The following is a 57,671-nucleotide window of genomic DNA, read 5'->3' on the forward strand; positions in this document are numbered from 1 at the left end:
CCATATTGTATAGTAACTACATAATTATTTTGTATAATGATATTTCTCGAATCTTTAAAGCTTATAACTTATAAAATTTGTACAATCATAAAATGTTTATCAATATTGCATTGTTATTCTAAACACTAAATACATAATTTTTCTATAACCTTAAAGAACTGAAATGAAGCGTATACCTAAGCTTTGTATAAAAAACATATACACTAATGTAATTTCTTTAAACGCACTAAAGTCTTCACTGTAGATAGAAAAATTATAACATCCCACAATTAATTTTATTAACTATTTTTAGTGATAGGAGCCACTCGTATCCCTAAATCACGTAACTGAGTAGAAGAAACATCAGACGGAGCACTCATTAAAAGATCAAGCGCTTGCTGATTCATAGGAAATAAAGCAACCTCACGCAAATTTTTAACACCTTGCAAAAGCATAATAATACGATCAATACCGGCCGCCATACCGCCATGCGGTGGTGCTCCATAGTGAAATGCACGATAAAGAGCACCAAAACGATCTTCTACGACATCTCTAGAAAGACCTGCAAGATCAAAAACCTTAAGCATCATTTCTGGAGAGTGATTACGAATTCCACCCGATGCAATTTCATAACCATTACAAACAAGATCATACTGAAAAGCTTTAAGAGTGAGAGGATCTTGACAGTTAAGAGCATCTTCCCCACCCTGAGGTAAGGAAAAAGGATTATGTGCAAAATCAAGCTTTTTTTCATCTTCATTCCACTCAAAAAATGGGAAATCAACAATCCAAGCTAAAGAAAAACATTCTCGATCGACAAGGTTTAATTCTTCCCCTACCCGTGTACGCGCAGCTCCTACGAAAGATAAAAATTTCTTTGGATCTCCTGCCACAAAAAAACAAGCATCACCACTTTCAAGGTTAAGCTGCGTACGGATAGCTTCAGTTCTCTGCTCACCAATATTTTTAGCAATAGGACCTGCTCCTTCAAACTTTCCTTCTTCTTCACGCCAGAAAATATAACCGAGTCCTGGTTGCCCTTCACTTTGTGCCCATACATTCATACGATCACAAAAAGCACGGCTTCCACCTGTTTTAGCCGGAATAGCCCAGACCTGAGCATTTCCATCATTCGCTAAAATTTGGGAAAAAACTTTAAAACCAGAACCATAAAAATGCTTAGAGACATCTTCCATAATGATTGGGTTACGTAAATCAGGCTTGTCCGAGCCATATTTTCGCATTGCTTCATCATAGGAGATGCGAGGAAAGCTTTGAGTTACAGGTTTTCCATTTGCAAACTCTTCAAAAAGAGAACGCATAATGGACTCCATCGTTACAAGAACATCTTCCTGTTCAACAAAACTCATTTCAACATCTAATTGATAAAATTCTCCCGGAAGACGATCGGCCCGCGGATCTTCATCTCTAAAACATGGAGCAATTTGAAAATAACGATCAAAACCTGCCATCATCAACAACTGTTTGTACTGCTGAGGTGCCTGTGGCAACGCATAGAACTTACCCTGATGAATACGACTCGGAACCAAAAAGTCCCGCGCCCCTTCCGGTGACGATGCTGTCAAAAGCGGCGTAGTAAATTCTGTAAAACCATTATTTTGCATAGATTGTCTGATAGAATCAATAATTTTGGTACGACGCATTATATTTTTGTGCATAGTCTCGCGCCGTAAATCAAGAAAACGATATTTCAATCGAATGTCTTCTGGGTAATCAGGCTCTCCAAAAATGGGTAAAGGAAGCTCATCAGATTTCGAAAGAATTTCCACCTCTTTTGCAAAAATTTCAATTTCTCCAGTTGGAAGAGATGTATTAATAGCTTCATCAAAACGTGCACACACTTCTCCATCTACACGAATGACCCATTCAGAACGCACTTTTTCTATAATTTTAAAAGCTGCTGAAGCAGGATCAGCAACAATCTGCGTGATTCCAAAATGATCACGTAAATCTACAAAAAGGATTCCCCCATGATCACGAACACGATGAACCCACCCTGAAAGACGAACCTGTCTTCCTACATCACATCTACGAAGAGCAGCGCAATTATGACTGCGATAACGGTGCATAGTTTTTGCCTTTGATTATAATATTTCACATGCGTTAAAAACGCTTTTTAACACCCATTTGTCAAGAGATGACTAAAAAGACTCAAAAAAAAGTCAATCAAAGACAAATTTAATTTACTTGGCTATAATAGAATGATGAAACTTATTACACAAACAACAGATCTTGAAATTGCACTTAATGCTCTACGCTCTTCAAATTTTGTAACAGTTGATACTGAATTTATACGCAAGACAACTTTTTGGCCGCAACTGTGTTTAATCCAACTTGCATCACAAAATGTTACAATTTTAATTGATCCGATAGCACCGGATATTAATTTGCAACCATTTTTTGATTTAATGCTAGATAAAAAAATTGTTAAAGTATTTCACGCTGCACGCCAAGATATCGAAATCATTTATCATCTTGGAGGTATTATTCCTTTCCCTCTCTTCGACACTCAAATTGCCGGATCGCTTTGTGGATTTGGTGATTCTATATCCTATGATCAACTTGTACAACACTGCACAGGTCATCAACTTGATAAATCATCTCGTTTTACAGATTGGAGCCATAGGCCTCTTTCTAAAAAACAATTGCTCTACGCAATTTCCGATGTAACTTATCTAAGAGATGTTTATCTCTTATTAAAGAAACAGCTAGAAGAAAACAAACGCACACATTGGATGGATGACGAAATCGCAATCCTTTTAGCGCCTAAAACCTATGATATACCGGAAGATGAAGCATGGAAAAAAGTAAAAGGAAAAGTCAAAAAAACACGTGAACTCGCCGTATTACAAAAAATAGCAGCTTGGCGTGAACGTGAAGCACGAAGACATAATATCCCACGTCGTCATATCATGAAAGATGAATGTCTTATCGAAATAGCAACCCAACAACCAAAAGATGAATCTGCATTAAAATGTTTGCGTGGTTTGAACAGAAACTGGTATCAATCTTCAATCACTCAAACATTAATCCAAGCTATCCACGAAGGTTTAGAAACTGATCTTACTACTTTACCTACTCTCCCTAAACATAATCCACTTAATGATACATCTTCTGCTGCTATCGACCTTCTCAAAGTGCTATTAAAACTTATAGCAAACGAAAACGGTATTGCACCTAAAATTATTGCAACTTCCAGTGACTTAGAAAAAATAGCAAATGGATGTGTAAAGAAAAATATCCCCGTTATGAATGGTTGGCGCTATGAAATATTTGGTCAAAAAGCTGAACAAATGCTCAATGGGAAGATAGGATTTTATTTTAACAACGGAAAAATAACCACAAAAAAACTTTAATTTACAAAAAGGTTTCAACCAGCTACATTCTAAAACTACTACAAAAAATCTTCTAGAAAAATTATCTTCTTTATTTTTAAAGTATTACGAGCTTATCTTGATAAGTTAATTTTACTTTAAAATGCAGAGGATCTTTGGACGAACTTTAAATACTCTTTTTACGGAAGAATCCGTTAGATTAACCATCTCCTGGACTAACCGGAAACTACTTCATAGCCTGCATGAAAAGGAAAAAATCAGAAAATTTCAAAAGAGAGAGATAGTTTTACTATTTTTGATAATTTCTTCAACCGCCCAATGGGACATTCTCCTAATAAATCAGCGTAACGTCTCGGAATGTACAATACAACATGATCTGTTTTTTTTCTCCATGATAAGTAAGGTAAAACTCCTGCGGTAGAAGCACTAAAAAGATTAGCAATACGCATAACTTCACCTAGAATGCGTGCTTTTTTAATTATCCTCTTGGTGGCTAATTGAAAAATGGGCAAAGATTCTTTATCAATCTGCAAACTTGTATGACGAAAGAAAACAGCGAGCGCAACATAAATACGGCCTTCATGAGAAATTCCCGGATAAGACCCTAGTGCTATCTGATTAGCAGCCTCATTGCCTCGATAATCTGAATGTATGCGCCAACCAATATCTGCAAGAAGACAGGCGGCTTTACGGTAACGGCATTCATTTTCGGTTTCTGAAATTCCAAAAGTTTCAAAGGCATTCGTCGTAAAATCAATAAGTTCTTCTGCCTGCTTTGGTGAACGTGCTTGTAAAATAGCCATTTCCGTACATGCAGCTATTAACGGATCTGAAACACGGATCTCTTGCAGCAATCGTGAATAAAGAAAACCTTCACGAACTCCAGCGCCAGAAAATATTATCTTTTCAAATCCCATATACTGAATAAGCTCAATAAGAACTATCGCCCCATAAGACAAAAGTTGACGACGATTTTGTGAAACAGCGGAAATCCCTTTCATTTCATCAACACTGCCACTTGCTACAAGACGCAAAAAACCTTCCATCTCGATTGCATCAACTTCATAGCCGTGCATAACAGGTAATCTATAACATTTGGTTGCCATGTGGAGTTTTGCCAAATTACGCCATGTCCCACCTACTGCATAAAAATGACGCGCCATGCCTTTACAAACGATAGCAGATTTGTGAAACTGCTCATTTGTAATTTTTACAGCCTCCTCAAGATTATTATTTGACATATACTGTAGCTGTAAACTACCTAACGGTAAAGTTATCCCCTTTCCTACATCGGAATTATTAATATTAGTAAGCTCAAGACTTCCACCACCAAGATCTCCAGAAATTCCCTTGGGTTTGTAAAAGGTAGAAATAACTCCATATGCTGAATAAACAGCCTCTTCGCTCCCTGAAAGAAGATATATTTTATTTTGCAAGATATTTTCAGCATCTTGAATAAATTCTAATCCGTTTTTTGCTTCTCGCGCTGCTGCTGTTGCTAGAGTATAGATCTCATCTGCTCCAATCTGGAGACAAAGTGTACGAAACCGTTTTAGTGTTTGCAGCGCCATTTTTATTGATTTTTCTTCTAAAAATCCAGTTTTTGCAACGCTTTGACCAAGACCGCAGAGAACTTTTTCATTAAATAAAACCGTTGGTGAACGAACAAGAGCTTCGTAAATAACAAGCCGAACAGAATTTGAGCCAATATCAATAACAGCGACAGGCTTGCACCCTTTCCGCCAACTCTGAGCATCTATATATGTCATTAGATTTTAATTTGTCTGCACTTCAGCGTGCTGCCGATGCAATGCAACCAAACGCAAAGCTGAAGACTCAAAAAATTGTTCCCACCCCGAAAGATCTGAATTGGCCATAAAGTATTCCTGAGCATTAAATGGACTTTCACCTTTTTGCGATGTTACACGTTTTGACGTTCCGTCATTTAGTACATAAAAGCTTTGTTTATTATCAATAATATTAGCCAGCATAATCTGTAAAAGAATCTGCTTACGAATTGCTTTATTAAAAATTGGCACCAATATTTCAACACGATAATCCAAATTACGGGGCATCATATCGGCAGATCCCAAATACACAAGTGCTTTTTCACTCGGTAAATCTTCACCATTGCCAAAACAAAAAATGCGGCTATGTTCAAGAAAACGTCCTACAATTGATTTTGCCCGAATATTATCCGAAAGCCCAGGAATACCAGGCCGTAAACAGCATATACCTCGCACAACAAGATCAATCTGCACTCCTACTTGACTGGCACGGTATAAGGCATCAATAATTTCGGGATCAACCAATGCGTTAACTTTCATCCAAATAGCAGCAAATCGTCCTTGTTGCGCATTAGCAATTTCTCCTTCGATATGCTTAAGAATACGATTACGCAACGTTAGAGGTGAAAAAGCAATCTTCATTTCTTCATTAGGCCGTTCATATTGAGTAATATAATTGAACAATAACGCAACATCATGACCAATATCATCATCAGTGGTAAAAAAAGAAAGATCGGTATAAATCTTAGCATTAACCGGATGATAATTTCCAGTTCCTAGATGTATATAAGAGCAAAGGCGTTTTCCTTCACGCCTTATGATGAGTGACATCTTAGCGTGTGTTTTTAATGCAATAAAACCAAAAACAACTTGAACGCCTGCACGCTCAAGATCACGTGCCCAGCGAATATTAGCCTCCTCATCAAAACGTGCTTTAAGTTCTACCAAAGCAGTCACAGATTTTCCCTGTTCAGCAGCATCAATCAAAGCGCTAACAATTGGACTATCATTCGACGTGCGATAAAGAGTTTGTTTGATTTCCACAACGCTAGGATCGCTGGCAGCCTGACGTAAAAATTGTACAACAACATCAAATGATTCATAAGGATGGTGAATCACCATATCATTTTCACGAATAGCCGCAAAACAATCACCATTATGTTTACGAATAATTTCAGGAAAACGAGGATTATAAGGAATAAATTTTAAGTCATCACGTGGAACAGAAACAATCTCTGAGATCATACTAAGTGCTAAAAAACCATCGAGAACATTGATACAATTATCAGGAACAGCAAGACCACTCGTTATGCATTTTCGTAAATTTTCTGGCATTTTTGCTTCAAATTCAATTCGAATGACCTGTCCACGACGGCGTCTTTTAAGAGCAGTTTCAAAAAAATGAACAAGATCTTCGGCCTCTTCTCCTACTGCAATATCACTATCACGAATCACCCTAAATGTCCCAATTCCATCAATTTCAAAACTAGGGAATACATGACTCATAAAAAAGCAAATAACATCCTCAGATGTAATAAAACGAAAATTATTATCTTCTCGAGGAAGAAGAATAAAACGACTTAAGTCCTTTGGAACCGGCAATAACACTGTAATAAACTGTTGATCAACATACCGAGATAATTGAAGAGCAATAGAAAGTCCCAGGTTAGGAATAAATGGAAAAGAATGCGAGGAATTAATAGGTAAAGGTTTTAGAACAGGAAAAACTGTATCAAGAAAATATTTTTCTAGCCACGATTTTTCAACTTCTGAAAGCTCGTCAGGAGAAATAATTTCAATATTATTCTGTTTTAATTCGTGACGTAAAATTTTTAATTCTCGTAGTTGATCAGCCTGCAAATGTGAAGCCTCAGATAACACAAAATCAAGCTGCTCCTGCGGTGTACGCCCATCTGCACTACACGCTGTAACCCCAGAACGAATTTGAGCAGCTAGGCCAGCGACACGAACCATAAAAAACTCATCAAGATTTGTTGCTGAAATTGAAAGAAACTGTAGCCGTTCTAGTAAAGGATGCTTCGGATTAGAAGCTTCCATCAACACACGAGTATTAAACTGCAGCCATGAAAACTCTCTATTAATAAAGCGTATCGGACTTTCCATTGTTATATCCGCTATAGAACTTCGATCTGCTACCTTCTTTTTCATATACTTCAGCTAAACTTCCTTTTTATCTTTCTAAGATCTTTATAGATAAATATCTCACAAAACGTTTTACGATATATTACCGCAATAATAACATAATCAATGATCACTTTGTTACCTTACTTACAGTTTAATATTTAAACCGTTCCTACACGCAAAGTGCTAAAAATATGAGACCTATCCTTTAATACACAAAAATAGTTAGTTTGTCTTTAAAAGCACCTTGCATTATTATAAGCTTTATTACAAACTAATGCATAGACATAGAGAACTAAAATCATACCTGGTTGTGTAATTTATCCGGAGTCTATAAACCATGGCTAATCACGATATTCCCCATTTCCAAAACGACCTTGGATGTAAAACAATCGAAATTGGTGTAAAAGAATTTATGTGTGTTGGTGCTACACATCCATTTGATCATCCCCATATTTTTATTGACATGGGATCAGCTGATGAAAAAATTTGCCCTTATTGCTCAACACTTTATCGCTATGTTTCTTCTCTATCTCACAATCAAACAAATCCTGAAGGATGCTCATATCAGCTAAATAATTCCTTATAATGCGTTTTCGGCTTTTTCAATATGAAGTGGCCTATGGATCAATCGCTAATCATTGTTGGAGGAGGTATTGCAGGCTTAAGCACTGCTTTGGCACTTGCTCATAAGGGAATTGCCAGTACCATTATCGAAAAATGTAAACAACTTGATACTGTAGGGGCTGGTATCCAGCTCACCCCGAATGCAACCTGTATCCTTTCTCGTTGGGGAATCCTTGACAAACTTACTGAAGTAGGTACGATACCACGCTTCCTTGAATTAAAAGATGGGATATCTTTAAAAACACGGTTGCGTGCTGACCTCACCAGTTTATCGGAAAAAAATTGGAAAGCTCCTTATATTGCGATTCACCGTTCTGATTTACAAAAAGTTTTATATAACGCTGTTATTGAAAATCCTTTTATAAAATACATTGCAGGTGAAACTGTTGTATTGTCTACCCAAACAACGACTAATAGCATTAATATAAAAACAAAAAAAACCGATTCATCAATTGAAACACAACAAAAGTTTTATTCAACGTCTCTCCTTATTGGATGCGATGGAGTTTGGTCTACATTACGGAAATTAGCTCCTTTTCATGAAAGGGCAGATTTCAGTGGCTTTATTGCTTGGCGTGCGACAATAGAACTTGAAAATCTTCCTCAAGGCTTTCGTTCTCTATTGCAAAACATGAAAACAATTACTGCCTGGATGGGACCTAAAAATCATCTTATTGTATATCCCATTCAATTATCAAAAAAAATGTTTAATTTTGTAGCCATTACTTATGAAAAAAATTCAACAGAAGAGTGGACATATAAAGAAAATTTAAAATCTATTTTTAAGGATTGGAATCTGAAAATTTTGCAACTCTTTGATTATATTGATGAATGGAGCTATTGGCCAATCTTTCAAATGAAAAAGAATCGTTTTTTAGGCTTAGGGAGACAAGTATTTGTTGGTGATTGTGCTCACGCAACCTTACCCTTTGCAGCACAAGGTGCTGCTATGGCAATAGAAGATGCCGCTACATTAGCAGAAACACTCTCTCTTAATATTTCATTAACTCAAGCTCTTGCTCTTTACGAAAAAATACGCACCCCCAGGATTACAGCAGTAAGAAAACGCGGAAATTTTAATAAACTAGCCTATCATGCAACTGGACCTATAGCAATTGCACGTAATGTCATTATGAAAATTCGTACACCGGAAAGTATCATGTCTAACCTTAATTGGCTTTATATGTATGACGCTATGAACATAACGCAAATGTATAGTAAAAACTTATAAAATTTCCTAATAATTCTATATGCATGTGGGTGAAGAAGGCGTTTTTTTATTTTACTACGCTAGAAGTCTTTCATAATTTATCGCAAACAAAACCGAGAAATTTCGGAATTCACAATGCGATTCAAAGCAAGCGAGTATCTTAAAACTCTTTATTTAGATCAATTCCACATCAACAACACCATGAATCGATTTCATAGCACTCGCTACACGTGAATTGACCTGATATCGCCCTCGAAGGGTAATTTCAACTTCCCGTGCCTCATCCTCTTGAATAAGAATAAGACCTATTTCTCCATTCCCTTCAGGGTTTAAATTTTGCTCAATTTGTGGAAGCATATCAACTGTTTTTATAAAAAGGCGCATCATTTTATGACAATGTAACGCCTCTTTTTCCAAAGATTGAAGCGTCTCAAGTCGTAAACTAATACCTTCAGAGCGATTTTCTGCACTCACTGTAATGATAAAAGATTTTCCAGGTTCTAATATCTCTTCATAATCTGAAAGTACCTCGGAAAATAGAACTGTCTCATACTGCCCAGTTGTATCAGAAAAATGAATAATCCCCATTTTCTTTCCAGATCTTGTTTTGCGCACTTTTTTTGCCACAACAGTTCCAGCAAGCCTAGCAGCAGTTGCTCCTCCTTTAACCGAATTAGCAAAATTAGCCCAAGTCTGTACCCGTTTTTTAGAAAGAATAGCTTGATACTCATCCAGGGGATGAGCAGAAAAGTAAAAACCTATTGCCTGAAATTCTCGATAAAGTTTTTCATCCGGATACCAAGGAGATGTTTGTGATAGAATCAAGGGTTCTTTTAATCCATCCGTCATTCCAAATATATCAATCTGTCCGCTAGAATTGTTATCAAAACTACGCAGTGCGCGGGCATGAAGAGTTTCAAGATTTGCCAATAAAATCTCACGTGAAATATTAAAGCAATCAAAGGCACCTGCACAAATCAAACTTTCCATCGCACGTTTATTAACAATATGAGGATCAATGCGTTCACAAAAATCTTCCAGATCCTTAAAAAGTTTATTCCCACGACAAGCCACAATATGATCAACGACCGCTTCACCTACACCTTTGATAGCAGCAAGAGAATAATAAATACAATCATCACCAACCTCAAAAATACGGTGTGATGTCTGTACACAAGGTGCAATAACTTTAATGCCCAACCTTAATGCTTCACGCCGAAAATCATTTAACTTATCCGTATTCGTCATATCATACGTCATTGAAGCAGCTAAAAACTGAACTGGATGATGTGCTTTCATATAAGCTGTCTGATAAGAAACAATAGCGTAAGCAGCAGCGTGCGACTTATTAAAACCGTAATCTGCAAATTTTGCCAAAAGATCAAAAATAATTTCAGCCTGATCCTTGTCAACACCGCCAGCAACAGCTCCATCCACAAAGCGTGCACGTTGTTTTTGCATCTCTTTGTGAATCTTTTTACCCATAGCGCGACGTAATAAATCCGCTTCACCAAGCGAATAACCAGAAAGCACCTGAGCAATTTGCATAACCTGCTCCTGATAGACAATAACACCTTGGGTTTCTTTAACTAAGTGATCTATTTTAGGATGAATAGACGCAATTTCCTCTTTCCCATGTTTACGTGCGTTATATGTTGGAATATTCTCCATCGGACCAGGACGATAAAGCGCGACAAGAGCAATAATATCTTCAATACGATCTGGCTTCATCCCAATCAGTGCTTTACGCATACCAGAACTTTCAACTTGAAACACGCCAACCGTTTCACCGCGTGCCATCATAGCATAGGTCATTTCATCATTCAGAGAGATATTAGATAAATCTATTTTGATACCCTTTCGTGCAACAAAATCTACCGCCATTTTCAAAACAGTAAGCGTCTTTAATCCAAGAAAATCAAATTTTACCAACCCAGCTTGTTCAACATATTTCATGTTAAATTGTGTAACAGGTATGTCCGAGCGAGGATCACGATACATCGGTACAAGCTCTGAAAGTGGCCTATCACCGATAACAATCCCTGCAGCATGAGTTGATGCATGACGATAAAGACCCTCTAGCTGAAGCGCTATATCTAATGTCCGTCCAATTAGAGGATCTCTTTTTTTTTCTTCCTCAAATTTAGGTTCATCCTTAATAGCGTCAGCCAATTCAACTTGGCCCCCAGGCGTGGCAGGAACGAGTTTCGTTAGATAATCAACCTGGCGATAAGGAACTTCTAAGACACGCCCAACATCACGCAATACTGCACGTGCCTGCAACTTACCAAATGTAATAATTTGAGCGACTTGATCGCGACCATATTTTGTTTGAACATAATGAATAACTTCTTCGCGCCGCTCCTGACAAAAATCGATATCAAAATCCGGCATAGAAACACGATCCGGATTAAGAAAACGCTCAAAGAGAAGAGAAAAACGCAATGGATCAACATCGGTAATAGTCAAGGCATAAGCAACCAATGAACCAGCGCCAGAGCCACGCCCTGGACCAACGGGAATACCATGGATCTTTGCCCATTTTATGAAATCTGAAACGATAAGAAAGTAGCCAGAAAATTGCATGCGCGTAATAACTGAAACTTCATAATCAAGTCGCTGCTCATAATCTGCAACTGTATATCCCTCGGCCAATCCGATTGTCTCAAGGCGCATTTTTAAACCAGCCTTAGCTTGATTTAATAATTCAGTATCTTCTGCTTCTAAAGTAATGTTTGAAGCAATAGATTGCTCTATAAAACGAGGCAAAATTGGTTTTCGAATGGGTGTAGCAGTATGACAACGCAATGCAATTTCAACACTATTTTCGAGAGCTTCAGGTATATCAGAAAATAGTGCAACCATTTCATCTTGTGACTTTAAATAATGATCTGGCGTCACGCGTTTACGATCCGGATTAGAAACAATTTGCCCTTCCGCAACCGCCATCAGAACATCATGAGCTTCATAACCTTCCCTATTAAGAAAAAAAGCTTCATTGGTTGCAACAAGAGGAATTTCATGTGCATAAGCCAGTTCAATAAGTGCAAATTCTACTTTCCGATCATAAGAGGCATGCCGCTGTAATTCCACATAAAGACGATCACCAAAAATTTTTTTCAAATGAATCAAACGTTCAACAGCGCGTTCTTTTTTACCTTCTGCCAAAGAAAAATTAATAGGCCCTCCCGTGCCACCAGTTAAAGCAATTATTCCTTCACTGTGCGACAACAGCCAATCTATTTTAATATGAGGAGGATCATTATCACACTTATCGAGATAACCACGGCTAACAAGGCGAACCAAATGAGCATATCCAATTTCGCTAGCAGCTAACAAAACAATAGAAGAAAAATCAGGAGGATGATGCCATTTAGAAAAATGTGAACCATCATTTTTATCGCAAAAATCAACCCTGAGCTGGCATCCAATAATAGGTTGGATCCCATGCGAAAAACAATATTGCGAAAACTCCAAAGCACCGAATAAATTATTGGTATCTGTAATAGCAACTGCCGGTGTATTATCTGAAATCGTATGTTCAATAATTTGTGGAATTTTTAACGCCCCTTCAAGCAAGGAATAGGACGAGTGTACCCTCAAATGAATAAAGCGAAGGGGAGAGTTTTTTTTATACCGTATTTTACTTTTATCTTCTGCCACTCTTACAATTTCCTACTACAAAATAAATGTCAAATTGCAACCTTTATCTGTATTATAATAAAAAATACTCTAACTTAGCACCCTCCCCTCCGCATCTTAAAAATACATTCCAGCCTTATTTATAGGGACCCCCTCATCAAGAAAATAGCTCTAATCACATAAAATAAACACATACAAAGGAATAAATCATATAGAATATAGTTAATATTGAACTCTTTCTTGCACTCTTTTTATTGTATTAGCTCTTTAAGTATTTATTTTTTTTAAATGCAAAGCGTAAATAAAGAAACTCTCTTGTATATGACTTATCCCCAAAAAGCTCTTTCAAAGCACTAGAAAAAACAAAAAGAGCAAGCTAAATTTTCTTATGCCTCAAAGCTTGATTAGACCTCTTTTAAATTCTATCCGTACCCTTTCTTGGGTTACGCCTAAAATATATAGCTTACTGGCCAAAGTCTTAAACATTAATCCCACGCAATGTGAACCTACCTTTATTGATCTTCTTCAATTAATGCCTCACTCCGTTATAGACCGTAGAGCACGCCCCAGCATTGCTTATGCACAAGAAGGAAAAACCGTCACTCTTGAAATTGTTATAGACAAGCATCAACCACCATCAACTTGTCACAGCAGACTACCTTATAGAGTCATTGCACATGATCCAACAGGAAAAATAAATTTAGTATTTTTTCATGCACAAACTGCTTGGCTAAAAAAACAGTTGCCAGAAGGAAAAAAAGTTATCGTATCAGGTAAAGCTGAACGATTTAATGGACAACTTTCAATGGTGCATCCCGACCACATTACACTAAGTGAGCACTCTAATCAGATACCACTAATTGAGCCCATTTATCCCTCTACTGCTGGACTATCAGCAAAAATACTAAGGCGTGCAATAAGAAACGCTATTGAATGTGTCCCTCTCTTACCAGAATGGATAGAGGAAGATCTTAAAAAGAAACATAATTTTTCCTCCTTTTCTGTTGCATTACGCCGCATCCATGCTCCCATAGACCCCAATGATTTAGATTTAGAAAGTGCAGCACGCAAACGTCTAGCCTATGATGAACTACTCGCCAGCCAATTGGCCCTTGGACTAATGCGTTTGAAAACAAAATCTCTTTCTGGAACATCTCGTCCACAAAATGGAACTTACACTCAAAAATTGCTGGAAGTCTTTCCTTTTCAACTTACAAATGGGCAAACAAAAGCAATAGAAGAGATCGCCCATGATCTCGCTTCACCAGAACCCATGTTAAGGCTTCTACAAGGTGATGTAGGAACAGGAAAAACCATAGTTGCATTAATGGCAATAGCACAAATTGCCGAAAATTCAGGACAATCAGCTTTAATGACACCAACGGAATTACTTGCTCGACAACATTTTGCTACGATTGCACCTCTTGCCGAAAAAATTGGATTACAAACAGTTCTTTTAACGGGACGAGAAAAAGGAAAATTACGAACAAATATCTTAAGCAATATCTTATCAGGAAAAGCTTCTATTATCATCGGAACTCATGCTCTCATACAAAATAACGTCACCTATAATAATCTTGCTTTAGCCATTATCGATGAACAACATCGTTTTGGTGTACATCAACGTCTTGCCCTTACAGCAAAAGGACGTAAAGCTGATATGCTGGTAATGACTGCCACCCCCATCCCACGTACTTTAGTTTTGACAGCTTTTGGTGATATGGATATTTCTAAGATTACAGAAAAGCCAATTGGACAACAACCAATTACTACAGCAATGCTCCCCTTAAAACGCATTAGTAAACTTATAGAACGAATTGCAGTTGCATTGGAAAAAGGTGAAAAGCTCTACTGGGTCTGCCCTTTAGTAGAAGAATCTACAGCTCTTGAGCTGACTTCAATCGAAAGCCGTTTTGCATTTCTTCGCGAAAGGTTTGGAACACATGTTGGTATGATACACGGGAAAATGTCTACAAATGAAAAAGAAGTGGTTATGAACTCCTTTAAATCTGGAGACACAAATATTTTAGTAGCAACCACAGTCATTGAAGTGGGAGTAGATATTCCAGATGCTTCGATCATTATTATCGAACATGCAGAACATTTTGGTCTTTCACAATTACACCAACTGCGTGGACGTGTCGGACGAGGAGAAAAAAAATCTTTCTGTGTTCTGCTATATAAAGATCCTCTAACAAAAATGGCTGCAATGCGCCTTAATATTATACGCAATACAGACGATGGTTTTAAAATTGCTGAAGAAGATTGGCGTTTACGAGGAGAAGGTGAGCTTTTGGGCACACGACAATCTGGTATGCCTGAGTTTCGTATCGCAAACCTCGCAGCGCATAGTGATCTTTTGTTAATAGCAAGGAAAGATGCACGCATATTTTTACAAAATGATGCAGATTTTTCTTCAAAAAGAGGAGAAGCTTTACGCTTGCTGCTTCATCTTTTCGGTCACGATGACGTCACTCGGTTATTACGTGCAGGATAGTTATACTAAAATTTCAATAAACATTAATAATATACAGTAATTAAATATTATAAAACTTTAACATATCCAACGAAGTTCTGAATTTTTCAAAAAAAATAGTAATCTACCAGTGTCACTAACCACGTTCAATTAATAAATAAAAAGTGATCAAAATCTGCAGTTTGTCAAAAAGTTTTTATTTCACCAGTAAATTAAAGACAACTATTATTCAATAGTATCATATGAAACAAAACCTAAAAGCGTAAATGGTAAGGAATAAACACACAAACTTAAAATAGCGATTATAAATTACTTATTAAAAAAACAATTACAGTTAAAAACTATTTTTTTATCCGACACACAACCTCAAAGACACAAAATTATCTTTTACTCAACAGTAACTGATTTTGCCAAATTACGAGGTTGATCAACATCCGTTCCCAACAAAACAGCTGTATGATAAGCAATTAACTGAATAGGTAAAGCATAAATAATGGGTGCAATAAATTCTGGAATGTCTGGCAAAATAATAGTTGATAAAGTATCAAGAGAAACTGTTTCAGCTCCTTTTTTATCGGTTATAAAAATGATCCGGCCATTACGCGCTGCAACTTCTTGCATATTAGAAAAAGTCTTTTCAAACCATCTATCATAAGGTGCCACGATAATAACTGGTATTGTTTCATCCACCAGCGCAATTGGCCCATGCTTTAGCTCTCCTGCCGCATAACCTTCAGCATGAATATAAGAAAGTTCCTTTAATTTAAGCGCCCCCTCTAAAGCAATTGGGTAAGAAGTTCCACGCCCAAGATAAAGAACACCTTTTGCGTTTACTAAATTACGACAAATTTGTTCGATTTTGTTATCCAATTTTAAAACTTTACTTAAAATTCTTGGAATTTCTGCCAATTGCTTAACAAGAAGATGTTCTTCTCTCTCAGAAAGATATCCACGTTGCTTGGCGGCATCAAGAGCCATTGCGGCAAGTGTTGCCAACTGGCAGGTAAAAGCTTTTGTTGAGGCAACACCAATTTCTGAACCTGCTAATGTTGGTAAAACAAATTCAGCCTCCCTTGCCATTGTTGATTGCTCGACATTAACAACTGCCACAGTTTGTACGCCACTTTTACGACAGTAACGTAAAGATGCCAATGTATCAGCTGTTTCACCAGATTGAGAAACAAACATCGATAACATATCAGAAGTTATAGATGGTTCACGATAACGAAACTCTGAAGCGACATCGTTATCGACACTTAAAGCAGCAAAACGCTCAAACCAGTAACGTGCAACCAAGGTTGAATAATAAGCAGTTCCACAACTTGCAAAAAGTATTCGGTTAATTTTTTTCCAATCAATGAAACTTTTCAGTGGGCGAACTGTATAACTTCCAAGATCCAGATAATGCGCCAAATTACGAGAAATAACTTCATGTTGTTCAAATATCTCCTTGCGCATAAAATGGCGATGCTTTCCCTTAGAAACCAGTAAATTGCCTTCAAATAACATTACAACAGGACGTTTTACAGGTTGATTTTCTGCATCATAAATTGTTACGCCTTCTCGTGTAAGAACTGCTAAATCCCCGTCTTCCATATAACTGATACGATCTACAAACGGCGCCAAGGCTATCGCGTCTGATCCGACAAAAAACTCACCCTGCCCATAACCAATTGCTAGTGGAGGACCAGAACAAGCAGCAATCATAAGATTATCTTCACCTTCAAAAATAAGTACAATAGAAAAAGCTCCCTGCAATTTTTTCCAACTGCTCCATATTGCCTCTTGTGGAGAAAGACCTGTTCTTAATGCACGTGTAATTAAATGAGCAATAACTTCTGTATCAGTTTCTGTTTCAAAGCTATAACCATCTTCAATGAGTTCTTTTTGTAATTCCACAAAATTTTCAATAATGCCATTATGAACGATTGCAAGTCGTTCTGTTATATGAGGATGAGCATTCCGCTCTATAGCAACTCCATGAGTAGCCCAACGCGTATGACCAATCCCTAAATTTCCCTTTATAGGTGTTTTTTTTAATTTTTCTTCTAAATTAACAAGTTTTCCTTCAGCTCGCATGCGATAAAGACGCCCATTATGTACAGTTGCAATCCCAGATGAATCATATCCCCTATATTCAAGTCGTCTTAAACCATCAACCAAAGAAGATGATACACATCTATCTCCAAGAATTCCAATAATTCCACACATTAAAAAGCTCCAAAAAACATCTCAAATTTATATAATTCCATAAAGAAATCCAACTGCCTTCATTCAAGACTTTGAGTAATCACACAAATCTAATATGTTGTAGTTTGGCAATATTTTTAAATATGCCTCTTACACAATTACTAAATCAGCATAAAGCAAAGAAAATAGACTTAGAAATGATCACTTCTGCTTCTTATCCTTTGATAAACGTGCACGCAATTTTATTGCATAATCCTCTTTTATTACTTGTCGTGCACGCCCTAAAGCTAAACTATTCATTGGAACATCTGCAGTGATAACACTGCCAGAAGCAATATAAGAGCCATTTCCTATAACCACTGGAGAAACCAATGCTGAATGCGATCCTATAAAAGTATCATCACCAATTACGGTATTGTATTTATTAAATCCATCATAATTGCAAGTAATCGTACCAGCTCCAATATTAGTACGTGCACCAATTTTTGTATCACCAATATAGCTCAAATGATTAATCTTGGAAAATGCACCTATTTTAGCTTTTTTGACTTCACAGAAATTTCCAATCTTTACTGATTGGGCTAACTCTGTTCCAGGTCGCAGACGCGCATAAGGACCGATTTGTGCATCTTGACCAATCACAGTGCCTTCCAAATAACTAAATGCATGGATAACTGCACCAGATTGTACTTTTACGCCCAACCCAAAATAAACATTTGGCTCAATTAGCACCCCTGGTTCAATTTCTGTATCATAGGAAAAATAGACACTTTCTGGGTTAAGTATTGTAACACCAGACAACATCAAATCACGTGCTTTACGCTTTTGCCATAAAGAATTAACCTCACAAAGCTCAAAACAATTATTAATGCCTATAATATTACTAAAAGGCACTTCAACAATTCGAACATCTAATCTTTCATCTGAGGCAAGAGAAATAATATTTGTTAAGTAATATTCCTTCTTCGAATTATTATTATCAATCTTGTTTAAAAGAGAAAGCGCATGCTTTCCATTAATGGCAAGTATCCCACCATTGCAAAAAGAAATCTTTTTTTCTTCATCGCTCGCATCACTTTCTTCTACAATTGCAACCAATTTACCATTTTTTTCGACAAGACGCCCATATCCCGTTGGATTTTTTGCATAAAAACCGGCAACAACAATATCTGCCCCAGAAGAAAGTTGAGCACGCATCTTTAGTAATGAATCTCTATCAATCAAAGGGGTGTCACCAAAAACAATGAGAATATCATCTACCCCTTTTTGCAATGCTTTACGAGCAGCTAAAACAGCATGAGCAGTTCCTAGACGTTCTTTTTGTTCAAAAATCATCGCATTTTTTACAAATGATTGAACAACTTCAGTGACATCATTCGCACCAAACCCAACAATTACTGCCAATTGCGAAGAATCCATAAGCTCTATTTGTTTTATGACATGGCACACAAGCGGTAAGCCAGCAATTTTATGAAGGACCTTAGGGAGAGAAGAATTCATACGCGTTCCCTCACCTGCTGCAAGAATAATAGAAAGACAACTTCTAACCATAAAAACACATCGACTTAACGAAAAAAGCCCATAATATCATACCAACCAATGGCTTCAATATTACTCAACGAAGGATAAGTTTCCAAAAGCCAAAATGAAATATTTTGCATAGAGTCTGTTAAAAATAAAAGCCCTGTAATAACTAAAAAAACACCAATGAGCTTCTCGACTTTTCCTAAATATTTTCGAAAACTTCCAAAAAATTTCATAAAGCGGCTTGAAAATAAAGCTGCAAAAACAAAAGGTACCCCAAGACCTAATGCATAAATTCCTAAAAGAAAGGCACCTTCAACCACCGTTTCTTTTGTTCCAGCAAGCGTTATAACTGGCCCCAGGATTGGACCGATACATGGCGTCCAGCCAAATGCAAAAGCTAAACCAATAATATACGCCCCTAAAGGCCCGGAAGGTATTTTGTGCGTTTGAAATCGCACATCACGAAATAAAAAACCAAGCCTAACAAGACCCAAAAAATTTAAACCAAAAATAATAATAATAACTCCAGCAATAACAACAAACCAATCGCGATAATAACCGATAAATCTACCTACTGTGCTTGCACTAGCACCTATAGCAACAAAAACAGTCGTAAAACCAAAAACAAAAGCAAAAACAGAAGTTAAAAGAGCTAAACGTACAGACAGTCTTCCCTTATGTCCTTCTGAACGAAAGTCATTAATCTCAATCCCTGCCATATAGCACAAGTAAGGAGGCACTAATGGCAAAACACATGGGGATAAAAAAGATAATGCACCAGCAAAAAATACACTTACCGTTGAAATTTCCATAACCAAAACTTTATCCTTATTTTCAATGTAAAATTATGCTTACAAAAAGACCATTAATTTGTTGTTTCATACCTGTGTTGCATATTTGCCACTACACTTATATCTTCGTCATGCCCGGAAACAACGGAAAAAAATTTTTGGTAAATTTGATCTTTATTTTTAGCAATCGCAATATATTCACCTTCAGCTAACACAAACGAAACATAAGCACCAACCGTTTCATAAACTATATCACCAGAAGCATTGGTAATAGACCAACTCGTATCTGCAAGCGCTTCACCTCCTTCTTGTCTTACCAACTTTAATATGATTTGAGCAGCTTGATGTTCAAGAGTTACTTCTGTAATTTTACCCGCATCCACTTGGATATCGGAATGAACGATAGCATTAATAGAACCATAGTAAGAAGAAACATGATAACGGCCAGGTTTCAAACGTACAGTTGAGTGAGGTTTAATATTTGATAAAATTACACCACTATCATCAATTTCTTTTTCATCTTCATATATAGTGAAACGCAATTCCTTTTCATTGATTGTACCATTTAGCAGCATAGCATTTAAAATAACACCGCCAACATCAAGATTGAAATTTTTAACTAGGCTTTGCCCGCTTTTTAAACTTACTCGGTGTACCGCACTCGCATGACCAAATGAAACATGGACAAGATAACTCCCTGGTTCTAAATCGAAATGTGCACTACCACCTTCATAAGACTTAATTAATGGTAATTTATTATCAATCCCCAAAACAGGTGCATAAATCCGCCAGACGAGCCCTTTCGCAATATCTTCATCATCATTTTTTAATCGAGCATGCAATATAAGCTGAGCCTGAGTAACTAAATTTTCTTTTTCATTATCTTGAGATTTAAAAACAAAATCTGCTGATTGTTTTTGCTCATATTGAGAATTATGATCTTTCCTTTCTTCAGAAAGGACACAACTACTCCAAAGCAGCAAAGTAAACATTATGCATAAGCATAACCATTGATATAATATTTTTGTAAAAATACCCATCCTTGTATTGTTGACCAAAGCAATAATTTTTTCAATAAACAATATAACAAAATCAGCATTCAAATTGAAAAACTCACACCACAACCACACGATGAAACAGCATTAGGATTATGAATTTGAAAAGACTGTCCCATAAGGTCGTCAACAAAATCAATTTCAGCTCCTATCATAAAAGGAAGCGATAAAGAATCAATAAATACAATCGCTCCACCTTTTTTAAGAACAAGGTCATCTTCTTTACTTTCAGAAACTAAATCATATTTATAAGAAAAGCCAGAACACCCTCCACCTTCAACAGAAACACGTAATCCTATTTTATCGGGTTCATTCAAAAGTATCTGCGCAATTCGTTTAACAGCAGAATCTGAAATATTCACACTCATTCTATATATCCTTGCAATAAACTATAAAAAAAGGATATCCTAAACTAGAAAAAATCGCAATTTAAGACGATAATGGATGATTTGCAATGGATATGAGCAATATCAGTTATCAATCTCGAGCGGTCTATAGTGCCAATCCGCAAACAAGCCGTGGTAGATTATTTCATGAAACCACAAGTACTATACGATCACCTTTTCAACGAGATAGAGACCGCATTATTCATTCCAATGCATTCCGACGTCTTAAACATAAAACTCAAGTGTTTATTGCTGATGAAAGTGATCATTATCGTACTCGATTAACGCACTCCATAGAAGTTTCTCAAATCGCAAGAACATTAGCTCGTGCACTCTGTCTTGACGAAGACCTTGCCGAAGCTATTGCCCTTGTTCACGACTTTGGTCATACACCTTTCGGACATGCAGGAGAAGATGCCCTTAATGAAGCAATGACACCCTATGGGGGTTTTGATCATAATGCACAAGCATTACGCATTGTTACAAATCTGGAAAGGCGCTATGCAAATTTTGATGGACTTAACCTTACTTGGGAAACACTTGAAGGACTTGTTAAACATAACGGGCCTCTTATAGGTCCTTACGCAAATGGTAAAGATGTTCCTATCGATATTCTAAAACACAACGCAAAGCAGGATCTTGAGCTCAATTGCTTTGCTGGACTAGAAGCCCAATGTGCTTCTATTGCTGATGATATAGCTTATAATGCACACGATATTGATGACGGTTTACGTTCGCAATTTTTAACACTTGATCACTTCGAACATATTTCGTTAACCGCAACATTATTAAAAAATATAAAAAAAGAATATCCTCAACTCGATCAAACTAAACTTGGTTACGAACTGGTACGTAGACAAATAACGACTATGGTTGAAGATGTTATCAAACAATCACAAGAAAATTTGGCACGTATCAAACCAACAAGCATTAATGATGTGCACCACGCAGAACAAACTATTGTTGCCTTTTCGCCTGAAATGATCGTTTGCGAAAAAGAACTGAAAAACTTTTTGTTTAAAAATCTTTATTATCATGATCAAATTCTGAATCGCCGCAATGAGGCAAAATGCATTGTACAAAAATTATTCGATTGTTATTATGAGAATCCGAATACAATGCCTGAAAGTTGGCGTAGCAAAGCAGCTCATTTAACAAATCAGGAATTACCTCGTCTCATTTCTGACTTTCTGTCAGGTATGACCGATCACTATGCTCTACGTGAATACCACCGTTTATTTGACCACACAGATAATTTCGTTTAATTGCTTTTGAATACTGTGATGGAAGCTGAATATGAATGTCTTTAAAAACTTCGAGAAAAAAATTAAAAAATCATTAGAACTATTGGATATAAAAGGGGAAAGTTGGAAAAATATAGATTTATCTAAAATCACCGTTGATCCCCCGCGCGATTCTTCACATGGTCATTTATCAACTAATGCTGCTATGGTACTGGCAAAATCTATCGGCTTGAATCCACGTACACTTGCAGAAAAAATCATAAAACTTCTCAAAAATGACCCCTTCATAGAGAGTATTGACATTGCAGGTCCTGGTTTTATCAATATTGTGTTTACAAAATCATTTTGGCAAAATGCAATAAAATCCATGCTTGAATTGGGTACCTCATATGGTCGTACTCCAATGGGACAGGGAAAACGCATAAATGTTGAATATGTATCAGCAAATCCGACAGGACCAATGCATGTAGGACATTGCCGAGGTGCCGTTGTTGGAGATGTTCTTTCCAATTTGCTGCAGTTTGTTGGTTATGACATTACAAAAGAATATTACATCAATGATGCCGGTAAGCAAATCAAAATACTCGCTCACTCGGTGCTATTGCGTTATCGCGAAGCTCTTGGCGAAAAAATTAACGAAATTCCAGAAGGACTCTATCCTGGTGAATACTTAATACCTTTGGGTCAAGAACTTGCTCAAGAGTTCGGAGATCAATTACTCACTATGGATAAAGATGAAGCTTTATCTATCGTGAAGGAACATGCAATTCATGCAATGATGTCAATGATTCGTAAAGATTTGGCCGCCCTTAATATTTACCATGATATCTTTTTCTCTGAGCGAATGCTTTATGCAGATAATGCTCTCGCTATCCGAAATACAATTAATGACCTCACTTTAAATGGTTATATCTACAAAGGAAAGCTCCCACCACCAAAAGGACAAAATACAGAAGACTGGGAACCAAGCGAGCAAACTTTGTTTCGCTCAACTGATGTTGGAGATGACCAAGACCGCGTTTTAGTTAAATCTGACGGCTCTTACACCTATTTTGCTGCTGATGTTGCTTATTTTCGAGATAAATTCAATCGCCATTTTGACGAAATGATTTATATTCTTGGTGCAGATCACGCTGGTTATGTAAAACGACTAGAAGCGATGGCAAAAGCAATTTCAGGTGATAAAGCCAAATTGAGCGTCTTTTTATGTCAATTAGTAAAACTCTTTCGCAACGGTCAACCCGTACGCATGTCAAAAAGAGCAGGATTATTTGTCACTTTACGTGATGTTGTAGAAGAAGTAGGCCGTGATCCAGTACGTTTTATGATGTTGTACCGTAAGTGCGAAGCACCTCTTGATTTTGATTTTACAAAAGTAACAGAACAATCAAAAGATAACCCTATCTTTTATGTACAATATGCAAGTGCACGTTGTCACTCCGTTTTTCGTCAAGCAAAAGAAATCCTCCATATAGAAAATCTTTCAAATGACACAATGATTGCACATCTGAACCGATTAACAAACGATAGCGAAATATCCTTAATACGCAAACTTTCTGAATATCCACGTATCATTGAACAGGCCGTAGTTCATAAAGAGCCACATCGGTTAGCATTTTATCTTTACGACCTTGCTTCCAACTTTCATGCCCATTGGAATAAAGGAAGTGATAATTTTGCTTTACGTTTTATTCAACCCGATGATAAGGAACTATCACTAGCAAGATTGGGGTTAGTACAAGCTATCATGAATATTTTATCATCAGGACTTACAATTGTTGGAGTTGAAGCACCAACAGAAATGCGTTGAAAAAGTTCTATAAATACATAAAATAAGTACTTTAATTGATGAACTTTTGCATATATCCCTTTGTGGAAAGGAGGAGAATTTATAGTTTTAAAATATAATAAATCAAAATTAACCACTTATTGCACGCAGATGCAGGTCACCATGTGAGAAAAGCTATGAGCGATAACGATCGCAAAAATCCGTACGAAATGAAACAAGATCATGAACATCGTGATTCGTTGGAGAAACTTACACGAACTTTTAATTCGAATAGACAAAACAGAGATCAAAACGATCAATCTTCCTTGCAGACTGATCGATCAATGCCGCATCCCCAAGAAATTTCATCCCATGATGATTTTGATTTGTCCTTTCTAGAAGCGGAGTTCGAAAGCAATTTAACGAACGACATGGTATTTGATGATCAAGAGAAACAATGGAATTCACAAACAATCAGCGATGAACCTGCTCAATATATCCCGCCAATAACTCCTTTCCCCTCTTCAGAACAAAATAGTTCTTTTGCCGAAGAAAGAAATTCTTCACCTATGAGCCATGATGAAGAACAAATTTTAGACGCACTTTCCCCATTACCTATTCAAAAAAGCCAATCACCTCAAAGCAGAACTGCAAAAGTCAATGCTAATTCTTTATTTGAAAAAAGTACTTTTAATGCACAATCAGAAGATCCCTTTTTAAGTAAAACTAATAAACAAGGCAGCAATAAAAATACTCAACAACAGGCTGAGCAATATAACCGCTTTTCACAAACAGTTTTACAACAAGAAAACGTCTTGAATGTACAACAAAATTATGGCGATAATAAAAACTTTTACGAAAATCCAGTAAACCGTCCATATAAAGTTTCAGCAGATCAAGAAAATTGGGTTGAAGGATATTATGGTGATACCTTTCCCTCCTCTACAGAGAAAAACATGTTTTCATCAGCTTCTGAGCTTATTTCAAGGGAAGAAAACACTGTAAAAGATGAAACAACAAGTGATTTTCCATCAACTTTAGATTCAACACAAGCTAACAAACAGTCTGATTTAAAAGATTTTTGGGGAGAAGGGTACAATAGCAACCCTCCAAAATTTTATGAAGAAAAAACCTCTGTGCAAGAAGCTTATACTGAAAAAAGTTCAAAATATCACAACGCTCCAACACAATACATCAATAATTTTGAAAATATCTCTGATACAAGCAATGCAAAAGAATTCCCAGTTGATCGAGATACTTTAAATGATATACAGCACTCATCAAAGAGCCTTAACACGAAACAAAAAGATAGTTTTTTTACTAACCATAACTATACGTACAGGAATACCCCTCCTCCAAATGTTTATACTGATAAATTCGCAGAGGAAATTGTAGAAAAAACGGGACCAATTATGGTTCCTGAAGTTCCGTATGAAGCTCCAGAGTATAATGTACAGACCGATGGTTTAAAAGAAGAGTTTGCTGATGTACTGAATGTAGGAAATGTTCCAGCAGAAAATTTTTCGCATCAACCACAACACAATGAAATTTTCAATGAAATCTTTCATAACACCACAAAACAACCTAGAGAAAATGTATATTCAAATTTCGAAAATCAAAATGCCAATTATTTCCCCACTGATAATATAAGGTATGATTCCTCTTCTTTTCCCGAGAAATCATTGTACAGAGGAGCTGCTGAAATCCCCACTCATATATCAGCCATCTCTTCCCTAAAAAATTTTGTTGTTGGTAAAACTCGTTCCAAAAATATTGTTCTTCTTGTCGTAATAGCAATTGGTATTGCCACTTATTCTCATTTTTTTGTGCCATCACAAAAAAATGCGACCGCACCCATTATCCGCGCTGATAATACACCTTTCAAATTCAAACAAGAAACAACAGAAACGAAAAACGATCTTGCACATAATTTATATATTTATAAACAAAATGGGAAACAGGAAAATACGCAAAAATTTCTCATTGATAATTCTGAGCAGCCTGAAGACTTACCAGAGTCAAATCAACAAATTTCATCATCTTCCCATGATGAATCTGACGTTGAAGACGTAGTAATAGAAGCCACCAATCACACCATTCCAACACGAGAAGTACAAACTGTTGTTGTAAACGAAGATGGTACATTTTCACTGGTGCCAATGCATCACACAGATAAGGAAACTTCTAATAGTCAAGAAAAAATAATTGATCAAACCGATTTAGATAAACTTGAAGATTCGTCCCCTGTTTTTTCACAAGATTCCGATCTAGATAACGAAGAAACAGAAAATAATTTAACGAATGATATTGATAATATAATAACTAAAAACACTGCTAATTCTAATATCGAAAAGAAAGTTATCCCTATTCCTTCACAAGCAGAGAGAAATTCAAGGATACAAACACATGCAGCTTCTCGTCCAACAGAATCGAATCGAATAGCCGCACAAAATACAGAAATTTATTACGTCCAACTTGCATCTCAACCAACTCATGTATTGGCTAGAGATTCTTTGAGAAATATGAAGTTCAGATTTGGATTCCTTATAGGAGACCGTCCTTTAAATATTCATTCTGCTTTTATACCAGGAAAAGGAACCTATTATCGTGTTCGTATTCAAATGCAAAACCGAAATAAAGCTATAGCCCTTTGTGAAAATATCAAAGGTTTTGGTGGAAACTGCTTTGTCACACGTTAAATAGAAATATAACAATTTTGACAATAGTTGCAATATTTTACTCTGATACAAATTCATTAGCTTATCGATTACATATGAAAGTTAAAATCATATTATTTTTTTGCTCATACATTTGAGATGACTTTACTCCTTAAACTATGCCTAATTGGATTTTTTTGTCTGAAGAGTTATACTTCTGGAATAAATGTGAAATCGCACGTTTATAGATATCAGGTACCTAAGATGGCGAATTTAACTCTTTTTTCGGACTTGATTATGCTACCAGTTTATTCTGTAATGTTACAATGGAATATACGTTTAGAGAATTTTTTAAAAATATCGCTAGAAACAAAATAATAAGGATCGCAAGAAGGATAGAAAAGATACCTCAAACAATTGAATTTTTATGCACGATCTTTCTTTCTCTTGAATTATAAATTTTTTAATAATTTATAATTTTTATCAATTATAGAAAATTTCTTTTTTCAATTCCTTATCCTTAAGTTATCTAAAAGTTATGGATATAAAGAATTATTTAAATACCTATTTTGAAAATGTTCGATATATAAAAAAATTAAAAATAACCCAATAAAATCCAGTAAAGAGATCATACAAACAAATTCGAAAAATGCCCAAAAAAGTCTTTTCTTTAAATTTAAGCATAAGCCATTGACACAAAGAGTTTTTTTATCATAGATTTATGATAATATCATAATTTTATTATAAAAATACATAGATATAAAACATACCTTAAAGGTTTTCCTCATGAAATCTCCAATAACATCACTTCCGTTTAAAATAGAAAAACATCCATCACCTCTATCAGACGAGAAGCGTGAAGAAATTTTAAAAAGTCCTGGTTTTGGTCAGTTTTTTACAGATCATATGTGCACCATCCAATGGACGAAAGCCAAAGGTTGGCATAATGCCGTCATTTCTCAATACAAATCTTTAGAGATTAACCCAGCAAGTACCGTTTTACATTATGCACAAGAAATTTTTGAGGGTTTAAAAGCATATCGTGCAAAAGATGGCCGCATTTTATTATTCCGCCCTGATGCCAACGCACAACGTTTTACAGAGTCGGCACAACGGCTAGCTATGCCAGAGTTACCAAAAGATATATTTTTAGATGCAGTCAATCAATTGGTAAAGATTGATCAAAAATGGGTTTCTAATCTTCCCAACGCTAGCCTCTACATACGCCCATTCATGTTTGGCAATGAACCCCTCTTAAAGGTTCATCCTTCTCAAGAATGTCTTTTTTGTATTATAGCGTCTCCAGTTGAAGCATATTTTGAAGGGAAAGAAAAATCTGTTAGCGTATGGATCGAAACAGATTATAGTCGCGCTGGTCCAGGTGGCACAGGAGCAGCCAAATGTGGTGGAAATTATGCAGCAAGTTTACTTGCACAAAACAGTGCAATACAAAATAATTGTAGCCAAGTGCTTTTCCTTGATATGGTAGAACATAAGTGGGTCGAAGAGCTCGGTGGTATGAATGTTTGCTTCATTATGGAAAATAATACACTCATAACACCCGCACTTAATGGCACCATCCTTCCAGGAATAACACGTCATTCAATTTTACAATTAGCAAAGCAAATGGGCTTAAAGATAGAAGAGCGTCCTTATTCTTTTGAATCGCTCAAAGAAGACGCACTAAGTGGTCACCTTAAAGAAGTCTTTGCGTGCGGTACGGCAGCCGTTATCACACCAATTGGTCGTTTTAAATACAAAAATGGTGAGTTTGTTATTGGAAATGAAATGATTGGTAAGGTAACAAAACAACTTCATACACAACTTGTTGACCTCCAAAGAGGCAATATAGAAGACGAAAATGGTTGGGTGCATTCTGTCCAGCTCTCATAACAATGAAAGATATTTCTTAGTTATCTTTCATTGCTTCTGCGGATATATCTTTTAAATGCTTTTATGGAGATGTATTCTCCATAAAAATGTTCTTTTATCTTTTAATAACAAAGCGAAAAAAGAATGTATTACTTAAATTTTGAAAAGTATTTATGCTGTGCTTTAATATTACGAACTGTACCAGTATATGAACGCATCACAAGAGTTTCCGTCTGAATATAATGAGAAGTAAATTTAACACCAGAAAGTATATTGCCATCCGTTACGCCTGTTGCAGCAAATAAAACATCACCCCTTACCATTTCTTCTATTGTGTAGGCTTTACTGGGATTATCAATCCCCATTTTAGCTGCGCGTGCAATTTTTTCTTCTGTGTCAAGTTGCAAACGCCCTTGCATCTGCCCACCAATACAGCGTAAGGCTGCAGCCGCTAATACGCCCTCTGGGGCCCCACCAATCCCCATGTAGATATCAATACCCGTTTCATTTGAGTTAGTTGTGTCAATAACAGCTGCAACATCCCCATCACCAATTAAACGGATTGATGCACCCGTTGCTCGCACTTCATCAATCAGTTTTTCATGGCGAGGTCTATCCATAATACAGACACCAATCTGATTAACAAAAACTCCTTTAGCTTTTGCAAGGGCGTGAATATTATCGGCAGGAGAAGCGTCTATATCAACAACCCCTGTGGGATAACCAGGACCAATCGCAATTTTTTTCATATAAACATCAGGAGCATAAAGTAAGTTACCCTTTTCAGAAATTGCAATCACAGCTAAGGAGTTAGCAAGATTTTTAGCACAAACTGTTGTTCCCTCAAGCGGATCAAGTGCAATATCAATTTCCAGTCCATTTTGAAGACCAACTTTCTCTCCAATATAAAGCATAGGAGCTTCATCGCGTTCACCTTCACCAATCACCACTGTACCATAGACAGGTAATCGATTAAGTTCCTGACGCATCGCATCTACAGCAGCTTGATCAGCAGCTTTTTCATCACCACGTCCGCGCCAACGTGCAGCTGCAACGGCAGCACGCTCAGTTACACGTACTAATTCAAGTGTGAGAATACGATCAAGTCCATTTAAAGTCTTCTGAGTTGTAAGCATATAAAAAATCCTACTGAATGAGCACTAAAAAAAATCTTAGCGTTTATTGCCAAGCATTAAGAAGAAAGCATTAGGAAAAGACGAGTACTTTTCAAAAAAGAAAAATATCCCCTGATCCTCCATTTCTTTGCCATTATAAATCAATTATCAATTCTATCGCATATGTTCCATACAAATGCATCAAAATGTGTAACAAGAGAACTAGCTTTTTTAGTTCCTGAAGATTCTCATCAAATATTCACCTCTGTTGTTTCATATTTTATAAAAATGATTGTTTTTATAACCTTACCTTTGCTAAAAAGCTTTTGAACAGTCAATGTTGATAAAATATGATTACCATCCATATATCTTGCAGTCAGAAAAAACATCCACATAATCATGAACATTCAAATAAATGATATCCCCCCTTGTAGGATGAAAATTAAGTGCTATTTATGAGAAAAAAGCTTCAATGCTGCACTTCTTCAAACAGCTATATACTAAAAACAATAATTCACCTAATAAATCATTTTGAATAAAAACAGCACTTGTTACGCCGTGTATCTGAGCATTTTTGATATTGTTGGATAAAAATGTTTTTCGATTTCAGAACCTATTTTTAATGCAATCCTTAAAAATTTAATTTGATAACCCTATTTATTCGATGCACGGAGATCATTCTGCAAAATATTTCTATTCCTTACAACCTAGATATCATCGAACAAGACCGCTATTCTTAAATGCCAAATTTTGTCAATAAAACTAATGAATGAACAGTATCATTTCTAGTAATATCAAAAGTTGGATCAGATTTAGCATAATCAAATCTTTGTGTATCTGCCAAAAAATTTGTAACTGAAAGATCACCTGTAACTAGTATGCTAACATATATAATTGCAAATTTCACTCAGAACACCATAAATCCATGATATAAGATTCCCAAAAATTATTTTCCCATTCCTTGATGAAACAAGATTTTCTCCCGCAACAGCAGCTTCAAAATCAAGAAAACGCCTTCTTTTTTCCCCTGATAAAATATAAGACATACAAGGAATCTCTGGAATTTATAAAATCAACAATATGTATTATGATATAGGTAAAGTGCTTACAAGAAATCTGTATAGAATTTTTTAAATAATGACAGAGGTTTAGGAAAGACTGTTAGTATCTTAAAATTTGTATGTAATGCTTATAGATACAAAAAAATAAACAAGCAAAAGCTTAGATATGCAATTAATTAATACTCTTAAACTCCGCATAATCTTATAAAAAATACCCTTTCTTAATGTCAAAACAATAATTTTAACATAATATATATCCGAAAAATGTATGAAAATACAATTATCTGGGAAAATGAGAGCGTATTAGTATTAAAAAAAATTATGCGATTATATAATAAATGGCCATGTTTATTATGTTTTTCTTGAAGTTAAAAAGACATATGGAACCTTTTTTAAAAAGTGTGAATAAATTGTTAATAATATAAATCATTCTATTATATTAGATGATTCATTAAGACATACATAAATGAACGAAATGGCAAAAAACATAAAGCCTATCATTCTCCGCATCATTTTTTTGTTTCTATTAATATTTGTTATTCTGTTTCAGTAAACTACCCTGTAGAGACTCCTAAATTTATTAAAAATCTTGAATCCATCATTTTTTTCCGTAAAAGCTTTTTGAGCAAATACAGACAGATTTTACTCCACACAAATCCCGTAATGATAAGTAAAAAAACAGCTTGCTCATTAAAAAATAATTCAAACAAGAACAAGATCTTTAAAAATAACTCAATAAAATGCATTTTTTTAAAAAAAATCACGTATGGGGCTTGCGAAGTAAAAAGATCCTCTCTATAAGCCTCATCAGTGGTTTGCGCCCATCGTCTAGCGGTTAGGACGCCGCCCTTTCACGGCGGAAACAGGGGTTCGATTCCCCTTGGGCGTACCATTATCCTTTTTATAATATTTAACACTTTGACTGCATGTATCTTTTTTCAAGGTTCGGGATACATGAATAAAGGTAGGGAGACAGTTTTTTAAAATGCTCCTTTACGCAACTGTCTTTTAAGCTAACTCCTCCCCCTAACTTTTAAAATTGTAGTGCACTTTAAGTGTAATAATAAATCTCTTCACGCTAGCTCGATATGTACCACATTGTAGTACAATTAAAATAAGAGATGTATAAGAAATAGGAAAAATTTAAGCACGCATACCTGATGGAATTTAAGAGATTGTATAATACAGTTATCAAATCTACGAACTTGACTATATCAGGAGCAGTACACATGTTTATAACAAAAATTGCTAAAAGTGATCTTTACTGCTCGATACATTCCAATAAAATCCAGAAAAATTAAAAACTATCAAAGATGCTGAAATGAGATGAGCCTAACATACATCATTGGACAGTTTGCAAAACATTATTCGCAATAATAAAGCCAAAGAGTGTAAGCATATAAAATGATTTTAAGTCAGTTATACGGGAAAGCGTATATATTATTTCTTTTAGGTGTGATCTAAAATATGAAAATAAAAATAGATATAGCCAATACATTAACACGGATTTTCCTTTTTAATCAAAAAATTAAGGAAAGATAAGCCATTAAAGCTACATTGACAAAATCATGTACTAACAGATTAATGACGTGACTGTCGTGATTACCATATAACGCTGGATTTAGTTTTATCTATTAAAAACCAGCTGACAGAACACTAAAACTTTTATGACTTATTTATATTCTGAAATGCATTTGTGATTATGCCTTCAGTTCACCATAAAAAGAATTTTGCGGAGTTTTTTTCTATGACACTTATTCAACTCTTTGGAGACATTTCTTTAAATACGTAAAAATATCATTTATTGCTTCTATGAATTACGTGAAATAAAGGATCAAAAAAAATAAAGAACGCTATCTATTTCATAAAACTAAATATTGCTTTCACGCTAATATTTTAAAACTCGCGCATCTTAAAATCCTTAATTCGTATTAATGGGTTTATTCATTTTAAATTTGATAATACTCATCTGTTTTTATTTTCAGCGGCGAATTTTATCTCAAAAAACTTTTTAATCATTCTTTAAAATGCAGATCTAATCTAATATAAAATAATTCACAATTTCTGCTAATTTTCTACTACTTCAATATTCTTCCCTATTCTTCAAATACCATCAAAATCTTTTCAAACTCTTGTTTCTAAACAAGCGTTAAGAGAATGTTTGATCATACATATTGACCATAAGGTGAAGACTTCAAAATATGGAATTCTTCTATAGTGTTATTTCTTAATAACGAATTTATATGTCATATCAACGCATATATCTATTATTTTTTTAGCTAAACTGGATTCAGTCCTTGCTGAGTTTCTTCTAGCTAAAAATAACTTTAAGTCTTTCTACGATATCTTAAAACTAACTCAGACCTTGGCTTATCTTGTATACCACTTTCCTGATTACAGCTCCTTATACATCATATTTGATTTTTATCTCAACAAACAGCTCACCACTTTAGAGTTGAAACTGAATACAATATCTTTAAAAATCATAACTAACATGATTAATATAAATTTATTAAACAATTAAATTGGATATCTCCTAAAAGTAAATCTCCTCTTTATAAATTTCATTTGTTTTTTTATTATGTAAGCTTTTCATCAGCTATATATTGATCGTCATTAAGAATATAATGATTTTTTACACGTTAGTTTCTCAATAAAATTGACATATTATATGATGCTATATCTTACTAGGTATCATACTTGTATGCTCTTTTATTATTTCTGTTTTTACTTTTCATCACAAGCCTAAAAGTGTTATAAAATGATCTCACTTAGATAAAAAGGACTTCTAATGATAAAGATAAAAGTGGAAAACCCTGTTGTTGAAATCGATGGGGATGAAATGACTCGCATCATTTGGAAATATATCAAAGATAAATTAATCCACCCCTACCTCGAGATTGATCTCAAATATTACGACCTTTCAGTCGAAAATAGAGACGCAACTGATGATCAAGTAACGATCGATTCTGCAAATGCTATCAAAAAGTATGGGGTCGGTATAAAATGCGCAACTATCACCCCTGATGAATCACGTGTTAAAGAGTTTAATCTTAAAAAAATGTGGAAATCACCTAATGGTACGATCCGCAATATTTTAGGAGGAGTTATTTTTCGTGAGCCTATTATCTGCAAAAATGTCCCACGTCTCGTTCCTAATTGGACCAAGCCAATTATTATCGGACGTCATGCTTTTGGCGACCAATATAAGGCAACTGATTTCAAGTTTCCCGGCAAAGGCAAGTTAAGCATTAAATTTGTTGGCGATGACAATAAAATTATCGAACATGATGTTTTTGATGCCCCGAGTGCGGGAGTTGCTATGGCTATGTATAATCTTGAAGAATCAATTCGTGACTTTGCCCGCGCATCTTTTAATTATGGATTACAACGCAATGTTCCAGTCTATCTTTCAACAAAAAACACCATTCTCAAAACTTATGATGGCCGTTTTAAAGAAATATTTCAAGAAACATTTGATTTGGAATTTAAAGCTGAATTTGAAAGCCGTAAATTACATTACGAACATCGCCTAATCGATGATATGGTTGCTTCTGCACTTAAATGGTCAGGTGGTTACGTATGGGCTTGTAAAAACTATGATGGTGATGTTCAGTCTGATATCGTTGCCCAAGGCTTCGGTTCCCTTGGTCTTATGACTTCTGTTCTTATGACACCAGATGGTAAAATTGTTGAGGCAGAAGCGGCACACGGAACAGTAACACGTCATTACCGTCAACATCAAAGAAATGAGGAAACATCAACAAATTCTATTGCGTCTATTTTTGCATGGACACGTGGGCTTGCACACCGTGCAAAATTGGATAAGAATGAAAAATTAAAAAGCTTTGTCACGACGTTAGAAGAAGTTTGTATCAAAACCGTTGAAGAAGGTTTTATGACAAAAGACCTCGCTCTTTTGATTGGACCTAAACAAAAATGGCTTTCTACAACAGGTTTCCTCGATAAAATTGATGAAAATCTCAAAAAGGCAATGAAGCATTAAGTTATAACTTAATTAAATTCTAAAGCTCTGCGAAAGGAGAGCTTTGAATCTTCTCTTGGCAAATCCAAATGACTGCCTTATAAATACTAAAGAGGTCAATTCTTTAACTAAATAGCAAAAAAGTGGAAAAACAACGCTGGTCTGCACTTTTACGGGGCAAAAACGGTATTCGTTTTTTAACGTTTACCGGTGGTGTGATGTTACATGCCACAAACGTTTATATTGTTATTACTATTTTACCCTCTCTAATAAATGATATTGGCAGTGAGGTGTACTATTCTTGGGTAGCTACTGTTTTTATTACAGCATCACTCCTTGGCACTTCACTAGCAACAGCAATATTAGGAAAAATAGGTCCACGTAAAGCTTATGTCGTCTCTGGTTTCATCTTTACCATTGGAACCTTTGTGTGCAGTATTGCATCAACTATGCCGTTATTTTTAATAGGACGCTTTATTCAAGGATTTGGAAGTGGTTCTTTGCTATCCTTATCCTATTCTATGGTACGTATTATTTTCAATCCACCATTATGGCCGTATGCATTAAGTGTTATCTCTGGAGTATGGGGAATATCAACCCTGTTAGGGCCAGCTATTGGTGGTATCTCAATACAATATGGTGGATGGAGGGCATCTTTTTTGGTTATTGGCGCGTTAGCAATAATTCTTTTACTCGTAGCTCTTAAAATTTTACCAAAAGAAAATAAAAATTATATTCCAACATCCCCACTCCCCTTTGCACAACTCCTTATACTCATCTTACTAATTTTTATCGTTTCTGCGGGGGGAACTATGGATACTACTATTGCAAAAATCTGCGGACTATTGACCGGATTGAGTCTTTTCTTCATTCTCGCAAAGATCGAAACGTCCACACCCTATCCCATGCTACCACGAAACTCTTTTTCCTTCACTTCTGAGTTTTTTCCTGTTTACGCATTGATGCTCACCATGACTATAGTAGTGTGTAGTATCGAGCTTTATTTTCCACTTTTTCTTCAAGAGATTCATAGACAAGATCCACTTAGTGCTGGTTATATGACTGCCCTCATGAGCCTCGGTTGGACGTGTGGTGCCTTATCAAGTGCCGGCGTATCCACAAAAAAAATTCGCAGTATTATTGTGTATTCTCCCATATTAAATTTATTAGGCATAGGAATTCTTTTGTGGTTTATTCCAATAGAAGTTTCCACATCTAGGCATATTTTTATCATTTGCTTTGCATTATTTTCTATCGGGGTTAGTGCCGGCAGAGCATGGCCACATTTGTTAACACGGATATTACAATGTGCAAACGATGAAGACGCTCTACGTGCTAGCGAATCACTTACCTCTGTACAGCTATTTTCAGCTGCGTTAAGCGCGACGCTTGCAGGAACAGTCACCAATCTTGCTGGCCTCTTTAACCCTGGAGGAATGGTAGGAATAATTTTAGCCGCCAAAACTCTTCTTGCAGCACTTATTAGCCTCTTGTTTTGTCTTGCTATTCCATTTGCTATACGTGTTTCCTATAACATATTCAAAAATCCAATAGGACAATAAAATGCTAAATAAACAAAAAAGTATTTTTTCCCCCAATAACAAAAGGAAATATTAATCACACTTTTCCGCATACCATGAGAAGCAAAAAATTAGTAATCCACACAAAGTTAGAACACCACCAAGAACAGAAGTATATTCATAACTATAGCCCAAATTCAAAATCCATGCTCCAGATTCTGCTCCAAGAGCATTTGCGATATTAAAAGCAGATTGCATTAATGCTCCCGCCAAAATCTGTCCATGTAAAGCAACATCCATGACTTTTGTTTGTATAGAAGGCATAGCTGCAAAAGAAGTACCAACAAAAAAGCATCCTAATACTGCCGTTAACGGAGCATGGGATAAAAAGAAAAAAAGAAAAAAAACAAATGTACTCCAAAGCATAGAAAAAAATATCATTGGTGAAAGACCAACTTTAACTGCAAATTTAGGACCCAAAAGATTACCTGCCACCATTCCTAATCCAACGAATGGCATAATAAATGGCACACAATCAAGCGAAACACCAGAAATCTGCACTAACGTTGACTTAATATAAGTGAAAACAGAAAATAATCCTGATGATCCAACAGAAACCATCGCCAAAAGAAACCACACCTGTTTTTGCTTTAACGCATCCAGTTCACGTAAAGGGCTTGTTTTTGGAATATTTAAACCAGAAGGCAAAAACTTCCAAATAAGCAAACAACACAATAAAGCAACAGAACCTACAAGGATAAAAGCAATCTGCCACCCAAAAAGTTGACCAATCCAAGTCGCGCTTGGTGCTCCCAAAACAGTTGCAATTGTTAAACCAAGCATAACATGCCCAACAGCTTTGGAACGTTCATTCATTTTTACCATTGAAGCCGCAACTATAGCCGCAAGCCCAAAATAGATGCCATGTGGGAAACCACTGATAAATCGCAATGCTACTAATATGCCAAAATCAGAAAAAAAAGCACTGACCATATTTGCCACTGCATAAAAAAACATCAATCCTATCAAAACAGTTTTATGTGACAATTTAGCTGTTGCAACAGCTAAAAGAGGTGCTCCAATCACAACACCCATTGCATAAGCAGAAATATATTGACCGGCTGTAGGAATATCAACAGATGAGCTTTGTGCCATCTCCGGCTGTAAACCCATAGCAACAAACTCCGTCGTGCCAATAGAAAAACTGCCCACTGCAAGAGCTAAACTTGCTAAACACCGTGTTCTAAAATTAACTTTGGATGTAAAAACACTTTTTTTATGAAAATTCTTTATCGTCATCATTTCTATTTAGTTGCACTTTAATCTCAAATATCCGTTTTTAAAACCGTATTGCAACTACAATATTTTGTAATTAAATGGAACTTCAATTATTAAATATCATCACCAGATAAAATAAACTCTGCAATTTTAAAGTACTAACCGCTAGCATTTTCAAATTCAAAAAAATTACTCTTATCAAAACTAAGACACCATGCGTTAATTATTTAACGAAAAAAATACAAAACATCCTATAAAAATACAATTTTCATAATTCCTTAAGGGTTTACTAACTCCTCATTAATATTGTTGGTCTAAACAGTCATTAGAAATAGAAACAAACTGTCTTCTCCGGATCAGGTAGTGCGTACCGGAGTGACAGTTTTTGTCTACTCACTCGTACAGCCGCAGAAAGAATATATACCGACAAAACTGTGCATATATCTTTTAGACGAGAAAAAACTTATACTTTTGAAAAGCATTTTTAACTTCACTTTTAGAAAAAATTCTTAATACACAATAACTTAAGCAGCATAAAAAATGAAAGTGCCATGAATTACAGTCAGCACCTTAGCGTCCTTTCGTCCATAAAGCACGTGTTTCAGCACAAAAATCGGTATAACGTCCTTCTTCAATTGCATCACGAATTCCTTGCATAAGCTGCTGATAATAAAAAAGATTATTCCAAGTCAACAACATACCACCAAGAATTTCATCGGATTTAATCAAATGATGCAAATATGCACAACTATAATCATATGCAGCAGGACAAAGTGATTGTGAATCAAGAGGAGACGGATCCTCTGCATAACGCGCATTACGCAAATTAATTTTACCAAAGCGCGTAAAAGCTAAACCATGACGTCCTGCCCGTGTTGGCATAACACAATCAAACATATCAATACCGCGAGCAACGCTTACTAAAATATCATCAGGCGTGCCCACCCCCATTAGATAGCGTGGCTTATCCTCTGGTAATATCAAACAAGTAGTCTCCAACACGGCTACCATAACATGCTGCGGCTCACCAACAGCAAGACCTCCAATAGCATAGCCTCTCAAATCCATCTCTTTTAATACTTGAGCAGACCGTTCACGCAGTTTTAGATTATCACCACCTTGAACGATACCAAACAATGCTTTTCCTGGTTGATCACCAAAAGCTACTTTACAACGCTGCGCCCACCGCAATGAAAGTTCCATAGCAGCTTCTATTTCTTTTTCGCTTGCAGGTAATGCAATACATTGATCCAACTGCATTTGTATATCCGCATTAAGAAGCCCCTGAATTTCTATAGAACGCTCCGGACTCATTTCATGGTAAGCTCCATTAATGTAAGAGCGAAAAATCACACCTTGCTCCCTAATTTTACGAATTCCCGCAAGAGACATAACTTGAAATCCACCGGAATCTGTTAAAATAGGTCCAGACCAACGTGAAAATTTATGTAAACCTCCTAAACGTGCAACACGCTCAGCTCCCGGTCTCAACATTAAATGATAAGTATTACCCAAAATAATATCTGCTCCAAGAGCGCGTAACTGATCCATATACATAGCTTTAACGGTACCTGCCGTTCCAACTGGCATAAATGCAGGTGTGCGAATACACCCACGATCAGTTATAATTTCACCTCGACGCGCATATCCATCTTGAGCAATTTTTCTATAATAAAATGTTTTTATCATCATTCCTAACTTTTCGATTCCATAAACCTGTATTCTATAGAAAGAAAAGGTATATCTCTCTTGTTAAGATCAGCATACATTTTACGGATTGATTTTTGATTTGCTAAATTTAGGTATTATAACCAGTACAAAAATTAAACGAGATAAATAAAGTTTGGCTATCAATTAATCACAATAATAAAAGTGATAATCTATTTTTATAAAAATATTAGAAATTCCTTATAATATATCAAAATATCTATACCGACACGTAATAGTCTTAAATAACTATGAAGACGTTTTTCAATAGGAAAAAGCTTACTTCCATGCACATTTATTTCCAATAATACTTTAGAAAATGGGGAATTGATAAAATCTTTTACCTATATATGGAATGTAAATAATTTCTAGAGTTTTCCAGTAACTCTATAATCCAATTAAAACGATAGTGCATAGCTATACAGCTTTTTTTACAAGTAAAAAGCGCTATACAGTTTTGTATTCAATATCCTAAGTACACTTTGACCAAACAAAAAAATATATACATCGAAAGAACACTTCACCGCCAAAATTGACACCAATAAAATAGCTTATATTATTGAAACTTATATCTTCTCTTCAGCAAAAATTTTTAAATAAGCATTATTATGATGTTAAATTTCTCAATCCTGAACGCAACATCTTATTAGCAAATAATATTAAAAAAAATGGCACACAACATGCCATTAATTCATTGTACCTAAAGTTAACAAAGCCCAATGTGGAGAATAAACATGTAACAGCCGCACCTTCTTATTGACTAAAGCTACAATAATCAGACGGACATATGCTCACTATATGATTTTACAATTTGAACCAATAAAATTGTACTATTTATTATCCGCAGCAACTACAGCTTTGAGAATTACATCAGGATCTACAACAGGCTCACCACGTTTAATTTTATCCACATTCTCCATACCCTCAATAACCTGCCCAAAAATGGAATATTGACGATCAAGCCAAGGTGAATCAGCAAAGCAGATAAAAAATTGCGAATTAGCAGAATTGGGATCCTGACTACGTGCCATAGAAACCACGCCACGTTTATGAGAAAGATTCGAAAATTCAGCTGCTAAATTTGGCTTCTCTGAGCCTCCCATACCAGCACGTGATAAATTGAACTTCTCACCATTCTTTTTTCCAAATTGTACATCCCCAGTTTGAGCCATAAAATTATCAATAACACGATGAAAAATAACATTATCGTAAGCACCTTCACGTGTAAGCTCTTTAATGCGCGTAACATGACCAGGAGCTAAATCAACAAAAAGCTCAATAGCTACTCTACCCTTTGTTGTTTCAAGAATTAAGGTATTTTCTAAATCTTTAATCTCAGCCATACAATTCACCCCTTTCATCTATTATCTTGTAAAGTAGCGGTATTAATAATATCAGGATCTGCTACAGATCCATTATTACTTACAGTGCCTTTTTTAACTTTATCAACAATGTCCATTCCCTTTATGACCTCTCCAACAACAGTATACTGACCGTTTAAAAAAGCAGCGTCATCTAAACAAATAAAGAATTGAGAATTAGCAGAATTTAGATCTTGTGAACGCGCCATCCCCACAGTGCCACGATTAAATGGCTGCTTTGAAAATTCTGCTGGTATATTAGGATAATTTGAACCACCTGTACCAACACGTTTAGGATCAAAATCTATACTTCCCTTTTTTCCAAACTTTACATCACCAGTTTGTGCCATAAAGCCAGGAATAACACGGTGAAATACGACATTGTTATAAGCACCTTCCTTCGTTAATTTCTTGATTCTCTCCACATGTTTTGGAGCTAAATCAGGACGTAAACGAATAATCACATCACCATTTTTGAGAGATAAGACAAGAAGGCTGTAATCACCGGCTACAACATTCAATGAAAAAAAACAAAACAAACATACTAAAATAGAAAAAAATCTAAGATACATAATCATTCTCTCCTGAAGACTGAAACTTCAAGCGCAAAGCTTTAGCAACATATGAAGGTACAAAAGGCGCAACATCACCTCCCATAGAGGCAATCTGACGTACCAATGTGGAAGTTATCGCACGCCCAGAAACACTCGCTGGTAAAAAGATAGTTTGTAATTCAGGAGCCATGATTCCATTCATCCCTGCCATCTGCATTTCATAATCAAGATCAGTACCATCGCGTAATCCACGAATAATAAATGAGGCGCCAATTTCACGAGCCTTATTAATCAAGAGAGTGCTAAATGAAATAACCTGCAATCGATCAGAACCTATGCTTAACAAATTTTTTCCAACTTTTGTAATTAGGTCAGCGCGTTCTTCAAAGCTAAAGAGTGATTTTTTTTTAGCATGTATACCTATAGCCACAATTACTTTATCGGCCAACACCAAACTGCCTTTTAAAACATCAAGGTGACCGTTTGTAAGAGGGTCGAAGGAACCTGCATAAAGAGCAATTTTAGTCATTTTATTTCGCTATCATCAAAATTTCTTATCTTCACTAAAATCAACCGCACCAGTATGTTTTTCACTCTCATCACTTAATTGGCCATCATCATCTTCAGATTCAGAAACACGCTCAACCGATACGACTTTTTCACCTTCAGCTGTATTAAAAATCGTCACACCCTTAGTTGAACGACCAGCTATACGAATACCGTCAACGGGAACACGAATAAGTTGCCCTCCATCTGACACCAACATAATTTGATCTTGTGTCCTCACCGGAAATGCAGCCACCAATTTACCAATCTCAATGGTCTTAGATGGATCTGTCGCGCGAATCCCTTTTCCACCACGTCCTGAAATCCGGAATTCATATGAGGAAGATCGTTTTCCGTAACCAAACTCACTAACCGTTAAAAGCATCTGTTCTCGGGCATGAAGTTCTGCATATCGCTCATCTGTCAACTCTGTTTCAGCCCCCCCACATTCTTCATCAAGAGTTACAATCTCCTCAGCATCTGCACCAACTGCACGCCGTTCGCTAAACACACGTTTAACGTAAGCGGAACGTTCAACAGATGTGGCCTCAACATGCTCTAAGATAGCCATCGAAATAACCTTATCACCGCTATCCAATTTGATACCACGTACCCCTACCGAATTGCGCCCTGCAAAAACACGAACCTCAATAACTGGAAACCTAATACATTGCCCATTAGCTGTTGTTAGAACAACATCATCATGTTCTGTGCAAGTTTCAACAGAAAGAATTTCATCTCCTTCTTCATCAAGTTTCATTGCAATCTTGCCATTACGATTAACTTGAACAAAATCTGATAACTTATTACGACGCACAGTTCCACGCGTCGTTGCAAACATAACATCCAATGCACTCCACCTCGTTTCATCTTCTGGTAAGGGCATAATAGTTGTTATTCGCTCACCTTGCTGCAAAGGAAGCATATTAATGAGAGCTCGCCCACGCGATTGCGGCGTACCAATAGGTAAACGCCAAACTTTTTCCTTATAAACAATTCCACGCGATGAAAAGAAAAGAACCGGGGTGTGTGTATTAGCCACAAACAATCGAGTTACGAAATCCTCATCTTTTGTAGACATACCAGAACGCCCCTTACCACCGCGGCGCTGTGCACGGTACGTCTTAAGAGGAACGCGCTTAATATAACCACTATGGCTAACCGTCACCACCATATCTTCAGGCGCGATCAGATCTTCGTTTTCCACCTCAGCGCTACCAAAACCAAATACAGTACGTCGAGGGCTTGAAAACTCCTCACGAAGAGCTTTTAATTCATCCTTAACAATACCCATGATACGTGAACGCGATGCCAAAATATGAAGATAGTCAGTAATATGCACCCCAATTTTATTCAATTCATCTGCAATTTCATCACGTCCAAGTGCTGTCAACCTTTGTAAACGCAATTCCAAAATAGCACGCGCCTGTTCTTCAGATAAATTATAAGTATTATCCTCATAAATAATATGACGGGGATCATCAATCAGTTTAATCAAAGGTGCCACATCAGCAGCTGGCCAGCACCGCTCCATTAATTTTTCCCGCGCTGTTTGTGGATCAGGAGCTTTGCGAATAAGCGCTATAATTTCATCAATATTGGCAACAGCAATAGCAAGACCAACCAAAACATGTGCACGCTCACGCGCCTTACGCAAAAGATATTTTGTTCGCCTACTTACAACTTCTTCTCGAAAAGAAATAAATGCACGAAGCATATCAAGCAACGTCATCTGCTCAGGTTTTCCCCCATTCAGTGCAACCATATTACAACCAAAGGAAGTTTGCAGCGGCGTATAACGATATAACTGGTTCAAAACAACTTCCGCAACAACATCTTTTTTAAGCTCGATAACGACGCGATATCCATCACGATCAGATTCGTCACGCAAATCAGATATTCCTTCAATGCGTTTACTCCGTACCAATTCGGCTATTTTCTCAACCATCGACGCTTTATTAACTTGATAAGGTATTTCACTCACAATGAGTGCCTGTCGACCAACGCGAATTTCTTCAATATCAACCTTAGCACGCATAGTAATTGAACCACGCCCTGTCGAATAGGCTGAACGAACAGCTGCACGACCAAGGATAATACCACCAGTGGGAAAATCAGGACCAGGAATGATTTCAATTATCTCATCAAGCGTTATACCAGGATTATCAATCAAAGCGATACAACCATCAACAACTTCACCGAGATTATGTGGAGGAATATTGGTTGCCATTCCCACAGCAATCCCACCTGACCCGTTGACCAAAAGATTAGGGAAACGTGCTGGCAAAACTACCGGTTCACGCTCGCGCCCATCATAATTATCCTGAAAATCAACAGTATCTTTATCAATATCAGCTAAAAGCTCTTCCGAAACTTTCTCTAAACGACACTCTGTATAGCGCATCGCCGCAGGTGGATCACCATCAACAGAACCAAAGTTTCCTTGACCATCGATCAATGGATTTCTCAAAGAAAAATCCTGTGCCATACGCACCAACGCGTCATAAATCGAAGCATCACCATGGGGATGGAATTTCCCCATGACCTCACCAACAACCCCTGCAGATTTACGATAAGACTTATTAAAGGATAGCCCCATTTCATTCATAGCATGCAGAATACGCCTATGAACTGGTTTAAGACCATCACGTACATCCGGAAGTGCACGCGAAACGATCACGCTCATCGCATAATCAAGGTAAGAGCGTTGCATTTCATCAATAATACTAACCGGTTCAATGCCGGTTAACACATCGCATTCTTGTGGTGGAGTAAGATCAGTCACAGCTTTAAGACTTTCAAAAAAGAATCAATTCACTTTATTTATATCGAAAAATACACCAAAAAGCCAATTTCTGTCCCAAGAGAGAAAAGAAATTTAACAATAATTTTCAACATGTTATTTATTTATATTAAAATAACATAGCTAAAATGAGCAGAACCTACTTGCTAAACTTTTAAGACCTGGAACAAAAAACAAAAAACAGTAATAGTACTATACCTTAAAGACTATTAAAAAGGTACATCATCATCTAATTTGTGTGAAAAACTTTCTTCCAATTGGCTATTGTTTTGACCAAAAGCTGTTTTTTTATTTGAGCTACTATCAAAACCACTGCTAGTATAACTTCCACCTACCTGATTTACTCCGTGCACTTGCTCTCCAGCAACTACTCCACGCCCATCAAGCATTTGTAATTCACCACGGTATTTTTGCAGAACAACCTCGGTTGTGTAACGATCATGACCATTTTGATCTTGCCACTTTCGTGTCTGTAACTGACCTTCAATGTAGATTTTGCTGCCCTTTTTTAGATATTGTTCTACAATTTTTACAAGGTTTTCATTAAAAATAACGATACTATGCCACTCTGTGCGTTCTTTTCGCTCATTTGTATTGCGATCACGCCAACTTTCTGAAGTAGCAATACGCAAATTTGCTACTTGATCACCAGAATTCAAACGACGGACTTCAGGATCCGCGCCAAGATTACCAATTAAAATAACTTTATTAAGGCTACCAGCCATCACATAAACTCCAAAATCTTAATTTGCAAAATAGTCTCTGTTGTATAGTGCTAATTATCATCTTAACTTTACCATTTGCATATCTACACGTGCCCCTCAATGTAGATTTTAACCCTTTCTCAAAGATCGTATTATGTAATTATAGCAAAAGATGATAACAACGCATAGTTTATTCCATCGTCAGAGAATAAAAAGCTACTCTCTAATATTTTTTCCACAGAAGTTGCGCTTTATTTATTCCATTAAAGCAATTAAACATTTTGTAATTCCCAAAAACAGTTTTACTTTACTCTAGATGATCAATTCTTACCACATATGCCAAGGATAAAATATGACTCATCAAAAATACATTTCCATTCGCGGCGCACGTGAGCATAACCTTAAAAATATTGATCTCAACCTCCCTCGTGACAAATTAATCGTTATCACGGGACTTTCAGGATCAGGTAAATCATCTTTAGCTTTCGATACAATTTATGCCGAAGGTCAACGCCGCTACGTTGAAAGCCTTTCTGCCTACGCACGCCAATTTCTGGAAGTGATGCAAAAACCAGATGTCGACCAGATAGATGGACTTTCCCCGGCCATCTCCATTGAACAAAAAACAACTAGCCGTAACCCTCGTTCAACAGTTGGCACTGTCACAGAAATTCATGACTATATGCGTCTTCTTTTTGCGCGCATCGGTGTTCCTCATTCCCCTGCGACAGGACTCCCTATTCAAAGTCAAACGGTAACCCAAATGGTTGATCAAATTATGGGCTTACCAGAAGGTACGCGAGTTTTTATTATGGCTCCCTTAATACGAGGACGAAAGGGAGAATATAAAAAAGAACTAACTGAACTTTTAAAAAAGGGATTTCAGCGTGCTAAAGTCGATGGACAATTCTATGAAATCCCTGATATTCCTCCTCTTGATAAAAAATATAAACATGACATAGATGTAGTGGTAGACCGAGTTGTTATAAGAAGTAACATTGCCTCTCGCATAGCAGACAGTATGGAGACCTGTTTACAGTTAGCAAATGGTATCGCTATCGCTGAAATAATAGAGCAACCTCTGGTACAAAAAGAGACTACACGAGAATTTACCGATAAACAAAAAAGTGAAGCGCACAAACGGCTTATCTTTTCAGAAAAATTTTCTTGCCCCATATCTGGATTTTCTATCCCTGAAATTGAGCCACGGCTATTTTCATTCAATAACCCTTTTGGCGCTTGTCCTCTTTGTGATGGGCTTGGCATAAAAAAGGCAATAGATCCGATGAAAATTGTGCCAAATAAAAATTTAACCTTAAAGGATGGAGCAATCGCACCTTGGTCTAAATCCTCTTCACTTTACTATAACCAAACCTTAGAATCATTAGGCAAAACTTACGGATTTAATCTTACAGATAAATGGTATACACTCTCAAATGAAGCACAGCGTGCTATTCTCTATGGCACAAAAAGCAAAAAAATTTCCTTTATTTATAAAAACGATTCAAGTTTGCACAAAACGACTCAACACTTTGAAGGAATAATTCCAAATATGGAGCGGCAATGGAAAGAAGCCGACTCTACGTGGTTACGTGAAGAAATTGAGCGTTACATGTCTTCTTCGCCCTGTCCATCCTGTCAAGGTTATCGTTTAAAACCAGAAGCGCTTGCTGTTAAAATTCACGGAATGCATATTGGACAAATCTCGGAGCTTTCTATTCTAAAAGCTGATGAGTGGTTTGCCAATATTCATAAACATCTAACTGAAAAACAGCGTAATATTGCAGTACGTATTTTAAAAGAAATTCGTGAACGCTTAGCTTTTTTAAATCATGTAGGACTCGAATATCTTACCTTATCCCGAAGCTCAGGCACTCTTTCAGGTGGAGAAAGTCAGCGTATTCGGTTGGCATCCCAGATTGGTTCTGGTCTTACAGGTGTCCTTTATATTCTAGATGAGCCATCCATAGGATTACACCAGCGCGATAATGAACGCCTTCTCAAAATGCTGCACCATCTGCGTAACCTTGGCAATACGGTCATTGTTGTTGAACATGATGAAGATGCCATTCTTACTGCAGATCATGTAATTGATATGGGTCCTGCTGCAGGCGTTCACGGTGGAGAAATAACAGCGCAAGGCACGCCACAGGAAATTATGAAAAATCCATTTTCACTCACAGGTCAATATCTTTCAGGAAAAATGACTGTTAGAGTGCCTACTCAACGACGCAAAATCTCAAAATCAAAAATGCTTAAAGTCATTGGAGCCAAAGGAAATAACCTTAAAAATATCAATGCTAGTATTCCTCTTGGAACCTTCACATGCATAACTGGCGTATCAGGTGGAGGAAAATCAACATTTCTCATTGAAACTCTTTTCAAAGCTGCATCACATCATATCATGGGGAGTCATCACAGCCCCGCACTCTATGATAAAATTGAAGGATTAGAATTTCTTGATAAAGTTATTGATATAAACCAGGCCCCTATTGGACGCACCCCACGCTCTAATCCAGCAACCTATACAGGTGCATTTACTCCAATCCGTGAGTGGTTCGCTGAACTTCCAGAATCAAAGGCTCGCGGTTATAAAGCCGGACGTTTTTCATTTAATGTTAAAGGGGGACGTTGCGAAGCATGTCAAGGTGATGGAGTTATCAAAATTGAAATGCACTTTTTACCTGATGTTTACGTTACTTGCGATATCTGCAAGGGAAACCGCTACAATCGAGAAACCCTAGAAGTAAAATTCAAAGGAAAGTCTATAGCGGATGTTTTAGATATGACAATCGAAAAGGCTGAGGAATTTTTTCAAGCTGTTCCCAGCATTCATAACAAAATGAAAACCCTCATTAAAGTTGGTCTCGGCTATATCAAAGTAGGGCAACAAGCCACAACCCTTTCCGGTGGTGAAGCCCAACGAGTGAAACTTGCTAAAGAACTTTCACGCAAAACAACGGGTCGTACACTTTACATTTTAGACGAACCAACAACAGGTTTGCACTTCCATGACATTTCTAAACTCCTTGAAGTACTCCATGAACTTGTCGAGCAAGGTAACACAGTCGTAATCATTGAGCATAACCTTGAAGTTGTAAAGACGGCTGACTGGATTATCGACTTAGGACCTGAAGGTGGAGAACGTGGCGGTGAAGTCGTTGCAGTTGGGCGCCCTGAAGACATTATTAATGTTTCCGCTTCCTACACAGGAAAATTTCTTAAAGAAATTTTGCTCCGTCGACCTTTATAATTTTAAATTTTAAGGTAGCACTTATTATAAATTAAGGTATGGTACAATAAGAGAAAAGAAAATATCTTTTACTTATATCATTTTGATTCTTTTTAAGCCTTGTAAACTTTTTCAAAAAGAACGATGACACTTCTATTTGTATGACAAGATAAATTTTCAAAAAGTAATGTCTTGTTATACAATTTTTGATTTTTTGTGCACAAACTACCTGTTGAACATCTCACAGTTGTCAATATAAGGTGATGCAGTTTAACAAAGACAAAACAACGTTGGAGACAATTTCAACATGAAAAAGATTGAAGCCATTATCAAACCTTTCAAACTTGATGAAGTAAAAGAAGCGCTTCAAAAAATTGGTTTACACGCCATTACAGTAACCGAAGCGAAAGGTTTTGGTCGTCAAAAAGGACATACAGAACTTTATCAAGGTGCTAAATATGTTGTTGATTTTCTACCAAAAGTAAAAATTGAAATTGTTGTTGCTGATGAAAAGTTAAAACAAACGGTTGATGCAATACGTAAAGCAGCCCAAACAAAACATATCGGAGATGGAAAAATATTTGTTATTTCCATTGATGATGCCATTCATATCGGCTCTGGCGAATCTGGAAACGATGCTCTTTAATAGATAATGATAAAATTTCACCCTTTTATCTACTTAGCCACACACAAGGAAATTGAACATGACAACCGCATCAGATATTATCAAGCAGATTGCAGACAACGAAATTCGTTTTGTCGATTTACGCTTTACAGATCCACGAGGAAAATTGCACCATATCACTATAGATATCTCAGAAATCAATGAAGATACATTTAGTGATGGTGTGATGTTTGATGGTTCTTCAATTGCTGGATGGAAAACAATTAATGAATCTGACATGGTCTTAATGCCAGATCCTCAAACAGCACATATCGATCCTTTTTTTGCTCAATCTACTTTGGTCATATTTTGTGACGTACTCGATCCTGTCTCTGGAGAATTTTATCGTAGAGATCCCCGCTCTATCGCAAAAAGAGCTGAAGTTTACATGAAATCTTTAGGAATTGGAGATACTATCAATATAGGTCCAGAAGCAGAATTTTTTATCTTTGATGATGTGCGTTATAAAACTGAACCTTACAATACAGGATTTAAGCTCGATTCAAGCGAACTTCCATCCAATGATGATACGGAGTATGAGGTGGGCAATCTCGGTCATCGCCCACGAATGAAAGGAGGATACCTTCCTGTTCCTCCTATTGATTCCTGCCAAGATATGCGTTCTGAAATGCTAACAGCACTGAAAGATATGGGCGTTCAAGTGGAGAAGCATCACCACGAAGTAGCAGCAAGCCAACATGAACTGGGCATTCGTTTTGATACTCTCGTTCGCGAAGCTGATAAAATGCAAATTTTTAAGTATGTCGTACATCAAATAGCAAACAGCTATGGAAAAACAGCAACGTTTATGCCAAAACCAATTTTTGGTGATAATGGTTCAGGCATGCATGTTCACATATCTATTTGGAAAGATGGTAAACCAATTTTTGCAGGAAATGAATATGCTGGACTATCAGAAACTTGTTTATTCTTTATTGGTGGTGTCATTAAGCATGCAAAAGCAATCAACGCCTTTACAAATCCATCCACGAACTCTTATAAGCGTTTAGTACCTGGTTATGAAGCTCCTGTTCTTCTTTCTTATTCTGCACGCAATCGCTCTGCGTCTTGCCGTATTCCAATGAGCCCTTCGCCTAATTCAAAACGCGTAGAAGTGCGTTTTCCAGATCCAACAGCAAATCCCTATTTAGCATTTGCAGCACTCTTAATGGCTGGTCTTGATGGTATAAAAAATAAAATTCACCCTGGACATGCTATGGATAAAGACCTTTACGATCTTCCATTAAAAGAGCTTAAAGAGATCCCCACAGTCTCAGGAAGTCTACGCGAAGCACTTGAAGCACTTGATAAAGATCGTAGCTTTCTTAAAGCCGGAGATGTTTTTGATGATGATCAAATTAACTCTTTCATTCAAATAAAAATGCAAGAAGTTTTACGCTACGAAACAACTCCCCATCCTGTAGAGTTTGATATGTACTATTCTGTTTAAAGAATAATAATTCATTATTTTTGATTAAAAAATGGAGGCCTTAACCTCTATTTTTGCGGGTATTTTTCTCCTTGAAAGAGTACGAATGGCCTTTTTCCAATTTGCTTTTTCTGTATAATTTTAATTAAATCCGTTCAAATCAATTATCAAGGTTTCCAATGCTTCGAATTTGTCCTATTTTTCTCTTTCTTTTATGCTTTGCTTTTACTGTATCAAAAACTCAGGCTCACACAGTTACAAATCAAAAACTCATAGCTCTTGAAAAAGCAGTGTTTGCTTACAGTCAAGCGATTCAAAATGCCGATGTAAATGCTATTTTAAATGCTATTCCTCCTCAAATTATCAATAGCTTAATCGCAAAAAAGAATCTCGGTAAATCACAATTCCGGAAAATCATGAAAAACCAAATAGAACAGCTAAAAGAAAATTATAAAATTGAGAGCATCCACATCGACCAAAAGCAAAAACGTGAAGGAAAACTTGATAATGGTACCCCTTATTTTGTTATGCCTGTAAATTTTATAACCACAACAAATACTGGAGAAAAGCGCTCTATTCAAACTGAGGTTATTGCTCTTCTTTACAATAACCAATGGTATTTTCTACATGGTAATGACAAAGCAATCTTGGAAATAAGCAGTGAAATATTGCCTGGGTTAAAAGAGATAGAAATAAATCGCAAGAAAGTCAAAAAAATGTCATAGCTTTAGAAAAAGCCATAAATAAAGAGAATTTTTCTTTTTACAAACATGTTTTAATAATTATAGCAGCAGCGTTAAATTCAACTTTTTTATGAGTACGGCGTTCCATTGCTTCTTCATCAGATCCCCACTGCCCGATCATCCAATCTTCATCTAAGTGGGAAATATCCCAAGCATGATCTATATCAAGCTTTCCTGCAGCAACAGCAAGAGCGATAAGAGCCGACCCTGTTAAGGTTGTCATCGTATGAAGTGCAGCAAGCATATAAGGAGATTCAACTTTACGCAAATAATTGCTTACCGCTTGAATAGCTTCCCATGATTGTTCAATATGCATGAGCCCTTCTATCAAATGAAACCGCGCACCAAGTTTTTCTTCTGCCCAATCTAATAAAGGATCCCACTGTTTGCATTGTCTCTGCACCAACTCTTTCGGTGTTTGTGCACGATAAAAAATCATATCGCATGCAACAAAACGCAATAAATCTTCAAAAACAGGCTGCATATCATCAGCTATACCGTCAATAACAGTATTAACAAGGCGTGTAATTGGCATTGTTGCTGGATCAATGACTTCTTTTTGGCTTGCAAATTCCTTCACCACTAACTTGGCAAATGCTTCCGTTGGCACGAGAAAACGACGCTTTGCCGGCGTTTTAACTGGAAATCCATCCAATAATATAGACTTCCCTTCCACTTCACTGGAAATCTTCACTTCGTGATAAAATCGTTTAGGTAACAGCTGGCATGAAAGATTTTGAGTCTTTTGAGTGGAGTTTTTTTTATACAATGGCATATCAAAATAATCTAAAATTTCACGCATATTATTTTGCCTCTTATATTTTGTTCCGTAAACTTAAATAAAACTTAGAAATAAAAAGTGGAGAGCTAGTAACATGCCTTTATAAAGAACAGAAACGTTAACAGAGAAAATTTCTACATCAATAGAAAAAATTGATAAAGAGTTTTCCTCTCATCGAGGAATAACTTCTAAAGTTTGTATAAATAACTGAAAGTCTTTGCGGCCATTTTATTGATCTATTTTTTTATTTTTAAAATTATAACACAATGAAGAGAGATTCCACTGTGTTACAGAAAGTAGCTTAACATTGATAAAGATTATGAATTTTCAGAGAAATGATATCAGATTTTAATGCGTTTACCAAAAACTATGATAGCAATCTGTGATGATCGCCACCTCGCTTTTTAGCACGTATATCTCTACTGCCAAATATAACAAAATCAACATGAAAAGAAGAGTCCTAAAAGAAAATTTACTACAGAATTTCATTCTGTGATAAATAATTTAAGCTAAGTTCTGTGTTTATCTCCACTCTAAGAAACTGGAACAATTTTGCACAAGCACCAAAAACCTTTTAAGGATTTTAAAATACGCACCTTATTCCAAATAAAAATTTGCCCTTATTTTAAAACTGAACGATCCAAACTCGGTGGAGCACTCTCTAACATCATTCGTCAATATATCGAATAAAAACAATACCTGATTAGTAAAACCGCAAATATACTTTATATTATTGCCCTTAATGAAGATATTCTATGCCACAACAGGATACACGTTATACACATACCCCCTTCACAAAATCTATATATACAATTTACACAAATAAAAAAACAAGCTACAAAATTTTCTCTTATTTTTTCTCAGCATCATCCTCATTAAAAGCCAAAAGATTAAAACTTTGTACCATATGTGGTGGTAAAGGTGCGACAATATCCAATATACCTCCTGAAGGATTAGGTATACGAATACGACGTGCATGAAGATGGAGTCGATTTTGAATTCCTCCCGGCAATATCCAATTATTATCGGAAAAAAAATATTTAGAATCTCCAATGATGGGATGATCCATATGGGCAGCATGTACACGTAACTGATGTGTTCTCCCCGTATAGGGTTCCATTTCAAGCCAAGAAAGAGCACGTCCCCTGGTATCTAAAATGCGATAATAGGAAACTGCATGGTTAGAATCTGGCTCCCCATGTTCACAAACCTGCATTTTATCACCTTCCTCTGTAGCTCTCTTAACCATCCATGTTGAAATTTTATCCTTCTTTTTTTTAGGAACACCACGGACCAATGCCCAATAAGTCTTTCTCGTTTCCCGGGTTCTAAAAGCAGCCGCTAAAGTTTGTGCAGCATTCCTTGATCGTGCAACAATGAGCACACCTGATGTCTCACGATCAAGACGATGAACCAAACGCGGTTTTTCACCTTTTTTATTACGCCACGCCTCAAGCATACTATCCATATGGCGCGTTAAGCCAGAACCTCCTTGTACAGCTAACCCCGCAGGCTTATTAAAAACAAAAATTTTTTGATCTTCATAGAGCAGCATTTTTCTTAAAACAGTTTCATCATTTTCTCCCCGAAGGGTTTTATCCGTTACAGGAAAGCTTTTTTTGTCATCAACAGGTAAAGGCGGCACTCGAACAGATTGCCCCATAAGAAGACGCGAATCAGCTTTAACACGCCCACCATCGACCCGTATTTGGCCAGAGCGCAGTAATTTTTGTAAATATCCAAATCCAACTCCTGGGTAGTGCACTTTAAACCAACGGTCTAAGCGCATTCCATTTTCGTCTTCCTCAACCTTTTTTATTTCTACACCTGCCATAAAAATTCCTTTACCAGATAATTTTATTGGTCCACTTTTGTATCTTATCTTTATAAACTAAAAAACAATATCCTATAGAATTAGCTTTATCACATCATATTACAGTCGGTATCCAAAATTGCATTTCTTACCATTATAAATTTTATTAGCTAACAGCTTAGCAGCTACAAGAATTGACAATCTTTATGCTTGTGCAATAGCCTGTAGAGATAATCACCTGTATTCTGATTTAAATTCCACGCATGTGTCCTGACATATCTAAACAAAGAAATGCATCTGTTTTAATCTGTACTGGCTAATATTCTTTAGCTCTTATCACCATTGCAGAACCTATTTTATTTGCATGCATCATTGACTCAATTGTAGAGAAGCCAGGTATTATCCCAACTCTTATGATTTAGCTATTCTTAGTATTTCATATATTATTGCTTATACCCCATTATTTCTGCGCAGTTGCTAACCACTTGCCACGTAGAGGTCGGTTAATTATTTTAATTGAATCTTTCGAACGTATTATTGCTGTGCCATTCATTTACATCAATAGCACAAAACTTCTAATGCTCTTCATATACCCTTTCCTGCCCACAAGCTCCGTGTTAACTTCATAACTTGACTTTATGCGTCAACAGCTCTCAATAATTTTCTACTTATTCGTTCTCAGTCCCATTGTCTTTGACATGAATTGGCATCTCTCAACAGTAATGTTCGCACTCACCATAACCTATGCATTAACTGCACATTCAAGATACTAAAAACAAAAGATGGGAAAACCACTGTAGCAAGCTATTATGATAACTTTTTAAAACATATCACTGTCTCAATTTCTAACGTTTGCATCGTCCAAAGCCACAACTAAATAAAGGAAGAAAATTTAACATCTTTTCCGGTATACAAGAAATTTTTACAAAGCACCAAATCATGTTCTTAATTGGTGAAATTTTGCGAATAGCTTAAACTATTTCAACAGGTTGTATCCTTATTTTTAGAGCTTTTTTGTAAAAAAAGGCTAATTAGACAGAAGAAAAATGATATCTCTCGTCAAATTATTTACAATAAATAATTAGCTTTCTGGATCAAACTAACAATTCTATTAATTTAGACGTGTTTTAACAAACAAAACAATAAGAATTTTTTGGCAATGAAAGATACAACCTTTCATGTTAATGAACATGAAAATCTACCGTTCCTCCAAAATTATTAAGAATACAATATAATTCTATCACACTACCTATAATTTCAAAATTCTTCTCAACCTGTTTTGAATATTGCACTTGAAGTTAAAACAAAGAAAACCATTACGATTATAGAACAAAAAAGCCGATGTTGCACTATTTCTAAGATGAGATCACTTAATTGAAAAAGGAAGCATTCAAGAATTAATAGATAAAGACAGCGGCTTCTATAAACTGCTTAACGATGGAGGTTTAATAACCAATAAACTTCAATAGCAGGAAAGGATGAAACCTAATCCCTTGCACAAAGCCATGACGGCATAGAACAACATACTCCATCTTTAAAGAAAAATCATATCTAGGCTACAAAATCTCCTTTCGTTAAGAAACCTAGAAGCTCCAAAATACAAATATTATCCTTCAAGAAAGGCTTTTAATGTAGTAAGCGCATCATAAGCTTTGTCCCCCTCAGGACCACCAGCCTGCGCCATATCAGGGCGACCACCACCGCCTTGACCACCAAGAACACCTGAAAGAATACGAACTAAATCGACGGCATTCAACCGATCAGTTAAATCATGAGTAACCCCGACAACAGCAGTTCCCTTATTATCCTCTGAAACACCAATGAAAGCGACTACTCCGGACCCAATCTTCTTCTTTCCAGAATCCACTAATGTTTTAAGATCGCGTGGTAAAACATTTTTTACAACATGTCCTATAAAAGAGATACCATTGATGACGCTAATATCTTCTTGATCATTCTTTATAGCCTCATTACCCAGAACAATTTTCTTGCGTGCATCATTTAATTCTTTTTCAAGTTTACGACGATCATCAAGAAAAACTCTAATACGTTCTTCTACGTCAGAAGAAGAAGTTTTTAAAAGGTCAGCAATTTCACCAATTCTCTCATTTTGGCGGCTAAGATAAAGGCGTGCGGCTGTACCTGTTAAAGCCTCAATACGGCGAACTCCAGCTGCTACAGAACTTTCAGAAACAATATGGATTAACCCAATATCACCTGTTCTCTGCACATGAGTGCCTCCGCAAAGCTCTATTGACCAATGTCGTTTTAACCCTTCATCTTCCAGTCTATCCCCCATAGAAATAACACGAACCTCATCACCATATTTTTCACCAAATAATGCCACAGCTCCTTCAGAAATTGCATCATCTACCGCCATGAGTCGTGTTATTACTTCATTATTTTGTAAAACAATATCATTTGCTAAATCTTCTATTTTTTTCAACTCTTCTGAACTAACTGATTTTGGATGAGAAAAATCAAAACGCAACCGATCCGGTGATACAAGAGAACCTTTCTGAATAACATGGGATCCCAATACTTGACGTAAAGCTTCATGTAACAAATGGGTAGCAGAATGATTCATACGAATTTTCTTGCGGCGAACAATATCAACAGTTAATTCTACACAATCAGATACCTTTGCGTGACCAGACTTCACTTCTCCAATATGGATAAAAATACCATCACCCTTTCTCTGAGTATCGTGCACATCAAAAATAAACTTTTCACTAGAAATAGTACCACTATCACCAATCTGCCCACCAGATTCACCATAAAAAGGTGTTTGATTAACAACAAGAATAGCCTTCTGTCCTGAAGAAATATGATCAACAATTTTACCATCGAGTAAAAGAGCTGTAATAATACCTTCAGATTTTTCTGTTTCATAACCCAAAAATTCTGTCGCTCCCACTTGATCAAAAACAGAAAACCAAATTGCTTCTGTTGTAGTATCACCGGAGCCAGACCAATTTGCCCGTGCTTCTTTTTTTTGATATTCCATAGCTTTATCAAAAGCATTAACATCAACAGATATTCCACGATGCCGAAGAACATCTTGCGTCAAATCAAGTGGAAAACCATATGTATCGTAAAGCTTAAAAGCTACTTCACCGTCAAAATGATCACCTTCTTTAAGATTAAGACTCGCTTCATTCAACAAACCAAGCCCTCGTTCAAGAGTTTTTCGAAAACGTACCTCTTCTAACTTTAAAATTTCTGAAATCAAGGATTCAGCACGTACTAATTCAGGATAAGCTTGCCCCATTTGGCAGACTAAAGCAGGAAAAAGACGCCACATTAATGGTTCTTTAACACCAAGAAGATGAGCATGACGCATAGCACGACGCATAATACGACGTAAAACATATCCCCGACCTTCATTGGAAGGCAGAACACCATCAGCAATCAAAAATGCAGATGAGCGAAGATGATCAGCAATTATACGATGGCTCGCAACAAAATCACCACTTGCCCTAACCCCCGTTATATCTTCTGACGCACCAATTAACGCACGAAAAAGATCAATGTCATAATTATTATGAACTCCCTGCAAAACAGCAGCGACACGCTCTAATCCCATACCAGTATCAATAGAAGGATGAGGTAAATCAACACGTTCTTCCTTGCTCACCTGCTCATACTGCATGAAAACAAGATTCC

The 57,671-nt window shown here is 36.4% G+C and carries 34 protein-coding genes and 1 tRNA gene (1 of these 35 running past the window's edge); 15 read left to right on the top strand and 20 right to left on the bottom strand.

What is annotated here, in order from left to right:
• Nucleotides 1-278: 278 nt before the first annotated feature.
• Entirely contained in the window at nt 279-2,069 is a 1,791-nt protein-coding gene (gene aspS / locus WCP76_RS05040; RefSeq protein WP_336294597.1) for an aspartate--tRNA ligase, read from the bottom strand.
• Between the two features lie 132 nt (nt 2,070-2,201).
• On the opposite strand from aspS, the gene rnd reads away from it, so the two are divergent.
• On the top strand, nt 2,202-3,356 hold the full coding sequence (gene rnd / locus WCP76_RS05045; RefSeq protein ID WP_336294598.1) for a ribonuclease D: 1,155 nt from the start codon (nt 2,202-2,204) through the stop codon (nt 3,354-3,356).
• 236 nt (nt 3,357-3,592) lie between these two features.
• Here the strand turns inward: rnd and WCP76_RS05050 are convergent, their stop codons facing one another.
• Nucleotides 3,593-5,104, bottom strand: a complete 1,512-nt coding sequence (locus WCP76_RS05050) for a Ppx/GppA family phosphatase (RefSeq protein ID WP_336294599.1) — start codon at nt 5,102-5,104, stop codon at nt 3,593-3,595.
• A gap of 6 nt (nt 5,105-5,110) precedes the next feature.
• A complete protein-coding gene (locus WCP76_RS05055; protein WP_336294600.1) occupies nt 5,111-7,291 on the bottom strand; it encodes an RNA degradosome polyphosphate kinase in 2,181 nt (726 codons plus the stop codon).
• A 313-nt stretch (nt 7,292-7,604) separates the two neighbouring features.
• Here WCP76_RS05055 and WCP76_RS05060 point away from each other — a divergent pair, with 313 nt between their 5' ends.
• Together WCP76_RS05060 and WCP76_RS05065 are read left to right on the top strand one after the other, a co-directional pair.
• The gene (locus WCP76_RS05060) at nt 7,605-7,853 is read left to right on the top strand and encodes a zinc-finger domain-containing protein (protein WP_336294601.1); all 249 of its coding nucleotides are present in this window, start codon (nt 7,605-7,607) and stop codon (nt 7,851-7,853) included.
• A gap of 33 nt (nt 7,854-7,886) precedes the next feature.
• Nucleotides 7,887-9,122 (top strand): FAD-binding protein, encoded by a 1,236-nt coding sequence (locus WCP76_RS05065; RefSeq protein WP_336294602.1) that lies wholly within the window; start codon nt 7,887-7,889, stop codon nt 9,120-9,122.
• A gap of 153 nt (nt 9,123-9,275) precedes the next feature.
• On the opposite strand, the gene dnaE is transcribed toward WCP76_RS05065, so the two are convergent.
• Entirely contained in the window at nt 9,276-12,764 is a 3,489-nt protein-coding gene (gene dnaE / locus WCP76_RS05070) for a DNA polymerase III subunit alpha (RefSeq protein ID WP_336294603.1), read from the bottom strand.
• Between the two features lie 367 nt (nt 12,765-13,131).
• On the opposite strand from dnaE, the gene recG reads away from it, so the two are divergent.
• Nucleotides 13,132-15,240, top strand: coding sequence for an ATP-dependent DNA helicase RecG (gene recG / locus WCP76_RS05075; protein ID WP_336294604.1), 2,109 nt, complete (start codon nt 13,132-13,134; stop codon nt 15,238-15,240).
• A gap of 366 nt (nt 15,241-15,606) precedes the next feature.
• On the opposite strand, the gene glmS is transcribed toward recG, so the two are convergent.
• From glmS to WCP76_RS05100, 5 genes are all read right to left on the bottom strand, one after another.
• Nucleotides 15,607-17,430: a glutamine--fructose-6-phosphate transaminase (isomerizing) gene (glmS, locus tag WCP76_RS05080; protein WP_336294605.1), complete on the bottom strand. Its 1,824-nt coding sequence runs from the start codon at nt 17,428-17,430 to the stop codon at nt 15,607-15,609.
• A 180-nt stretch (nt 17,431-17,610) separates the two neighbouring features.
• Complete coding sequence (gene glmU / locus WCP76_RS05085; RefSeq protein ID WP_336294606.1) at nt 17,611-18,960, bottom strand: bifunctional UDP-N-acetylglucosamine diphosphorylase/glucosamine-1-phosphate N-acetyltransferase GlmU; 1,350 nt, start codon at nt 18,958-18,960, stop codon at nt 17,611-17,613.
• A gap of 14 nt (nt 18,961-18,974) precedes the next feature.
• Nucleotides 18,975-19,754, bottom strand: coding sequence for a cytochrome c biogenesis CcdA family protein (locus WCP76_RS05090; RefSeq protein ID WP_336294607.1), 780 nt, complete (start codon nt 19,752-19,754; stop codon nt 18,975-18,977).
• Nucleotides 19,755-19,801: 47 nt separating this feature from the next.
• The gene (locus WCP76_RS05095) at nt 19,802-20,767 is read right to left on the bottom strand and encodes an RgsD C-terminal domain-containing protein (RefSeq protein WP_336294656.1); all 966 of its coding nucleotides are present in this window, start codon (nt 20,765-20,767) and stop codon (nt 19,802-19,804) included.
• Between the two features lie 59 nt (nt 20,768-20,826).
• The gene (locus tag WCP76_RS05100) at nt 20,827-21,150 is read right to left on the bottom strand and encodes a HesB/IscA family protein (protein ID WP_336294608.1); all 324 of its coding nucleotides are present in this window, start codon (nt 21,148-21,150) and stop codon (nt 20,827-20,829) included.
• Nucleotides 21,151-21,236: 86 nt separating this feature from the next.
• On the opposite strand from WCP76_RS05100, the gene WCP76_RS05105 reads away from it, so the two are divergent.
• The 4 genes from WCP76_RS05105 to WCP76_RS05120 all read left to right on the top strand — a co-directional run bounded on the left by WCP76_RS05105 (nt 21,237) and on the right by WCP76_RS05120 (nt 28,730).
• A complete protein-coding gene (locus WCP76_RS05105) occupies nt 21,237-22,433 on the top strand; it encodes a deoxyguanosinetriphosphate triphosphohydrolase (RefSeq protein ID WP_336294609.1) in 1,197 nt (398 codons plus the stop codon).
• Between the two features lie 31 nt (nt 22,434-22,464).
• A complete protein-coding gene (gene argS / locus WCP76_RS05110) occupies nt 22,465-24,222 on the top strand; it encodes an arginine--tRNA ligase (protein ID WP_336294610.1) in 1,758 nt (585 codons plus the stop codon).
• Between the two features lie 155 nt (nt 24,223-24,377).
• Complete coding sequence (locus tag WCP76_RS05115) at nt 24,378-26,879, top strand: SPOR domain-containing protein (protein WP_336294611.1); 2,502 nt, start codon at nt 24,378-24,380, stop codon at nt 26,877-26,879.
• Nucleotides 26,880-27,623: 744 nt separating this feature from the next.
• Nucleotides 27,624-28,730, top strand: a complete 1,107-nt coding sequence (locus WCP76_RS05120) for a branched-chain amino acid aminotransferase (RefSeq protein ID WP_336294612.1) — start codon at nt 27,624-27,626, stop codon at nt 28,728-28,730.
• A gap of 128 nt (nt 28,731-28,858) precedes the next feature.
• Here WCP76_RS05120 and glpX read toward each other — a convergent pair whose 3' ends face one another.
• The gene (glpX, locus tag WCP76_RS05125; RefSeq protein WP_336294613.1) at nt 28,859-29,845 is read right to left on the bottom strand and encodes a class II fructose-bisphosphatase; all 987 of its coding nucleotides are present in this window, start codon (nt 29,843-29,845) and stop codon (nt 28,859-28,861) included.
• A 1,857-nt stretch (nt 29,846-31,702) separates the two neighbouring features.
• On the opposite strand from glpX, the gene WCP76_RS05130 reads away from it, so the two are divergent.
• The 3 genes from WCP76_RS05130 to WCP76_RS05140 all read left to right on the top strand — a co-directional run bounded on the left by WCP76_RS05130 (nt 31,703) and on the right by WCP76_RS05140 (nt 36,432).
• Nucleotides 31,703-31,777: transfer RNA gene (locus tag WCP76_RS05130), tRNA-Glu, on the top strand.
• Nucleotides 31,778-33,676: 1,899 nt separating this feature from the next.
• The gene (locus WCP76_RS05135; RefSeq protein WP_336294614.1) at nt 33,677-34,891 is read left to right on the top strand and encodes an NADP-dependent isocitrate dehydrogenase; all 1,215 of its coding nucleotides are present in this window, start codon (nt 33,677-33,679) and stop codon (nt 34,889-34,891) included.
• 122 nt (nt 34,892-35,013) lie between these two features.
• Nucleotides 35,014-36,432, top strand: a complete 1,419-nt coding sequence (locus WCP76_RS05140) for an MFS transporter (RefSeq protein ID WP_336294615.1) — start codon at nt 35,014-35,016, stop codon at nt 36,430-36,432.
• A 51-nt stretch (nt 36,433-36,483) separates the two neighbouring features.
• Here the strand turns inward: WCP76_RS05140 and WCP76_RS05145 are convergent, their stop codons facing one another.
• From WCP76_RS05145 to ssb, 7 genes are all read right to left on the bottom strand, one after another.
• Complete coding sequence (locus tag WCP76_RS05145; RefSeq protein ID WP_336294616.1) at nt 36,484-37,692, bottom strand: MFS transporter; 1,209 nt, start codon at nt 37,690-37,692, stop codon at nt 36,484-36,486.
• A gap of 546 nt (nt 37,693-38,238) precedes the next feature.
• Complete coding sequence (gene tgt / locus WCP76_RS05150; RefSeq protein ID WP_336294657.1) at nt 38,239-39,357, bottom strand: tRNA guanosine(34) transglycosylase Tgt; 1,119 nt, start codon at nt 39,355-39,357, stop codon at nt 38,239-38,241.
• Between the two features lie 848 nt (nt 39,358-40,205).
• Nucleotides 40,206-40,718 carry a peptidylprolyl isomerase gene (locus tag WCP76_RS05155; protein ID WP_336294617.1) on the bottom strand — a complete coding sequence of 171 codons (513 nt, stop codon included), beginning with the start codon at nt 40,716-40,718 and terminating at the stop codon, nt 40,206-40,208.
• A gap of 14 nt (nt 40,719-40,732) precedes the next feature.
• Nucleotides 40,733-41,308 (bottom strand): peptidylprolyl isomerase, encoded by a 576-nt coding sequence (locus WCP76_RS05160; protein ID WP_336294618.1) that lies wholly within the window; start codon nt 41,306-41,308, stop codon nt 40,733-40,735.
• A complete protein-coding gene (coaD, locus tag WCP76_RS05165; RefSeq protein ID WP_336294619.1) occupies nt 41,298-41,819 on the bottom strand; it encodes a pantetheine-phosphate adenylyltransferase in 522 nt (173 codons plus the stop codon). Before coaD ends, WCP76_RS05160 begins: the two co-directional genes overlap by 11 nt.
• 15 nt (nt 41,820-41,834) lie before the next feature.
• Nucleotides 41,835-44,621 (bottom strand): DNA gyrase subunit A, encoded by a 2,787-nt coding sequence (gene gyrA / locus WCP76_RS05170; protein ID WP_336294620.1) that lies wholly within the window; start codon nt 44,619-44,621, stop codon nt 41,835-41,837.
• A gap of 227 nt (nt 44,622-44,848) precedes the next feature.
• Nucleotides 44,849-45,364: a single-stranded DNA-binding protein gene (gene ssb, locus WCP76_RS05175; RefSeq protein ID WP_336294621.1), complete on the bottom strand. Its 516-nt coding sequence runs from the start codon at nt 45,362-45,364 to the stop codon at nt 44,849-44,851.
• Between the two features lie 331 nt (nt 45,365-45,695).
• Here ssb and uvrA point away from each other — a divergent pair, with 331 nt between their 5' ends.
• The 4 genes from uvrA to WCP76_RS05195 all read left to right on the top strand — a co-directional run bounded on the left by uvrA (nt 45,696) and on the right by WCP76_RS05195 (nt 51,393).
• The gene (gene uvrA, locus WCP76_RS05180) at nt 45,696-48,596 is read left to right on the top strand and encodes an excinuclease ABC subunit UvrA (RefSeq protein WP_336294622.1); all 2,901 of its coding nucleotides are present in this window, start codon (nt 45,696-45,698) and stop codon (nt 48,594-48,596) included.
• A gap of 286 nt (nt 48,597-48,882) precedes the next feature.
• Nucleotides 48,883-49,221 (top strand): P-II family nitrogen regulator, encoded by a 339-nt coding sequence (locus WCP76_RS05185; protein ID WP_336294623.1) that lies wholly within the window; start codon nt 48,883-48,885, stop codon nt 49,219-49,221.
• 58 nt (nt 49,222-49,279) lie between these two features.
• Nucleotides 49,280-50,689 carry a type I glutamate--ammonia ligase gene (glnA, locus tag WCP76_RS05190; RefSeq protein ID WP_336294624.1) on the top strand — a complete coding sequence of 470 codons (1,410 nt, stop codon included), beginning with the start codon at nt 49,280-49,282 and terminating at the stop codon, nt 50,687-50,689.
• Nucleotides 50,690-50,847: 158 nt separating this feature from the next.
• Nucleotides 50,848-51,393, top strand: coding sequence for a hypothetical protein (locus WCP76_RS05195; RefSeq protein WP_336294625.1), 546 nt, complete (start codon nt 50,848-50,850; stop codon nt 51,391-51,393).
• Between the two features lie 37 nt (nt 51,394-51,430).
• On the opposite strand, the gene WCP76_RS05200 is transcribed toward WCP76_RS05195, so the two are convergent.
• From WCP76_RS05200 to alaS, 3 genes are all read right to left on the bottom strand, one after another.
• A complete protein-coding gene (locus WCP76_RS05200; RefSeq protein WP_336294626.1) occupies nt 51,431-52,213 on the bottom strand; it encodes an ATP12 family chaperone protein in 783 nt (260 codons plus the stop codon).
• An 829-nt stretch (nt 52,214-53,042) separates the two neighbouring features.
• Nucleotides 53,043-54,026: an RluA family pseudouridine synthase gene (locus WCP76_RS05205; RefSeq protein ID WP_336294627.1), complete on the bottom strand. Its 984-nt coding sequence runs from the start codon at nt 54,024-54,026 to the stop codon at nt 53,043-53,045.
• A 1,585-nt stretch (nt 54,027-55,611) separates the two neighbouring features.
• Nucleotides 55,612-57,671: the 3' portion of an alanine--tRNA ligase gene (gene alaS / locus WCP76_RS05210; RefSeq protein WP_336294658.1), read on the bottom strand. The gene runs 604 nt beyond the window's last position; only the last 2,060 of its 2,664 coding nucleotides appear in the window; its start codon lies off the right edge, out of view; its stop codon occupies nt 55,612-55,614.

Source organism: Bartonella vaga (genome assembly GCF_037070895.1).
In the GTDB taxonomy this organism is placed as follows: domain Bacteria; phylum Pseudomonadota; class Alphaproteobacteria; order Rhizobiales; family Rhizobiaceae; genus Bartonella.

Excerpts from the sequence above, each read along its gene's own strand:
- aspS (WP_336294597.1), bottom strand. The coding sequence starts at position 2,069 with ATGCACCGTTATCGCAGTCATAATTGCGCTGCTCTTCGTAGATGTGAT.
- rnd (WP_336294598.1), top strand. The coding sequence starts at position 2,202 with ATGATGAAACTTATTACACAAACAACAGATCTTGAAATTGCACTTAAT.
- WCP76_RS05050 (WP_336294599.1), bottom strand. The coding sequence starts at position 5,104 with ATGACATATATAGATGCTCAGAGTTGGCGGAAAGGGTGCAAGCCTGTC.
- WCP76_RS05055 (WP_336294600.1), bottom strand. The coding sequence starts at position 7,291 with ATGAAAAAGAAGGTAGCAGATCGAAGTTCTATAGCGGATATAACAATG.
- WCP76_RS05060 (WP_336294601.1), top strand. The coding sequence starts at position 7,605 with ATGGCTAATCACGATATTCCCCATTTCCAAAACGACCTTGGATGTAAA.
- WCP76_RS05065 (WP_336294602.1), top strand. The coding sequence starts at position 7,887 with ATGGATCAATCGCTAATCATTGTTGGAGGAGGTATTGCAGGCTTAAGC.
- recG (WP_336294604.1), top strand. The coding sequence starts at position 13,132 with ATGCCTCAAAGCTTGATTAGACCTCTTTTAAATTCTATCCGTACCCTT.
- glmS (WP_336294605.1), bottom strand. The coding sequence starts at position 17,430 with ATGTGTGGAATTATTGGAATTCTTGGAGATAGATGTGTATCATCTTCT.
- glmU (WP_336294606.1), bottom strand. The coding sequence starts at position 18,960 with ATGGTTAGAAGTTGTCTTTCTATTATTCTTGCAGCAGGTGAGGGAACG.
- WCP76_RS05095 (WP_336294656.1), bottom strand. The coding sequence starts at position 20,767 with ATGGGTATTTTTACAAAAATATTATATCAATGGTTATGCTTATGCATA.
- WCP76_RS05100 (WP_336294608.1), bottom strand. The coding sequence starts at position 21,150 with ATGAGTGTGAATATTTCAGATTCTGCTGTTAAACGAATTGCGCAGATA.
- WCP76_RS05105 (WP_336294609.1), top strand. The coding sequence starts at position 21,237 with ATGGATATGAGCAATATCAGTTATCAATCTCGAGCGGTCTATAGTGCC.
- argS (WP_336294610.1), top strand. The coding sequence starts at position 22,465 with ATGAATGTCTTTAAAAACTTCGAGAAAAAAATTAAAAAATCATTAGAA.
- WCP76_RS05115 (WP_336294611.1), top strand. The coding sequence starts at position 24,378 with ATGAGCGATAACGATCGCAAAAATCCGTACGAAATGAAACAAGATCAT.
- WCP76_RS05120 (WP_336294612.1), top strand. The coding sequence starts at position 27,624 with ATGAAATCTCCAATAACATCACTTCCGTTTAAAATAGAAAAACATCCA.
- glpX (WP_336294613.1), bottom strand. The coding sequence starts at position 29,845 with ATGCTTACAACTCAGAAGACTTTAAATGGACTTGATCGTATTCTCACA.
- WCP76_RS05135 (WP_336294614.1), top strand. The coding sequence starts at position 33,677 with ATGATAAAGATAAAAGTGGAAAACCCTGTTGTTGAAATCGATGGGGAT.
- WCP76_RS05145 (WP_336294616.1), bottom strand. The coding sequence starts at position 37,692 with ATGATGACGATAAAGAATTTTCATAAAAAAAGTGTTTTTACATCCAAA.
- tgt (WP_336294657.1), bottom strand. The coding sequence starts at position 39,357 with ATGATAAAAACATTTTATTATAGAAAAATTGCTCAAGATGGATATGCG.
- WCP76_RS05155 (WP_336294617.1), bottom strand. The coding sequence starts at position 40,718 with ATGGCTGAGATTAAAGATTTAGAAAATACCTTAATTCTTGAAACAACA.
- WCP76_RS05160 (WP_336294618.1), bottom strand. The coding sequence starts at position 41,308 with ATGTATCTTAGATTTTTTTCTATTTTAGTATGTTTGTTTTGTTTTTTT.
- coaD (WP_336294619.1), bottom strand. The coding sequence starts at position 41,819 with ATGACTAAAATTGCTCTTTATGCAGGTTCCTTCGACCCTCTTACAAAC.
- ssb (WP_336294621.1), bottom strand. The coding sequence starts at position 45,364 with ATGGCTGGTAGCCTTAATAAAGTTATTTTAATTGGTAATCTTGGCGCG.
- uvrA (WP_336294622.1), top strand. The coding sequence starts at position 45,696 with ATGACTCATCAAAAATACATTTCCATTCGCGGCGCACGTGAGCATAAC.
- WCP76_RS05185 (WP_336294623.1), top strand. The coding sequence starts at position 48,883 with ATGAAAAAGATTGAAGCCATTATCAAACCTTTCAAACTTGATGAAGTA.
- glnA (WP_336294624.1), top strand. The coding sequence starts at position 49,280 with ATGACAACCGCATCAGATATTATCAAGCAGATTGCAGACAACGAAATT.
- WCP76_RS05195 (WP_336294625.1), top strand. The coding sequence starts at position 50,848 with ATGCTTCGAATTTGTCCTATTTTTCTCTTTCTTTTATGCTTTGCTTTT.
- WCP76_RS05200 (WP_336294626.1), bottom strand. The coding sequence starts at position 52,213 with ATGCGTGAAATTTTAGATTATTTTGATATGCCATTGTATAAAAAAAAC.
- WCP76_RS05205 (WP_336294627.1), bottom strand. The coding sequence starts at position 54,026 with ATGGCAGGTGTAGAAATAAAAAAGGTTGAGGAAGACGAAAATGGAATG.